This window comes from Sphingobium lactosutens DS20 (assembly GCF_000445105.1).
Taxonomy (GTDB): domain Bacteria; phylum Pseudomonadota; class Alphaproteobacteria; order Sphingomonadales; family Sphingomonadaceae; genus Sphingobium; species Sphingobium lactosutens.
This window is the reverse complement of sequence record NZ_ATDP01000106.1, coordinates 1-56,314: the sequence shown is the minus strand read 5'-3', so window position 1 is coordinate 56,314 and position 56,314 is coordinate 1. Positions and strand designations below refer to the sequence as shown.

Below are 56,314 nucleotides of genomic sequence, written 5' to 3'. Positions count from 1 at the left end.
TTGACGGGCTGGTTATGGGAACGCGCTGCGGTAGCATCGATCCCGGCATCCTCATATACCTCATGCAACAAGGCATGAGCCTCGGGGCCGTCGAGCACATGCTCTATTCGGAATCGGGGCTGCTCGGTCTATCTGGCGTGTCGAGCGACATGCGAACGCTGCTGGCCAGCCATGATCTTGCTGCGGCTGAGGCCGTCGAACTCTTCGTCTATCGCATCGTGACGCAGGCGGGCGCGCTGGCCGCCTCGCTCGCCGGCCTTGATGCGTTCGTGTTCACCGGCGGTATCGGCGAAAACGCGGCGCAGATTAGGGAGCAGGTGGCAACAGGGCTGCATTGGCTGGGTGCGGGGCTCGATCCATCCGCAAACGAGCGAGGCGACTTCCTCATTAGTACCCCGGAAAGCCGGATTAAGCTGATGGTGCTGCCCACCGACGAGGAACGGATGATCGCCATCGATACTCAGGCCATCCTCAGAGCAAAGCGATCATGAAGGCGCTCGTCGATCTTTCCGGCAAACGCGGGCTGGTGGTCGGCATCGCCAATGGACACAGCATTGCCGCCGGCTGTGCGCAGACATTTCGCGATTGCGGCGCGAGGATCGGCGCGACCTACCTCAACGAGAAGGCCCGCCCCTTTGTGGAGCCGGTCGCCGACGCCCTGGGCGCGGAATGGCTGGTGCCCTGCGACGTGCGCGAACCCGGCCAGACCGAAGCGCTGTTCGAGCGGGTGGAGCGCGAATGGGGGAGCCTCGATTTCCTGCTCCACTCGATCGCTTTCGCGCCCAAGGAAGATCTGCAAGGTCGGGTCGTGGACAGCTCGGCGGAGGGATTTGCCACAGCGATGGACGTGTCCTGCCATTCCTTCCTGGAGATGGCGCGCCGCGCGGAACCGCTCATGCACGGGGGCGGCTGCTTGCTGACCGTCACATTCTACGGCTCCGAGCGCGTGGTTGAGCACTACAATCTGATGGGCCCCGTCAAGGCGGCGCTGGAGAGCGCCACCCGCTACGTCGCGGCCGAACTTGGGCCGAAAGGTATCCGCGCGCATGCGATCTCGCCAGGCCCCATCGCGACACGCGCCGCAAGCGGCATCGACCGGTTCGACGAGATGCTCGATCGCGCAGCCGCCGCCGTTCCGGAACGGCAGCTCGTTACCGTCGCCGATGTCGGCGCCCTCGCTGCGTTCCTGGTCAGCGATGCGGCATGCCGGATTACCGGCACCGTTATTCCTGTTGATAGCGGGCAGCATCTGCTCGCCTGATCGACTTCAACGTTGGAACGCTGAAACCCACCCCTATGGGGCATCCCACTGTAAGCTTCGGCACCCGATTACGTCTTTAGGTGCAGCAAACGAAGTCGGAACCAACGAATGCCTCGCACAAATACCCCGAGACTGCCTCTGATTTCAGGCCTGGTGCACAAGCTTGTGCAGGACGGTCGCCTCACCATCATCGACCGCGCGGGTCATTGTCATCATTTCGGGAGCGAGGATTGCGATGACCATGTGACGGTGCGCCTGCACGACAAGTCCCTCCCGCTGAAATTGGCTTTGTCACCTACACTCGCCTTGGGCGAGGCCTATATGGATGGCCGTATCACGATCGAATCGGGCTCGATCCGAGACCTGCTGAGGATCGCCACCTCCAATCTGCAAGCGCTCGACGAGCATCCCATGCAAGTGATCCGCTCCAAGATCGCGACATTCGCGCCCCTCCGCGGGAGACGTAATCATAAGGCCCAGTCGCGCCGCAATGTCGCGCATCATTACGATCTCTCAGGTACACTTTACGATCTCTTCCTTGATTCCGACCGCCAGTATTCCTGCGGCTATTTCCCACAGGGAACCGAGAGTCTCGACGAGGGACAAGCCGCAAAGAAACGCCATCTGGCCGCAAAACTTCTCCTCTCGCCCGACCAGCGACTGCTTGATATCGGGTGCGGCTGGGGTGGTCTCGCGCTCGAACTCGCACGGACCCATGGCGTGTCGGTACGCGGCATCACCCTGTCTCGAGAACAGCTCCAGGTGGCCCGCTCGCGAGCCGAACAAGAAGATTTCGCTGATCAGGTCCGGTTTGACATGCTGGACTATCGCGACATCGACGAACGGTTCGACCGTATTGTTTCGGTCGGCATGTTCGAACATGTCGGCCCAAGCCACTATGACATGTTCTTTTCGACGATCGCTCGTTCTCTAGCGCCTGACGGCATAGGCGTCATTCACTCGATCGGACGCAGGTCCCCGCCAGGAAGCGATGACCCCTGGATCTCAAAGTACATTTTCCCCGGCGGATATGTTCCGGCCCTCTCGGAAGTTCTGGGCGCAGCCGAGCGAAGCGGGCTCTGGGTGACCGACGTCGAGATTCTAAGGCTGCATTATGCAGACACGCTACTCCATTGGTATGATCGCTTTCAGCAAAACCGTGCCCGAGCGTGCGCGCTTTATGACGAGCGTTTCTGCCGCATGTGGGAGTTCTATCTCGCCGCCTGTGAAATGGCCTTCCGCCAAGGAGACCTCATGGTTTTTCAGCTCCAGGTCACCCGTCGACGCGACGCTGTGCCGCGTACGCGGGATTATATGTTCGCGGCGGAAACGGGCCGCTGACGTGACCTGCCGACTCGAGTTGCTCCGGCCTGACAAGCGGAGGGCGCCGATTTTTGGACGAGAGCAGCGGTGCTTCGCACCGCTAGTCTAAGCGAGCGGATCGGCCAGCCATCCTTTGGCCGCGGCGTTCACTTCCTGCATGTAGTCGACGAATGCGCGTACGACGGGATCATCTTGGGCCGACTGGGAATCAGCAGATGGACCGGAAGCGGCGGCACGGACCCGTCGGGCAGGACGCGCTCCAACTTTCCTTCAAATGACATGACAGATGCCCACGGGGAATGGCCCCGGGTTTGATTTTGAACAAGACTTTGATCACCGCTCGGCATATAAGATGCCGGATATGTCGCGGCTGATCGCCTGTCTGATTGCGCTAAGCGCGGTGCTCGGCCTTTTGGGTCAGGGCACCGCGTCTGCACATCGCGCCGAGGGGATCATGACAACGCCGGGCTGCAGCCACATGGCAGACATGAAGCAAACTGCGATGCATCATGCGATGACGGATGGCTGTCCGATGGAGGATTGTGACGATTGCCCGGAGACCGGGCATCGTGGCAAGCCCTGCAATGACGCGAGCCATTGCGTGACCATTGCGCCAGGTTCGGCGCTTCTTCTCCCGGATCTCGCTTCGCTTGGAAAGGTGCCCTTCATAGGCGCGCAGCAGCATCTCGCATCACGCGCGACCGAACTGAGCGGGCTTGCCGCTCCCCCCGTTATCGAACCGCCCATCCTGTCAGCCTGAACGATACGCCGGACGTGATTCGGCGGCCGGGACGACTATGCCGATGCCAAATCGGCGGAGTCGCACCATCTGCCGCGTCATGTCCCATAAGGTGCCCGCGCGAGCCCTAACCGGGCGGTGCGCGAGGGGACACAGGAATTCTCATGCGATTACTCATGGCCCTGCCGCTCCTGGCAGGATCGGCGTGTCCCGCCGTGGCGGGACCGCTGACCTTTCAACAAGCGCTCGAAAGAGCGGGAACCAATGCCCCGATTATCGACGCCAGAAAGGCGGAGGTGTCGGCAAGCGAGGCAAGCGCCATCGCCGCCGGGCAGTTGCCCGATCCGCGCCTGTCGCTCGGTCTCGACAATCTCCCGGTGTCGGGGCCGCCTGCGTTCACGCTCGACGGTTCGATGATGACCGCGCAGCGCGTGGGCTTGCAGCAGGATATCCCCAATCTCGCCAAGCGCCATGCCGAGCAGGCAGGTGCGGATGCCGCAACCGGCCTTGCACGCGCCCGATCCGCCGTCACCCACCTCGACGTGAGGGTTGCCGCAGCGACTGCATGGATCGATCTCGCCTATGCCGACAGGCGGCTGGCGGCGATCGACGCGGTGCTGGGACGGCTCGGGCGACTGGTGCCTGCGGCACGGGCTGGGGTCGCCTCGGGTTCCGCCCGGCCAGCGCAGAGCCTGCGCATCCGTCAGGCGATTGCCACGCTGGAGGACCGGCGCAGCACGATCCTCGCCGAACACGCACAGGCACGAGCGACGCTGGAGCGCTGGACCGGGGAGGCGGAGCCCGAAGCGGTCGGAATGATACCCGATTTCGCGTTGGATCCCGCCGAATTGCGTCTGGCGATAGCGGGCAACCCGCGCCTTCGCGCCGCCGAAGCGGACGTCGCTTCGGCCCGGGCCGACACCGACCTCGCCCGGGCGGGCAAGCGGCCCGACTGGGGCGTGAGCCTTTCCTTCGGTCGCCGTGACCCCGGCTACGGCAATGTCGTTTCGGTCGGGGCCAGCATGACCCTGCCCATTTTCCCGGGCAAGCGGCAAAATCCGCGGATTGCCGCCGCCGAAGCCGATCTCTCCGCCGCCCGTGCGCAGCATGAGGATGTCCGGCGCGCGTTGACCGCCGAACTGGAGCGCGGACTTGCGACCCATGCCATGCAGGTCTCGCAATGGCATCGCGCACAAGAGACGTTGCTGCCGCTCGCCCGGCAGGAAGCAGATCTCGAGACTGCGAGCTACGGTGCCGGGCGCGCCGGTCTGCTGGATGTGATCTCGGCCGAAACGGCGCTGGCCGAGACCGAACTCGACGTCCTTGACCGCGAATCGCAGGTCACACGCCAGGCGGCGTTTCTTCTTCTGACATTCGGGGGTGATGCACGATGACCCGACTTTCCTTCCTTGCCGCGCCGCGCGCACGCCTATGGGCGGCTGGTGCCGCCCTCGCGCTCGTGGCGGGTGCCGCCGGCTTCGGTCTTGCCGGGCTGACCGGTTCCTCGGTCGACAAGCCGGCCGCAGCCGACGACGGACGCGAAGTGCTCTACTGGTACGATCCGATGATGCCCGGTCAGCATTTCGACAAGCCGGGCAAATCGCCGTTCATGGACATGCAACTCGTCCCCAAATATGCCGACGAGGCCGCGGGCGAGGCGGGCATGCGGATCGATCCCGGGCTGACCCAGAGCCTCGGCATGCGCACGGCGACCGCGCAGAGGGGAACGCTGAGCAGCGCGATCAGCGCGACCGGCGTCATCGCGTTCAACGAACGCGACATCGCCATCGTCCAGCCGCGCGCCGGCGGCTTCGTGCAGCGCGCCTACGCCCGCGCACCCGACGACCTGATCCGGGCCGGGGCGCCAATCGTCGATCTGCTCGTGCCCGACTGGGGCGGCGCGCAGCAGGAATATCTGGCGGCGCTCGGCACCGGCGACGCTGCGCTGGCGCAGGCCGCGCGGCAGCGGCTGCTGTTGCTCGGCATGCCCGCGTCGACCGTGGCCGCCGTCGAGAGAGGGCGGCGGACCAGCACCATCTATACCGTGACGGCGCCGATCGGCGGCACCATCACCGCGCTCGACGTGCGTCCGGGGATGACGGTGTCGCCCGGACAAAATCTGGCTCAGATCAACGGTCTGTCCAGCGTCTGGCTCGACGCCGCGGTTCCGGAAGCCGTGGCGGGCTCGGTTTCTCCCGGTCAGCCGGTGACCGTAACCCATGCCGCCTTTCCCGGAGAGACGCGGCACGGGCGGATCAGGACTATCCTGCCCAGGGCGGCGGACGAAAGCCGCACGCTGACCGTGCGTATCGAACTTCCCAATCCCGGTCTCGAGCTCCGGCCCGGCATGTTCGCGCAGGTGAACTTCGCCGGCGGAGGAAGGCAGGCCCTGCTCGTGCCGTCCGAAGCCGTGATCGAAACCGGAAAGCGCAGCATCGTCATGCTTGCGCTCGACAAGGGGCGCTACCGCCCTGCCGAGGTCCGGACCGGGCGGACGGAGGGCGGTCGCACCGAAATCCTCGCAGGCCTTGCCGAGGGAGAGACGGTGGTCACCTCGGGCCAGTTCCTGATCGATTCCGAAGCCAGCCTTGCGGGCATGGATGTGCGGCCGATCGGCGGGGAAGCCGCTCCGGCCCCCACGGAGCCGTCAGCGGAAACGAAAACCTACGAGACGCGCGGCGTCATCCGCAAGATCACCGCAGCCGGGATCACGCTGGAGCATGAGCCGGTTCCGGCGCTCGAATGGCCGGGCATGACCATGATGTTTCGTCTCGAACGGCCTTCGCTCGCGAGAGGCTTCAAGACAGGCGACCGCGTGCGCTTCACCTTCAGCCAGGAGCAGGCGGGGCCGACGATCCGGACGCTGCGCCGGGAGACCGCGCAATGATCGAACGGCTGCTCGACTGGTCGATCGCAAACCGGCTGTTCGTCGTGCTCGCCGCCGTCGCGCTGTCGGCGGCGGGGCTGTGGGCGGTGCGCACCACGCCGATCGACGCCTTGCCTGATCTGTCCGACGTCCAGGTGGTGATCCGCACCGGCTATGCCGGGCAGGCGCCTCGCATTGTCGAGGATCAGGTCACTTATCCACTCGCTACCACCATGCTCTCGGTGCCGGGCGCGAAGACGGTGCGCGGCTATTCTTTCTTCGGCGACAGCTATGTCTATGTGATCTTCGAGGACGGGACCGACCTCTACTGGGCGCGCTCGCGGGTGCTCGAATATCTCAACCAGGTGCAGGGGCGGTTGCCCGAGGGCGTGACCAGCGCGATCGGGCCGGATGCCACGGGGGTCGGCTGGATCTACGAATATGCGCTGATCGATCGCAGCGGCCGGCACGACCTCAGCCAATTGCGCGGGATTCAGGACTGGTTCCTGCGCTACGAACTCAAAACAGTGCCGGGCATCTCGGAGGTCGCCAGCATCGGCGGCATGGTGAAGCAATATCAGGTCGTGCTCGATCCGGTGAAGCTCGCCGGATACGGCGTGACCTTCCAGCAGGCGGTCGCGGCGATCCGCAACGCCAATCAGGAAGTCGGGGGCTCGGTGCTCGAAATGGGCGAGGCCGAATATATGGTCCGCGCCTCGGGCTATCTGACGTCGCTCGACGATTTTCGCGCCATACCGCTCAAGACTGCGGCGGGGGGCGTGCCGGTGACGCTTGGGGAGGTCGCGACCGTCCGGCTCGGTCCGGAAATGCGGCGCGGCCTGGCCGACCTCAACGGCGAAGGCGAAGTGGCCGGCGGCGTCATCATCCTGCGCCAGGGCGCCGATGCGCGCAGCGCGATCGCGGCGGTGAAGGACCGGCTGGCGACGCTGCGCAAGAGCCTGCCGCCGGGCGTCGAGATCGTTCCGGTCTACGATCGCTCGCAGCTCATCGACGCCTCGGTCGAGAACCTCACCCACAAGCTGATCGAGGAATTCATCGTCGTCGCCGCGGTGTGCGCGCTGTTCCTCTGGCATGTCCGCTCGGCGTTCGTCGCGATCGTGACATTGCCGCTCGGCGTGCTCGCTGCCTTCCTCATCATGCGGATTCAGGGGGTGAGCGCCAACATCATGTCGCTGGGCGGCATCGCCATCGCGGTCGGCGCGATGGTCGATGCCGCCGTGGTGATGATCGAGAACGCTCACAAGCATATCGAGCACTGGACGCATGCGCATCCCGACGAACCACTCGAAGGCGCGCAGCGCTGGCGCGTCATCGCCGATGCCGCGCGCGAGGTGGGGCCGGCGCTGTTCTTCAGCCTGCTCATCATCACGCTGTCGTTCGTGCCTGTCTTCACCCTGCAGGCGCAGGAGGGGCGGCTTTTCTCGCCGCTCGCCTTCACCAAGACCTATTCGATGGCGGCCGCAGCGATCCTGTCGATAACGCTGGTCCCGATCCTGATGGGCTGGCTCATTCGCGGGCGCATTCCCTCCGAACAGGACAATCCCATCAACCGCGGACTGACCCGCGCCTATCGCCCCGCCCTCGATTGGGTGATGCGGCGGCCCAAAGCGATTCTCGTCATGGCGGTGCTCGTGTTTCTCACCACGGCATGGCCGGTGGCGAAGCTGGGGGGCGAATTCCTGCCGCCGCTCAACGAGGGCGACCTGCTCTACATGCCGTCCGCGCTGCCGGGCATATCGGCGGCGCAGGCGGGCCAGCTCCTCCAGCGCACCGACCGCCTCATCAAGAGCGTGCCCGAAGTGGAGAGCGTGTTCGGCAAGGCCGGCCGCGCCGATACCGCGACCGATCCCGCCCCGCTCACCATGTTCGAGACGACCATCCGCTTCAAGCCGCGCGACCAGTGGCGGCCGGGCATGACACCCGACAAGCTGGTCGACGAACTTGATCGCGTGGTGAAGGTGCCGGGCCTCTCCAACATCTGGGTGCCGCCGATCCGCAACCGCATCGACATGCTGGCGACCGGGATCAAGAGCCCGATCGGGATCAAGGTTTCGGGCGCCGACCTGGGGGCGATCGACCGGGTCGCGCACCGGATCGAAGCGGTGGCGAAGGCCGTACCGGGCGTGAGTTCCGCTCTCGCCGAGCGGCTCGAGGGTGGACGCTATGTCGATGTCGACATCGACCGCAGGACAGCCGGTCGCTACGGGCTCAACATCGCCGACGTGCAGCAGATCGTCGCGGGCGCGGTGGGCGGCGCCAATGTCGGACGCACGGTCGAGGGGCTGGCGCGCTATCCGATCAACGTGCGCTATCCGCGCGAGGTGCGCGGCAATGTCGACGCCTTGCGCGCGCTGCCGATCCTGACGCCTTCAGGGCAGCAGATCACGCTCGGCACAGTCGCTTCGCTGCGCGTCACCGACGGGCCGCCGATGCTCAAGAGCGAGAACGGGCGGCCGACCAGCTATGTCTATATCGACGTGCGCGGGCGCGATCTCGCCTCGGTCGTGCATGACCTTCAGGAAGCGGTCGCGGCCGGGGTCGACCTGCCGCCGGGCATCAGCATCGCCTATGCCGGACAGTTCGAATATCTCAGCCGCGCGATGGAGCGGCTCAAGATCGTCGTCCCCGCCACGCTCGCGATCATCTTCCTGCTGCTTTACATGATCTTCCGTCGCTGGGACGAGGCGGCGCTCATCATGGGCACGCTGCCTTTCGCGCTCACCGGCGGGTTCTGGCTGCTGTACCTGCTCGGCTACAGCCAGTCGGTCGCGACCGGCGTCGGCTTCATCGCGCTCGCAGGCGTCTCGGCGGAGTTCGGCGTGGTGATGCTGCTCTACCTCAAGCATGCGCTCGACGCGCGGGGAGCCGATCCCGCCCGCGCCGATGTCGAGGCGGCGGTGCGCGAAGGCGCATTGCTCCGGGTGCGGCCCAAGGCGATGACGGTCGCGGTGATCCTCGCCGGCCTGTTCCCGATCCTGATCGGCACCGGCGCTGGCTCGGAGATCATGAGCCGCATCGCCGCGCCGATGATCGGCGGCATGGTCACCGCGCCGCTGCTGTCGATGTTCGTCATTCCGGCCGGCTATCTGCTGCTGCGGTCGCCGCGAAAGACCCGATCCCCCGCTTCCCCCTCTAAAGGAGATGACCGATGAAACCTATGATGATCCTTTTTCCGGCATTGCTGCTCGCCGCCTGCGGGCAACAGACGCCGGAAACCTCCAAAAGCCCCTCCGACGCGTCTCAGACGATGGGCGCGATGCATGATGCCATGGGCGGTAACGGCAGCGCCATGCCGATGGACGGAGAGCACATGGCGGGCATGGCGAGCGGCACGGGCGTGATCACCGCCGTCGATCCCAAGGACGGCACCGTCACGATCAATCACGGGCCAATTCCGGCGGCGAACTGGCCGGCCATGACGATGATGTTCGATGCCGATCCGAGGATGCTCGAAGGCATGATGCCCGGCGACAAGGTCTCCTTCGATCTCAAGCTCGAGGACGGCGGCGGCGAGGTCACGGCGATCACCAAGCAATGATGTTCGCACTACGGGTGTAGCCGCGCGGGAAGCCGCCGTCAGGCAGCCTCGACCACATGTGCCTCAATCGCAACGCCAAGGCGCTTGCGCACTGCTCCGAAAATGGCCGCGAGATTGTCCATGCTCGGATTGCCCTTCTCCGAGAGCATCCGGTGCAGGCTCTTGCTGGGTCGGTTGGTCTCGGCGGCCAAAGCCTCAAAACCGACCGATGCGTTCACCAGGTCGCGCAGGATCAGTCGCGCGACATGCGGCTCGCCGTTGAGGAAGGCCGTCGCAGCTTCGTCGAGCATGGCCTTGGCGAAAGCGGGATCGCGCGCTGCGCGCTCCTTTACCGTTTCCTTGAAATCCCGTGTCAGCACCATGTCGCTATTTCCTGGTCTTCTTCGCAGTGGCCTTGCGGCCCTTATATTCGGTCAACAGAGCGGCAGCCTCGTTGACATCGGCCTGCTGTCGCTTCTTCGTTCCGCCGACGAACAGGATGATCAGCTCATTCCCGTCCTGCGCCAGATAGAGCCGATAGCCCGGTCCCCAATTGATCCGATATTCTCCGAGCCCGCCGCCAATCCGACAGATTGCCCAGTTCCAGCCGGACAATCGCCGTCGCAACCTTGGCCCCGGCCTGCGAATCAAGATCATCGAACCAGGATCGGAACGGGCAGGAGCCGTCCTCGCGGATATACTCCTGTATGATCAACTCACGGCCTTTCAAGTAACGTATATGTTACCATTTGTCCAGCTCCCATTGTCGCTCAGGCCACAAGGCGAAGGCGGTCGAGCTTGGCGGCGCCTTGGGCAAGCAGCTTGGCGATTTCGTCGGACGTGCGTCGCACGGCCAGTTTCAGCGCTTCATCGACGTGGATGTAATCTTGCGTCACGTTCTGCGAGGCGTGCCCCAGCATCGCGCGGATCGTCAGTTCCGAGAAACCGAGTTCGGCGGCAATGCTGGCAAAGGTGTGCCGCAGCACGTGGGGCGTGACACCCGTGATTCCGGCAAAACCACAAACGCGCTGCAGGCAGGCGCTTACAGCCGTGAAGGGGCCATCGCCCGTCGTTGCCGCGAACACATAGGGATTGCCGGCGATCTGGGGCTGGGCCACGATCACCTTGATCGCTTCCGGCCCGATCGCCCGGACCTGCTCGCCGGTCTTGGTGTCGGGGAAGGCGACGAAGCCGCCCATCGGATTGACCCATTCGCGCTGCATGGCTTGGCCTTCTTCGCGGCGATAGCCGGTTAGAAGCAGCAGGCGGATCACGGCGATCCCGGTCGGACTGACGCCCTGTTGTTCTGCATAGACCATCGCCTTGCCCAGCGTCTCGATCTCAGCGACGCTGAGGCGCCGTGTTCGCTTGTTTCCGGCGAGTTTCTTGGCGCCCTTGGTTGGATGCTCGGCGAGCAGGCCTTTATGCTTTGCATGTCCCAGGATCGCCTGGATCGTGGTCAGGCAGCGCGCCGCGACACCGCGGCCACCGGTCGCCTTGCCGCCGCGGCCCCCGCTGCGAGGCTTTCCGGTCTTCCCCTTCGCCACATCGTCCTGCATCGCTTCGACATCGGCAATCGTCAGATGGCGGGCGATGCGCTTGCCGATCAGCGGGTTGATATGGGTCCGAATCCGGCTCTCATCCATCGCAAGCGACGACTCCTTGATCGGCCGGTTTCGGCGACCGAGGATTCTGCCTGCGCGCGCTTCGGTCAGATACCATTCGCACAGTTCAGAGACATTCATCTCGTTGCGCGCGCGACGCGCTTCTTCAGCCGGGTCTTCCCCGGATGCCACCGCACCGAGCTTGATTTTCGCCAGATCGCGAGCCTGGTCCACCGTCAGCACGCCAAAGCGGCCCAGCTTGACGCGGCGGATTCGGCCCTCCGCGTTCATATACTGGATGACGAAGGTCTTGGTGCCAGCAGCGCCTATCCGGACCCCGAAGCCCTTGATCTCGGTATCCCATACGAATGTCTGACCCGTCTCGGGTGCGGTGAGGGCATCGAGCATGCGCTTCGTCAGCTTTGCCTGCGCCATGGAACCTCCTCCAATTTATTACGCGTGCTCCGCGAGACCGAAAAGTAATAACAACGTAATAAAAATCGGTCGTTTCGCGGCGAATTGGAGGTTATGCCGTCGTAGCGAGATTGGCAATATCTATTTGAAATATCGTACTAAATCGTATATTAGCGCATTCTGTCGTAACCGCTCAAATCGAATTGCCAAGGTTGGGGTCGAGGGTTCGAATCCCTTCGCCCGCTCCAGTTTTCAAGGGGTTAGCAGCACCCCTGTTCCCCAAACCAGCGAAATCGACCATATACGGATCGCATACGGATACCGGATATGAGGGACGGATTTTGGGAAAATCTCAGATCAGTGAACCGATGGATTCCCCTAGCGATTCTCCGGAAGGTGAATCGATGACCGGCAAGAATGTGCTGGTGTCCAAGAGTTTCCGCGATGGAGGTATCTACCTCTTCCTGCGCGGGGATTATAAGAAACCCATCTGGATGTGTCGGATCAAGGCACCGGGTCAGACGGGTTTCATCTACCGTTCCACCCGCACCACCGACGAACATCAGGCATATCGATTTGCCGATGATCTTTATCATCAACAGCTGGTCAAAGCCTATTCCGGTGAGACGGAGAAGGGAACAAAGGTTGCGGTTGGTATCAATGCCTATATCGACCGGTTCGAGCCGGAGATCGGGCAACTGTCGATCCGCTATCGTATCCTCCTGCTAAAACGGGTCCTGCCTCATGTCGGCAAGCTGACGTTCGAAGGATTGACCACGGCATCCATCTCCAAGCTGACGGACGATCTGCGCAAGGGGACGAAGAAGGGAATCATGTCTCCCAATACGACCAAGCGGGTCCATAATGATTTGCGGCATTTCTTCCGATGGTGTGTCGAAGAGGGGTATCTCAAGGACCTCCCCAAATTCCCCCGAATCAACGGGGAGAAATCCCGTCGTCCGCATTTCAATGAGACAGAATGGAGGAAGATCACCCGGCAATTGCGGGAGTTCGTCAAGGTCACCAATGGCAAAACCCTGCGGGAACGGACCATGCTGGTCAATTACGTCCTCATCCTTGCCAACACCGGAATCAGGGTCGGTGAAGCAAGGACGTTGAAATGGAGAGATGTCCGGGAAGTTGCTGGACCCAATGACAACAGGGACATCATCCTGACCGTCAACGGCAAGACCGGCATTAGGGAAGTGGTTGCCCGTACAGCAGACGTCAAAATCTACTTCCGTCGTATCCTCGAACTGCGGAGCGAGGAACAGGGGGGGAAAGCACCCGATCCCGACAGTCTGGTCTTCTGCCACAAGGATGGTTCGGCAATTGGATCGTTCAAAAAGTCGTTCCAGACCCTGCTGGAAAAATGCGGGGTGCAGAAAGACAGTTTTGGCCGGTCACGGACGATCTATTCCCTCCGTCATACCTATGCGACTTTCCGGCTGCATGAAGGGGTCAATCATTTTGCCCTGGCACGCAATATGGGAACGTCCGTCCAGATGCTGGAGGAATATTATGGACACACCTCCAACATCACCATGTCACAGGAACTGACCAAAGGTCGGGGCAAGGCATCGGACAAAACCGACAAACCCACGAAGACCAAATCCCCTCCTGACAATGGCTTGGGATGGTTGCGGACGGATCATCGGTCTGCGGACCGGAAAACCGTTCTCACACAGGCTCCGACCGATATAGCCGGTCAGGAACCGTCATATCTCGACCTGTTATGACAAGCATGCTGGACGAGGTGATCCACCCCATGCTGTAGTGGGTTGATCAGATAGTGGACGGGGACCGGATAGAAGCATGTCGAAATGGAAGAAGAAGTCTCCCGACCCCATCATTGCACCAATTTCTACCGAACTGCTCCTGAGGACCGGAAAGAGAATTTTCAGTAAAAGTCGTATATGGGTGGAGAGAGAAAACTTTTACGGAGAAAAACATTCTCGCGACGACGATCGTTACCTCATCATCGGCTTCGACACGGAATATAAAACCCCTGACGGAGAACTGACACCACAGGATATTAAAGACGGATCGGGAAAATACAAGGTCATTTCCTATCAGTTCCATTGCAGCATTTATGACCCCGGCCAGCCTGACGCTGTGGAATGGAGTGGCATCTGCTATCCCGAAGGGAACGATCGGCTCTCGCTTGCTGATCTGCTGACCTTTGCGTTTCATCAGGGGATCGCGACCGGGGCGGTCAGCAAACTGCCTAACAAGGTCTATCTGGCAGGGCATTTCACCCGTGCAGATTTTCCGGCCTTCAAGGATTTTCAGACCATCTCGAAGCTGATCGGCAGCGTCCGCGCCACGTTTCTATCGATCGATAATCACATACTCCTACAATATTGGTTTCCCGATGACGGGCCGGTCAAGATCGAAGTCGTACTGCGCGATACGATGCTCCTGACGCCTGCGACATCCAAGAGCCTGCGTGCCCTTGGCGATCTTGTTGGAGTGCCCAAGGTGGTGCTCGACGACGATCCGGTGCTGGAGAAACATTATAAGGAGAATATGGATCAGTTGCTGGCTGACAGGCCGGAACTGTTCGAAGACTATGCCATCACTGACGCTATCATCTGCGTTCGCTATCTCGATCAACTGATCCGCCAGTGCGACGATATTCTTGGACGGCGCAAGGTGCCCGCGACCCTTACCGGCATCGGTGTCGATCTCCTGATGCAAACATGGAAAGCCGCCGATCTCGATCCGCTGGAAATGATCGGCAAGGAAGAGGTTGTCGTCAGCTATTTCAACAAGCGGCTAGGCCGGCATGAGAAGAGGCCTGTAGACGTCAACATCCGGGAAGTGGACTGGCACATACCGCTGGCAACCGAATGCTATCATGGCGGTCGCAATGAGCAATTTTGGTTCGGCCCTGCTTTCGAGGATAATTGGACCGATTTTGACCTGACGGGTGCTTATCCCACTGCCATGGCCCTCATCGGCATGGCGGACTGGCGTTCTGCCTATGTCAGCCTCGATCTCGATCAATTTACACATCGAACGCTTGGCATCGCCAATGTCGAGTTCGAATTTCCCGAGCATGTCAAATATCCGACCATGCCCGTGCGCACCAACAACGGCTTGGTCTTCCCGCGCACCGGTATCAGCGACTGCGCAGCTCCGGAAATCGCTCTTGCCCGATCGTTAGGCGCAACGCTCAAAATCCGGCATGGCGTCATCATTCCCACTAATCTGGAAAAGCCGGTCTTTGCCGACTTCATCAGCCAGTGCATCATGAAGCGGAAGAGCTTTGCCAAGGGATCGTTGCAGAATCTGTTTTGGAAGGAACTGAGCAACAGCAGCTATGGCAAGACGGCGCAGGGACTCCATCAAAAGCGTGTGTACGATCTGCGCGACAGGGAGATGAAACCTCTCCCGCCCAGTAAAATCACAAACCCGTTTTTCGCTGCCTACATCACCTCGTTCGTCCGTTCGGCCCTTGGCGAAGTCATGAATGCCCTGCCATCAGAAGTATGTGTGTTCAGCTGCACCACCGACGGTTTCCTCACCAACGCGACGCAGGCGCAGATTGACGCAGCCAGCACCGGGCCGATCGCGGGCCTGTATCGCCAAAGCCGGCAGATGCTCACCGGCGAGCCGGATATGCTGGAAATCAAGCATGTCGTACGCAAACCGCTTGGCTGGCGAACGCGGGGACAGGCCACGTTGATCGAGGGCCGTGACGACCAGGGACCGCATGAGAAAATCGTCCTTGCCAAGGGTGGCATCTACACCCCGGAATATCTGGAGGATCAGCGAGAACTGAACGCAAAAATCCTGGGCATGTTTTTGGATCGCAAGCCCGATGATGTCATTCCGCTGAAGATCAAGACCGGCATTCGAGACATTATCGAATGGGATGCCGACCTTGTCGACAAGCATGTGTCGAAACGCCTCAACATGGAATTCGACTGGAAGCGCATGCCGCAAGCAGTCTGGCAGGACGACACAATCGATCATGTCGCTTTCAGCACCCGCCCATGGGAAAGCATCGATCAGTTTTTCAAAGTGCGCGAAATCTGGGATAGCTTTGCGGTCGCTACGCCCCGATGCATCAAGACGGTGGACGATTATCGTGCCCTTGCCACCTACATCTTTGCGCAATCGGCATTGTCGGCCGGAGGGGGGCAATATCTCAAAAAGGATAGTCCCGACATCAAACGCTTGCGGCAAATGCTGTGTATCGCCTGGCGCAAATCCGCTGCCGGCATCACCCGCAAATTTGACGGGCATACATCACAATCCTTCGCTGACCTGCTGACATCGATAGGCATTCCCTGCAAACGGTCGGATGTTGAGAATGCACGCAAGCCCTTCGTCCCGCATATATGTCCCGCCACGCCTGCCGTCATGGCCGCGCTGGACCTTCTAAAAATCCATGTCCCCTCGCTTGAGGTAGACCTGTTTCTCTCGGCAAACACAGCGATCGACATTCTTGCCGCGACGCAGGAGAACAATCCCTATCGATCCATTGAGGGTACGGAGAAAATATTGGAGGTGGCTGCCTGACGGGTCGCGGCGTGGAGGATGATAAATAAATCATCTTCAACTTTTCTTAGCCGTGCCCCATGCCCTCTACCGCCTTCCAACTCCGTGACGCATTCCGCGATTTTGTCGATCTCTCGACCTGGCAGGCACCCTATGCCGTCACCTTGACCCTCCGTCAGAAGCGCATGGTGGAAGATGGACAGGGACGATCGTTCGAAGTTCGCCTTACAGCGGATCGGGCCAGCCAGAATTTTCGCCATTTCATGAAACTGCTCAACGCCGCAGTCCATGGCAAGGCAGCCAGTCGCTTCGGGCGTTCGGTCAATGTCGTTCCAATCCTTGAAGGCGGAAACGGCAAGCGCCTTCATTATCATGCTGCCATCGACTGCCCGCGTGACGATCTACGCCGCGACTTCCATCACTTGATATTCTCCTGCTGGGCAAAGACCGACTGGGGGTATTGGGAGCATGATGTCCAGCCCCATGCCGATGCTGGCTGGATCGACTATATCAGCAAGACCCGTGACAAGCCCGTGTTCGCCGATGCGATCGACTGGTCCAACTGTCACCTGCCCATCGACTGCCGGGTATAAACCCCTCTCGATCCCTTGCCTTCGCTGACAACGCCCAGGGTCCAAACATGCATCGGACCTTGATTAACTTACTATATCTAAAAGACTTTATAACAAATTCTGCAAACAACGATCTGACAGATTCTGCACACAGCAATCCAGCAAAATACCTATCACATATATTTTCAAATCAGCGCGAAGCGCCACCCGAAGGGTGCCGTGCCAGCGACCATTTTCAGGAGGAATTTTTATGACTGTTTCAAAGACGCTTATCAATTTTCATGTGCCAAGTGATTTGCTGGCGACGTTTGATCGCCTATGCCGTTTGAACGGCAAGCCCCGATCGCAGATTTTGAATGACCTGTTGAGGTCCTGGGTTTTGGAAACGGGTAGGCAGATGCTGACCCGGATCGACGAAGTCCGGAAGATCGATCAGCATTTGAAATCAGCCTGTGAGAAGGGTTTTGACGGTCGTTTGCCTGATATGCTGCCGCAGGCAGGAAACGCCGTTCAGACACCGGCTAGGCGGAGATTTTCCGACTTTTGAAAATGCATTCATTGATATGTTTTTTGCCGGATCAGTCGACGTGAGATTTTGACGCTTTTCCGGGAATTTTGTGGGATCGGTTCGGACGGTCTGCAGGGATTAGCGGCTTTGAACGTCGTCGCGGTGTTGTAATCTGTGTCCGTGTCTGCTGGTGGGACTTTCCGGAATGTCGGCTTCGGAGCGACCTACTGGAGTAAGCCGCCGTTCCCGGCTGCGGTTTGTGAGCATTCCTCGCACGCAAGCACTGGGACACCGCGTAATTGGTGTAGCCACCCTTCTGGATGGTATGAAGTCAGACGATCGCTTCAATGCAGGAGGGTGCCCTTGAGCGGTTCTTGCAGCAACACTTGCAATGAACCGTGGGACTGGCGGCCGGCCGCCTAGGGATCCTTCGTCGCCCTGGCGGCGTACAACGAAGCCGGTGCGGGCGACATGAGACGGCGTGGCAGCAAAGAAAAAGGGCCGGCGCGCATGGCCGGCCCAAAAATTGATGCGTGGGGGATTATGGGGCGTCACAGGGACAGTGCGTCAATGCCAACCGTGTGGAAAAGCACCGTGATCGGTGCTGCTTTCGCGAGTTCGCGGATCATCGATTTGCCCATATCTACCACCTCGTTCTTCTTGTCGTTTCCTTGGTTCGTATCGTTTACGTTATCATGCTTTCGCGTTCCGGCCTTGTTACCCGGCGCCAGAAACCGGCATGCTGCAAGGATCGCCAGAGCGGTCCAGGTGAGAGCGGGACAAAGCCCGCCCAGGTTCATCACGGCGGCGAGGACGTATCCACCCACGGTCCCTCTGACGCCCCACCACTGGTCTCGCACAAGCGTGTCCCGTGGGGCTTTGGCAAAGTGGGCAGCCCTCCTGACGTTTGCAAGGAATGCCCCATAGGCTCGGTCGGAAGGATAGGCATGGAAGGGATCGTGCTCGCAACCAGGCCGCACCCCTTTCACATCGCATGTCTTTCGCAACGCAGGCTTTCATGCAAGAGCTCGGCCTCATAGGCTGCGATCAGGGAACGAAACTTCGCGCTGCTTGAGGACTGCATGGCCACGCAAAAACGCAATCCGACTGAAATCTGGGCTGATGATCTCTTCTCGCGCCGGGAGGAAGCCGAGCAGCTTATCGCCTACATGGAAAGTGTTGCCGCGCGCCCCGTCATGCGAGAGGACAAGCGTGCCTACACGATCGCGGTCGATGCGCGATATGGCGAGGGGAAGAGTTTTTTCCTGCAACGGCTGGCCGAGCAGCTGGGCCTCAATCACCCGGTGGCCTTCGTCGATGCCTGGGCGGACGACCTCACCGACGAGCCGCTTACCGCGCTCGCCGCGACCCTGAAGGCGGCGCTCGACCCGTTTGTCACCAATCCGCAGATCAGCCGGCGGGTTCAGGATTTCATGGTGACCTCTGGCCGTGTCGCCAAGATTATGGGTTGGGGACTGTTGCGGCGCGGCGCCGGTCTTCTCATCACGGGAAAGGCGGTCGATGCGGCCGAGGAACTGCTGACAGGCGTCAGCGAGGACGTCAGGGATGCCGTGAATGACGGTCTTGGCGACGTCGGCAAGGGAACGATCGAGGATGCGGCTGCAGCGCTGGAGGGCGTGGGCAGCCATGCGCTGATGGCGCAGCGCATAGCTGCATTCGAAGAGGGCAAGGCCGCTGTCCAGCAGATGAAGGAGAGCCTTGCGGCGATTGTCGCATCCTTGGACGGTACAGCGCAGCATGCGCCGATAGTCATCGTCATCGATGAGCTGGACCGCTGCCGAACCACTTATGCCATACGGTTGCTCGAAGAAATCAAGCATCTTTTCGACGTGCCCGGGTTGATCTTCATCTTTGCCATTCATTCCGAGCAGCTCGCGCGCTCGGTGAGCGGCGCCTATGGCTCAACGTTCGATGGGCGCGCCTATCTGCGCCGCTTCATCGACAGGCAGTACAACCTCGCGCAGCCCGGTCTCACGCCCCTAGTGGCAAAGCTCTTCGATGAGGCGGGTCTTCGACGCGAGGCCTTTACATTGCCGGGACTGGTGCTGTCGCAGACCAAGGATCTGGACCCTTCGGTGCCGGAGCTCATTGCCGAGTATATGCGGGTCTACGGGCTGGGTGCTCGCGATGCCTTCGCCCTGATCGACGTCCTACAGACCTCGGCGGTGCTTGCCCAGAGCTCGCTCATCGAATTGCACTTCCTGCTGCCCCTCGCAATCGCGGTCGTGCAGGGGCACCCTCCCGGCACAGTCCCGCAGGCTGTCGTGACGAGCAAATGGGTCTTTGTCCCATACTGGACCCCTCAATCTTCGGATGTGACCGAAGTGACGCTTCATGAAATGACCATGCAGTTGCACGAGGCGGCGCAGCTGACGGATCGGGACCTTGAGGAGCGCCGGGCCGAGGGCCACAGTTATGCCGCGAGATTCATCTCGAGATCGCGCGCCAACGCCGACGGCTCGTACCCGATTGCCGCCCCAAGGGGCTATCCCAGACTACTGGCGGCAGTAGCGCGCTTCACGAACCCCCAGCTGGAACCTCGTGGATAAACCGGCCTGCGAAGGAGCCCGCTTTAGTGATCGTCACCGCATGGCGGAGACGACAGGCTTCGGGCGCGGCACGCGGCCAGAGCACGGGCCGAACGCAACACGACAACATGCCTGCCCTTTCTACGAGTAGAGGAAGTGGCTCTGATCTCTTTCTGCCAACCGCAATGGCTTCACCATTGCCTTGTTCACAACCTGAAGGCCGACATAGATCGAGATATTGTCGAAGATGATGAAGGTCATCGGCTGTTTGGATTGGCGCGCGAGCAAGCGCCAACTTTCAAGATCGGTGAAAGATGGTCGTGCAATTCCACCCGGATGAGTGTGCCATTCGCCCAGCCAATCAACAGTTTGGCCGGAGCGGACCCACTCTCTCAGGGCTGAGATGCGGTGACCGCGCTGCGACCGCTTGAATAGTGTTGGCGTGGCGTGATCCCACCGCGAGGGGAACGTTGCGCGTGTCAATTCCAACGCACCGCATTTTCTGTGGCCGAGGAGCAGGCCGCCTTGCTCGTTATGACCGCCTGAGGTTGGAGCTTTGGAGCGAATGTGGGCGAGGAGTTCGTTGGGTATCAGAACAGATGTCACGCTGCGCTCCGTCGGGGACCGCAGGCCGGACATTGCGGCACGGGCTTAGGGCTGACGGGCTTGTGGTAGCGTCCACGCTCGGGATCGACTTGAACCGTCCGCAAGCGCTGCCCTGCTTTTCCTCCGGCCAAATCGAGCGCCGCTCGATTGGCAAGGCTCGCCGCCATACAGGAAGCGTCAACAGAGAAGGGAATGAACGCTCCATCGCCGCAGCTAGCGGGCTGGAGATTGAGTTCGTCCTTTTCGTCTCCGGCGGGATAGCGCCAGGGGCCATCGAACTGCGGCTTTAGACAGCGGAAGCACGCCAGGTCATCACGGACGTTAAGAAAGCTCTGCGCCCCGGCCCCGTTCATGAAGACCCATGTGTGGAGCAAAGCACTCACGTTGGCATCCACGTTCTCGAGGAACTGTTCATTCAGCACGCTCTGAACATTCCAATCGCCGGTGGCATCAATTATGAGATCGTGGGTGGCCAGCAATTCCCACATCGCCGTCGCGTCCTCGACATATGCGTTGACCTGCACCTGAGGATGAAAACGTTCTAACTCGGCCTTCAAGGCGAACGCCTTGCGCTTGCCGATGTCAGCAAATCCCAGCAAGTGCCGGCCGATATTGCCCTCGCTAAGATATTGATTGTCGAAGATGCTTAGATGCGCGCCGATACCGGCTCCGCTTTGAACCAGCATTCGCGCCAGATGACTGCCAATGGTTCCGCATCCCACCAGCGCGATGGATTTCCCCTTTAACGTATTTTGCTCCACGCTGTTTCTCGCGGTGATGTCTTCGATACTGCACCATGCCCCCGAGAAACGTTCAAGCTTAATGGCAGCAGATCGCGCTGCCAGCAGTTTGGGGACAGCCTGCTTGCGGATCGACCCGCGCTTTATTCCAGCTTCGAGGTCTTTGGGCCGTTCCAACCGAAGGCCGACAAAGGCATTCGGTGCAGCGACGAACAAATTTTGGCCCTCTGACAGAGCACTGAACGCAGCGTTCCACCGACTTTTCCCCAATCCGGCCTGCCCAGCAAACCACCGCTGCAATTCTGCAAGTGTGTTGGGCGCTCGGATGCCAGCGGCAGGGCCAATTGGAGCATCAACAGACCATATTTGCGCTAATCCTAAGGCGAGTGAATTATACCCCCGTAGATCGGCCTTATCGGCAAGGCACATGAACTGCGGTTTATCGCCAAGCTTGGCGATAAACAGGGAAGCCTTCTTGACGGCAGCGGATGGCGTTTTTGGCACGAGGCAACGAACGCCAAGTTCAGAATACCAGTACTGCTGGAATTCATCGATGATCTCGCGCACTGCACGCCCTTTGAAAGACAGTTCCAGAGTGCGCTTCGCTTCCTCTAGGACGCGCAGGATTGCAGGGCCTGGCTCGTAGAGATCGACCGGCAAACCGGCACCGGAGGCATAGCAGATGCCGTTGCCAGTCTCGATATGCGCGAGCGTATCGAGAGGAATCTGGCTTCGGTCCTTCAAGGTAAGCACGGGTTTCGCGGCAAACCTGACATCCGGAATCGATAAGGTTATGTCTACCGGCGTCCCGTGAACGGGAATGGACCCTTCGTAATCGGCAAAGCCAGGACCGGTCTCCTTGAAGCCCCTGGCCTTCAGGGTAGCATCGATCCTTCGAAGCGCCTCATGACGGTCCATCAGCCGGAAGTTGAAGGGATGACAATGGGCGCAGCTACTTTCGCCGCCGGTGCCTGACGGATCGTCTCGATTTTCGTCGCGATCTTAACCGCATCAGGCCGGTACGGAATGCGCTGCCCAAACTGGTTGCGCAGCCGGGTGATGACGACATCGGCATGCCCGGTGCGTTCCAACGCCGCGACCATTTCATCCCGCAGTGCTTCGGCCTCTTCAATAATGGCAGCTCGCTCATCGTCGCCCCATTCGTTCAGGCAGAGATGCCGAATGACGGGGTTAGCCACTTTGTCGTTGAAAATCGCCGGGAGCAGCTTTGCCACTTCCATCACCAGCTCGTCATCGCGGGAGTCGCCGGGGAAGCCATTCATCCGGCGCAGCGCCTCGTCAACCGCGCACATGATGCAGAGCGAGGAGAGCGACGATTTCTCCCAGGTGTAATCCCGCCAGCCTTTAAAGAAACGGCAGAGGCGGCGATACACCGCGCCATAGCGCTCGCTGCGCCCGTTCACCCAATCGTGGAGTTGCTGGGGATCGGATTGAAGCCAGGTGCCATCCCGCTGGGCGAGCATGATCTGATCCGAAGGAAGGCGCCAACTCTGCGCCATCGCATCCCGTGCCATCAGCGCGGTGGTTTCGGCGTTTTGCAGAGCCTCCACCATCGTCTCGAATCGGTCCTGCGGAATGGAGTAAATTGGGATATCGATATGCGCGCCGCGCCACAATTTGACCCGCACGCAGTTTTTCTTGGAGCTATCGAGCTGCCACCCCTTGCGCGAACAAAGCGGTGCCAATGCCGCCTCGGCAAAGGCAAACAACCCCTTAGCCGCCAAGGCCGGTTGGCCGTTCTGAAGAAACTGTACCGGAACGTACATGCCGTCGTCGAGATCGATTTCCTGCGCAGGAATTTGCGCGGGAGCGTTCAGCGTGCCGTAGGCATAGCTCCCTTGCGTCATGAACTTGACATGGATGACGGGGCGCATCCGCGCTGTGATGCGGGCAAAGTCTTCCTGCCAGTACTCGTCATGCACGGGGATCGATGAGGCTGCTTGCTTCAAGGTCGCGCGAATAAGGTTGCGCGCATCCATAAGAGCCCTGCGGTCGTCCTCGGGGATCGTCAGATTCGCCAAGTAGCTGGGTTCAGATTTGAGCCCGCAGAATAAGGCATGCGCATTGGCCAATGTCATGTTGTCGTCCCGCAACGAATCCCGGTTTGTTCCACATTGGAGTGGGAAGCTCAGCTTTCAAGTGCTATGGTTAAGCTATGTACAGGATTTTATCGAAGAAGGCGGTCGTCGCCGCCATCGTATGGCTGGCATTGGGCTTGGTCATGCTCGGACAGAGCCTAGGTAACCTGCTGAAATTCGATTTCAAATTCAGCTCTATCCCGCTCCTGGTCTGGCTGCTCCTGAATGCGGCACTCTGGAATCCGGTCTGGCGCTGGTTCTGGAAGAAAGTTCCAAAACTGAACGAGTGGGTGTTCCCGGACTTGAATGGGGTCTGGGATGTGGAGCTATGCTCGAACTGGCCAAGGCAAGCGCAGATGCTGGACGCCGCCGCATCGACGGAACACGCGATTGACATGCGACGGTGCGCCGAAGCCGATCTCGCTGCGCTGACGCCGATTAAGCTGGAAGCAGAAATCCATCAATCATGGTTCGGCTTCGATATGCTGCTTTACAACCCACGCGGCGACACCCCGATTGACCGTTCCGATACGGTCAGCGTCGATCCTTTCCCGCGCGTCGGCCTCCGTCGGCCGGGCATATGCTATTTCTACAAACAGGTGAATGCGACCGACAATGTGGCGGATGAAGCGGAGTTCTACGGTGCCGCACGGTTGGAATACGATTTCAGAACAGGCCAGTTGATCGGTCTCGCATGGACGGCTCGGATGTGGCGACAGGCGATGAACACTGCCGGAGCTATCACATTTACGCGCAAGTCTAATCATTTGTCTGGGTAATAGGGCTTTCGGAGTCATCCGCAGCCGCAGTGGCGATACGGCGTAGGAGAGACGCCGAGGCGCATTAACCTATAACCGCTTCAATGGAGCGAGGAGCGCGGCCTGATCGTCGGGTATGTCGGGGTTCCGGGCGGGCGCCCTTACTATACGTTCGCTGTAAATGTTCAGCGCGTTGCCTTCGCCGACACCCACTGGCAGTGAAAGATTATGGCCCATTACAAGTTTTCTGCCGCCGAACGATACGCGGTTTTCACTGTGCATAACGAGAAGTGCTGGCTTTGCGGCGAGCCGATCGGCCTGCTCGAGACCGAGGTTGATCATGTAATTCCAGAGACCTTGATCGGCAGTGCCGCACTTGCGAAGATTTTGAATGAACTGGGCCTACCGGCCGATTTCGACATAAATAGCTTCGCGAATTGGATGCCCGCTCACAGGCGCTGCAACGGCGAAAAAGGTGGCACTGTTTTCCGACCAAGTCCACTTATTCAGCTGAAGCTCCAATCGGCTATAGATCGCGTAGATCGGGCGGAAGCACTGCACGACGAGTACCTTTCGGACCGAAAGATCTCGCGGGCGATCAACATCCTCCTCGCCGCGCAAGAGATCGGCGGTTTTGCAGAACGTCACAAGAGGATGATGGAACGCCTGATCACCACGATAGAGCAGGGACACGAACCGAACCGCGAACAGGAAGAACGCGGCAAGCCACTTTTTCTCGCTCCATGGCTCGAAGTTGTGCACGAGGACGAGCGCTGGATCACGCTACGCGGTCCAAGTGGGCTGGTCGGTATGCGGCCCAAAACTGAGCAACTACATCCAAGCTGGGACTGTCCCCGTTGCGGCTTCACCGGCTGGAATGGTGCCAGGTGCATCTCTTGCGGCATGCTAGACGATGGCGACTGACTGCTTGCTACTGATGGACCGAGATTAGGGCGCGTTGATGATAAGCGAGCTGGGGCGGGTGAATGGCAGGTTTCGACAGGGGCGGGAGGCCTTGCTCCGATCGCTAAAGGTCATCAGTTGGTCGCAAGTTGACGGAACCGGACCGTCTGCACCTAGGGATCCGATTCCGACGATTGAACGGCAACAATGGGTCGGACTATCAAAAGCCCAAATCGCGATACCCGCTTTCTTTGCGCATGCAATCGGGCCATGTGGAGCTATGCGAAAAACAGCAATCTCCCTCGCTATCACCCTGAGCCTCGGGGCCGTCACCTCACCGGCGCAGGCATGGGGGCCGATAGGCCATCGGGTTACTGGTGCCATTGCCGATGAAAATCTGAGCGGCGTTGCCCGCGCGAACGTGAAAATCTTGCTGGGGACAGAAGATCTCGCCGAAGCCGCAACCTGGCCGGATGACATGAAATCCGATCCGGCCGATTTCTGGCAAAAGACGGCGAGCGCCTGGCATTATGTGACCGTGAGGCAAGGGGATGACTACAAGGGCTCCGATGCGCCCGCAGAAGGCGATGCCATGACAGCCCTCACGCGGTTTACGGCCACTCTGCGTGATCCCAAGGCGTCGCCCGATGACAGACGTCTTGCCCTTCGCTTCATCGTCCACATCATTGGCGATCTGCACCAGCCACTCCACGCAGGCGGAGGCAATGACCGCGGTGGCAATGATGTGAAAGTGAACTGGTCCGGCCGGTCGACCAATCTTCATTCGGTATGGGACTCTGCCATGATCGAACAGCGATCCCTGTCCTATTCCGAGCTGGCAGGCTGGCTCTTGCGTTCGATCACCCCTGCGCAGATAATCGAATGGAATGACCGGGATCCTCTAGTCTGGGTCCACGAAAGCATCGCTTTGCGCAAGACGATCTACCCGACCGATCCCAATCTCTCCTGGGACTATGCCTATCAGCATCGTGCTGAGGTCGATGACAGGCTCAAACATGCCGGCGTTCGTATCGCCGCCTATCTCAACTGGGTGTTCGAACCTGCCAACGCCGAAGTTGCAAAGGCGAAGTGAGGTGCCCAGGGGCTCACAGCATGAATTGACCGGTATTCTGCTCAAGAACGGGCCCTACCCAGTCCTGCGTGTGGATGATGGAGGGGAATGGCGTCTCGATATCAGCGGCCGCCATCATCATTTGCTGGGGCGACGGGTTCGGGTATCCGGCATCAGATCGGAATTCGACATGCTGGACGTCAAACATATTGAGCCTGTTTAGGACAGGCGCTTATCCTGCGTGGGCGACTCATTCCAGAGCCGTCTCAAGGGATGAAACCGATGAAGAACCTGTTGTCGTTTCTGGCTGCCGCCTCGATCGCTGCCGTACCCGTCGTCGCCAGCGCAGCACCCTGTAAGGACGCCAAGGGCAAATTTACCAAATGCCCGGAGAAGAAAGCCGCTCCCAAGCGGTGTAAGGATGCCAAAGGCAAGTTCGCCAAGTGCGGCTCGCCTGGTGCAAAGCCTGCCTGACGATACTCCCTCATTGTCGGCACGGACTATTGTCTTGCTCCGTGCCGAACAGCCTTCCACCCTGCATCAAGGGTTCGCCTGTAAAGCAAACGGGACGTCGATTGCGTAAAAGATGACAGCAATCGACATATTTTCATCCTCTTCCGCAGCTTGTCAGAAGTTGTTGGCAATATTAGCACTATCCTTCTGCTAAGGGGAATCGGCAGGGGGGAATTATGAATCTTTTAAGTCGCGCAGTTGCGGCTTCGCTGTTTGCAGCGTGTATCGTTGTGCCTGCATCAGCTCAGGAACGTACCGCGACCAAAGGCGGTTTCAGTCTCGCGCCACAAAGCGGCAAGACCATCCTGGTGTTTCGTCCAACGGTGCGCGTGGGCGCCCAATCCACAGGCGGCATGTTCGAGCCGAACGCTGACTGGACCGACCAGGCCCGTAAAAATATCGATGACGCTTTGGCGAAACGTCAGCAGACCTTGGGCAACAAGGTGATTGTTGCACCGGTTTCCTATGGTGAGGATGCCCAACTGGTCGAGGAATATTCGGCCTTGTTTGCGGCGGTTTCACAGTCGGTGATCCAGTATCAGTTTTTCGTGGGCAATCGCCTTCCAACGAAAAAGCGCGACAATAAGGCTGATATATTCGAATGGTCGCTTGGCAGTGGCGTGGGCGCGCTGCCCGGCGCCAAGGACGCCGACTATGCCTTGTTCATCTATAACAAGGATGCCTATGGCTCTACCGGCCGGAAGATGTTGCAATTTGCAGCAGCGCTGGGTGGTGTAGGCGTTAAATCGGGCGAACATGCCGGCTATGCAGGCCTTGTAGATCTCAAAACCGGCAACCTTTTGTGGCTGAATGCCGACGGCGCGATGGGCGGGGACGTACGGGAATTAGACGGCGCCGACAAGCGGGTTGGTCAGTTGCTCGAGGAGTTTCCAGGAAGCGTGCAGCCCAAGCTGGCGACTGCGCAGCAATGATGCAACGAGCGGCCGGGTTGGTTGCGATGGCTGCAGCGCTCATGGCGTCTGCGGCGATCGGGCAGAGCAAGATTGCGCCACCTCCTCCCCCTTATGCTGGCGCCTATCAGCCGCAGGGTGTGGATGAGATAGGGCTCTGGCGCGAAGGCGATGAGGAGGAACGCATCCTTGCCAATTCTCCGATCCTGCTTCGGGACGAAGCGCTCAACGCCTATGTCAAAGGCGTCCTGTGCGCGACTGTTGGGGACGATCGATGCCGATCCGTCCGTCTCTATATATTGCGCGTTCCGCTGTTCAACGCGTCGATGACGCCCAATGGCACGATGCGGGTGTATAGCGGCCTGCTGCTTCGCGTCCGCAACGAGGCCGAGCTCGCCACGGTGTTAGGTCATGAGTTTGGTCACTTCGAACAACGGCACACATTGGCCGATTGGAAAGCACGAAGATCCAGCAGTGATCTGCTGAGCTGGGCGGCCGTCCTGGCGCTGCTGGGCAACACATATCAGTCATATTCCAATTTCGATAGTTTGCAGCTGTCGGTTTATGGCCGCCTTTCTCATTTTAACCGCGATCAGGAGCGTGAGGCCGATACGCTCGGGCTGGGATATCTCAATCACAGCGCGTTGCGCCCTCAGTCTGCATCTGCGGTCTGGCAAAATCTGATGGCAGAGCAGGAAGCCTCGGCGCTGGTAAAGGGCGTCAGGAAGCCTGACTTCAATAAAGTTGCCTTCTTTGCATCCCATCCTCCTAGTGGCGAACGCGCCGCTACCCTCGCGGCGTTCGCCGATCCGGCGGGCGCTGAACGGGACGATGGCGTTGCACGCTACGCAGCAGCTTTGGCGTCCTGGCTACCCATCTTTCTGGACGATCAGATCAAGCTGAATGATTTTGGCGCCAGCGACTTCATTATATCGTCGCTGGCACAGAATGGCTGGACCGCACAGCTCCTGGTGGCGCGCGGCGATCTTTACCGCGCGCGTGGCAACCCGCGCGATCTGGCGCAGGCTGCGGTATTTTACGGCAAAGCAGCCGAGATGGATGCGGCATTTCCCGAAGCGCAGCGCGGACTAGGCTTATCCCTTGTCAAGACTGGCCGTCGCACGGAAGGGCAGGCCGCCTTGCGCCGCTATCTCGAACTCAAACCAAATGCATCGGATGCCGCCATGATCAACATGCTGGCACCCGCCGCGGGGGGGCAATGATGAAAAAAACGATGTGCACACGCGCGGCTATTGTTGGTGTCGCCGCCATGCTGTCAGTGTCTGTGGCCTGCGCCAACGGCTATCGTGAGAAAAATATTCAGGTCGATGTTGCGAAATCGGCCATGAAGGTCACGCCTGTTCGTGACTGGAACAGTCTATCGATCCGCCCCGGCAAAAAAGCTGAAACCTGGACGCTGGACGGAGAACAGCTCAATGATGTCACCTTTTACGGTGGTATAGCGCCGGGCGAACCGTTGATCCGCGAAACGAGCAAGAAGCATAAGCCCTTGCCCAAATTCACCAGCGAGACATTGCTGGTTGAGATACCCGAGCTGCTGGAAGGCACTTACCGGACGGAAAAGGGGATCGGGTCGTTTTCCGTTACAAACTCGAAGCCGGATCGGTTTTTGGGGCAGGATGGTATTCGCTTTACATATGAATATGTCGATGCAGACAATCTTCCAAGGAAGGGAGAAGCACGGGCTGCCTTAATCAAGGGGCAACTTTACATGGCAACCTTCGATGCTCCTCGGCTGCATTATTTCGAAGCAACGCTGGATGATTTCCATGCCCTCACAGACAGCGCAGCGTTGTGATCGAAGCTTTGGGACCTGATGCGGCTGGGAGGACTGAAGAGCGATCACGAGCCACCGCTGGCAATGGAATCCCGAGCGACAATAGGGCACAATGCGATCAAGTGACGAGCGTCGAAGCGTTCGATACTCTCCGGGCCTCCGTCGCCGCCTATAACGGCGTCGAGCATGCAAGAATGGCGGCTCACCGGCAGGCGATATGGGATCTCCTGCTCCAATGATCCGCTTCCCACTCCGCGCTCGCGCACGGTCGTCACAATGTCTGACGTTCGTCGGAGACGGGGGACATTTCTTTTCGGCTCCACCGGCATTTCTTGGCCGCTTGCAGAGCGACGCGCTCACCGACACTGACATGCGGTTCTTAGCGCTGGAGGGCCATGCTACCTCAGATCGGGGCGATCTGGGGTGGATGACACACGCCTATGGGGTAGCGCAGCGTTTGGCCAAAATTGGCCCGCTGGATTATCTCATCCTCGTTCCGACCCTGCGTTGCAACCTAGATTGCAGCTATTGCCAGGTGTCTCGCGCACCTAAGCATGCAGCCTGTTTTGATTGGTCTCAAGATACGCTGGAAGCCGTTCTCGCGATGATCGATGAGCTCGACACGCATAGCATCAAAATTGAGTTTCAGGGCGGAGAGCCTTTGCTCCGACCCGATCTCATCCATGCCGTCATCGAGCGATGCGCGCGCTTCACCGAAGCCAGCTTTGTCATCTGCACGAATTTGACGACCCTCGATGCGACCTCCCAGGCACTGATTGACCGGCCTGACGTGCAGATCAGCACGTCCCTGGACGGCCCGTCAGACCTGCATCGAAAGAACCGCACCAGGAGTGCGGAGGCTACCCACCGCTTCCATGTCAATCTGAAGGAAATCACGGATCGTTATGGTCCCGGTAAAGTCTCGGCGCTGCCAACGCTGGACCCGAATGATCTGCCCGATCCCGCCGATCTGATACAGGCATATACCGATTTTGGGTTGACCAGCATCTTCCTGCGCCCGGTCAATTTCCAAGGTTTTGCGCGCAAGCGTCATCCAGGCTCGCGCAGTTTCGAAGAGCAATGGCGCAGATTCTATGAGGCATTTGTCAGCGAACTTATTCGACGCAACTGGTCTGATCGAAGCCAAGTCGTGGAGGAGAGCTATCTGAGCCTGTGCTTGAGGCGCATCTTTAGGCCTGGACTCGATCGCCATGTCGACCTTCGCAACCCCAATCCAGCTGGCCATGACTATGTCGTCGTGGATTATGACGGCCGCCTCTACCCGACAGATGAGGCACGCATGCTCACCCGGTCGAGGGTAATCGATCTGGGCATTGGTCATGTCTCAACCGGGATTGATCTTGGAGCGCGCGATGCGCTGAACGCTCATGCGACCAATAGCTTTGATCCGGCCTGTCAGCGTTGCGCCTATCAGCCTTTTTGCGGTCGAGATCTCATTGATGATCTCTCACGTTATGGTCGGATCGATATGCCGCGACATGAGACCGCCTTTTGTCAGCGCCACCTGCACATATTCGATCTGGCGTTCGAGCTGATCTTCTCGGAAGAGGAAGCCACCAATTATTCCGTTCGCCGCTGGCTCGACTTACCCGGTCAGCTCGGACCGATTGGCACGCACTTGCAATGATCCCCCTTATTCTCCCTTCAACATCGGACGCTGTCTCGCCATTCGTCACGCGTCTCGGCGCCGTAACGTGGGACGATAGCCGGGACGCAAGGCTGATGAGCGATGCAGGTGGCACCGCGCTTTACAGCGGTGATTTTGGTCTTTTCACCATCGAGCGCCCGCAAGCTATGAGTCTTGAAGGCGACATAGTCCTCGTCGATCCACGCGCTGGTAGGGCCGAACGCCTGATACGTGCAGGATCCGGCCATAATACGCTGCTGGTGACCGAGCGTTGCGATCAGCTCTGCGTCATGTGTTCACAGCCACCCAAGAAGACTCATGAAGATCGCTTCGCCGCATTTACAGACGCTTGCTTACTCGCTCCAGACTCGTCGGTCATAGGTATATCGGGCGGGGAGCCAACTTTGTTCAAGGCTGACCTTCTCGAGTTGCTGGAAACAGTTCTTGGCCAGCGGCCGGATCTGGCTTTTCATATCCTCTCCAATGGACAGCATTTCGAACAAGGCGATGTCGAGCGATTACGACAGCCCTGCTACCAACGGGTGCAATGGGGAATTCCGGTTTATTCTGCCGATCATGCTTCCCACGACCAGATTGTGGCAAAAGAAGGGGCATTGGCTCGTCTCGAAAAGAGCTTCTGCCATTTGCTGGCAGCGGGCGCCCGCATCGAACTGCGGACCGTACTGCTATCCGACAATTATAATGATCTGCCTCGGTTGGCGCGGTATGTGGTAACGCGCCTGCCGTTCATCGAGCACTGGTCGATAATGCAGCTCGAGAACGCCGGTTTCGCCAAGAACCGCTGGGATGCTCTTTACGTCGATCATCAGCAGGATTTCGCGCCCCTGGGTCAGGCTCTTGACCATGCGATACTATCCGGCCTCGACGTGCGCCTTTTCAATGTTCCACGATGCAGTGTGCCACAGGAATATCGGCCGTATGCAATGGCCTCGATCTCGGATTGGAAACGACGATATGCGCCAACATGTGCCCCATGCCATGAACGTGATCAGTGCGGTGGATTTTTCGAATGGCATCCCAGGGATGCCGATCTCAAGGTGGTTCCTCTATGAAGAAATCGCGATTTCTTATCTCGGGTCTAAGTTTTGCGGGACTGGGCGCGGCAGAAGCAGCACAGGCGCAGTTCATGCAGGCGGTTCTCAAGGTCGACGAGCCCGGTAAGCAGCCCCTGATCCAGCAATTTCGCCAGGATCATAAATTCACCCTGGCCAGCCACAGATCGCATAGCAGTCACCGCAGCCATTCGTCTCACAGCAGCCATCGATCTGGCTCAGGCGGCAGCATCTATCGCGCGCCTGTATATACGCCAAGCTATCCCGCCTCGACGCCCACTCCTACTCCCGCGCCATCGCGCTCTCGATCCACGACAAATGGGGCGTCGTCGCTTTTCAATCCACCTGCCACTCCGCCAGCTCAGGCTCCCATTCCGCTAAGCGGCCGCACGGAACTCTTCACTACGATCACGAAGAGGGTGCAACTTGGGCTCCAGTCCTATGGCTACTACCAGGGTGTGATCGATGGAGTGGTCGGCAAGGAAACCCGAACCGCATTGGAAAAATTCCAGGGCGATTTTAATCTGAAGGTGACCGGAACAATCACACCAGAAGTGTTGGATGCGCTGAAGATCGTTGCGCAGTAACTTTATGACGCCGCTGCCGATCGCCTATCTGATTGCCGCTGTTGAACGTTCCAAACAGCTCCAACTCGTGCCGTTTATTCTCTGAGAGGATATCAAAGCGGACCGGCTGCACTTGGGCACCAGAATTTGTCGGCTGAGCGTCTTGGATGGGTCGTTCCGAGCCCCGTTGCCAACCTCATCCTTTTGCCGGATTCCGTCTCCAACAAACCAACGTTTGTCGTAGATGGATTTCATTTTATGACCCGATTTGTAGCGTATTTACGCGTATCTACTGCGCGACAAGGGCGTTCCGGCTTGGGGCTGGCTGCCCAGCGATCGAAGATAGAATCGTTCCTGCGCGAGGGTGACGAGGTCATAGCTGAGTTTGTTGAGGTCCAGTCCGGCAAGGCCGATGATCGCGAACAGCTTTGGAAGGCGATTGCTCATGCTAAAAAGCATGACGCGAAAATTCTGATCGCAAAGCTAGACCGGTTTTCGCGGAAAGTCAGCTTCATTGCCGGGATCATGGAACAGGGCATTGGGCTTGCCGTTGCGGAGATGCCCCACGCCACGGATTTCCAGCTGCACATTTTTGCGGCCCTCGCTCAGGAGGAACGGAGACTGATTTCTGAGCGGACCCGGAGCGCTCTGGCCGAAGCCAGGAAGAGAGGCGTTGCTCTTGGTAAAAACGCGGCTGCATTGAAGGAACGGCATTGCAAGCAGGCGATGGCCTATGCCCGGTCGATCGAACCCATTTTGATGCCGATGGTGAATGCAGGCTGGTCATTCAATGCGATGGCAAATCAGCTGAACATGGCTGGTATCAGCACGGCCAAGGACGGGCGGTTCACAGCGCAGACCGTCAAAAATATCGTCGGTCGCCTTCGCAACATCGACACAGACCATGTGGGCCAAAGCTCCCTGGGCAACGCCTGAAGACTGCCCAGCCGCGAGTGCACCATCGCCCGATGCAGCACCTGTAGCCATTCCCGCTTTGCAGGAGGAAGTGCCTCCCAACGCTCAAGGAGGCTGTCGATGGTCAAATATGAACTTTCCCCGCTCAATCTGGTGCAGGAGCTCTTCGTGTTTATGACGGCACTGTGCGAAGGTGCGACCGAAATCGGAATGCAGGGCCAGGCGGAGGATGATGCCGGGCAAATTCACGCGCTTGCCAACAGCCTGCGAGAAACCGGCCTTCGCCTCATCCTGATAAGCGAGGCAATCACCATGATTACCCCGCGTGACGAATCCTGACATTCGACAGGATTTGGCTCTCGAAGGTTAAAGCCGTTTGAATTTCACCTTTTTAGATCCGGAAATGAGGAACGACTCAAACCCGGACGCCGCTATCGCTTTCCGTTGAGGCTGAGTGAGATCGCTTGTGTTGGCCCAAAATTGCGGGGTGTAGGCCGATTTCGGCAGAGGTCCACCGATGATCATCTCGATTTTTGCGAAAGTCAGTTCAAATTCGGCAAATTTGCAGTTTTTCAGGTGCTCCCTAAGGGCTTCGTATTTCCCTGCCATTATCTTCTCAGTCCCCCGCATTTTCCGCTAGCAAAGCGGCTGGTTCAACGCCCAATGCCTCAGCAAGCCTACCTAAGGCTCGGACGCTAGGATTGCGCTTTCCGCGTTCAAGGTCGCTGACATAGCTGCGCTTCATATCGATCGAAAGGCCAACTTCCTCCTGCGTCATCCCTCGCAGTTGCCGGTAATGACGCACATTCTGGCCAAGGATTTCGACAACATCCATCCCCCCGACATGGCGGCGAGATAGGTAGAATGTCTGTCCACCAGTCGTGTCATTTTAGTTGCCCGACAAGAAGATGTCAGCGATTAGATATGACACGATAAAGTGACATTGGTGGGGCGAATGGTTGAAATATTGGACGAATGTCGTGCTTGTAAGGTTTTTTATCCCGGCGAGGAATTTGGCCCTGCCACCTCCGGGCTGTGCCAAGATTGCCGTCGACGCCGAAAATGGAAATATGTTGGTTGGACTTGCCTATTGTGTGCCGCCACATCTGGCCTAGCACTTTATATAGCCAACCTTCCACCGCGTTTCGAATTCGCGACGGACCGAGGTGAATCCGGTTCTAACGATGCTAACGCTGACATGGCGGCCTCATCCGAGACGGACGGAGGCAGTGCTGATCTGATCCCCGACCCGGATGACAATGTCCTCGCGTCCATTGCCTATGACATGACCGATCAAAACCTGATTGCTGCATTCAAAGCAGCGACGGGTCATAGCACGATGTTCAGACAGGATGGTGACAATGGCAGGGCCTATGTCACCCCGTTCAAGATTCTCAATCTGGAATCCGGGGTATTTCTGATCGTGAAAGTCACCAGCGTGACGCCAAGTCATGCAAATTATGGGGCTTTTCGCGTCTATCGGATGGATGGCGATCAGCAGAAGTTTTCCTTCTTTGGCGATCCGGTAGAATTTAACTCAGGCCAATTCGGCATTCCCTCGTCGGATATTACACTGATCGACACCATGACCGACTACCCGGCACTCTATCAGGAAGACTGCTATGGGCAGTCTGGATACATGTCCTGCTGGGTAAACCTCGTGGAGCTACGCCCGGACGGCCCCGTCCAGTCCGACAACATTCCAACATACTACTCTAATACCGACGCCATGCTGCCGGACGGCGAAAAGCCGATTGAGGTTAAGGGGAAGATTGTCAACATCAGGCGGGGCGAAGGCTTTGATGTGGTCGATGCCAATGCGGGTATCAGCGATCACTATATTCGATCGAATACCAAATTCGTTAGGGTGGGCAGAGGACCGTCAAAATTCGATCCTGAAGACCTAGGCTAATAACTGCAAGGAGGTCTAGCGGCCTGTGCGGAACGGCTGCTCGGACGCGGTAAATGAAGTCAGGCGATCTCGCGGTTGCTGCCACTTTGCGGGTCCGCTTGCCCACGCGTAATGGAGATGAGACGATCGTAATCGATCAGCACGATCCGAACTTGGCATCCGTCATTCACGCCTGCCCCGTTGGTCAGGGTGCTTCCAGCGGATCGCCAGAAGTAGAGCCGCTCAATTCCACCGCCCCTCAGCCTGTTTGCAGGATCAACCTATAGTGGCGCGTGCTGGCCCAACGGGTAATGCGATTGACGGTCCTACAGTCGCCAACGTCACGTCATGAAGGCATCGAGCGTTGGCCCAGGATCGGGCAATGTTATGACCGTCACCTCCGTGACGGTGCGCTGAACGGCAAGCTGGGCCTCCGATTTCCAGCCGACGTACCGACGGCAGAAACCGCATTCGACGCGATAGTCATGCTGGTTGTCGGTTTCCCGCCAGATTTGCGCCCAATGGCCACATCGCGAACAGGCGACCGGCTGATGGTCAGCCATTTCGCACCAGGCGCCAGATCATACCGTCACGGCTTATCTTCCCCTCATTTTTAAGGGTGGTCAGTTGCGGGCTTAAACTCGTCCGGGCCACATCATCGCGGCCATAAACTGTCGCGAAGCAGTTCAACAGGTCATGGACTTCGCCGCCATCGGGTAGATGCTGGTCCAGCGATTCCAGCACCATCGCTTTCACACTCATTTTCCGACCAATATGTCGCACCTTAGTAGGCGCTGATTTCTGCTCGATTGTAGGCGCGGGCGCTTGTGGTAGCGACCCGATCGCGGATTCGACATTCGCGATTTCCATCTCGATGCTTTCAACCTTGGCTTTGGCCAATGCCAGTTCCGCCACCAGCCTTTGCTTGTGCGCGAGGAGTATGTCTGCGGTGCTTTCCATAAGCGGCAGCTACCATGCAACGAGCTTCGGTTCAATTAAATCTAAATTTAATTATCGCCGCTTACATTTTCCCTATTGCGTTATATAATTCCTGTGTTAATCCACCTCTGCGCTTAAAGCGCAACGCCAACCAACCCAATGCAATTTAATCCATTGAGCAACATAGGAAACTAATATGACTGCAACTAACTCCAACATCTACCCGTATCACATCTGCATCGTAGGACAGGGCGGTATGCCAAAGGTCGATCCCACCTGGACGGCCGAGTCAGAAGTGACCTTTGATCCGGCCTCTTCCGTTCCGTTGCCATTCATCATGGGTGTCGATGTGGCCATGGAGCATGAGGGCGCTATTTTCGACCGTAATGGCGACTGCGTGCAGGTCTTCAATGTCAACCCGATTGCCCCGCAAGGGGGCTGGCATGATCCTCATGGCGTGAAACCGATCAACCAGCGGGAAGAGGTGATGCTCGATTTCTTTGTCGAGTTTGATCGTCCGCTCGACTTCGGCGGCATCCGTATCGCTCCCGTTGTTTATGTCCGCCACGGCGGGTGCTTCCTCGATGGTCTCGAAATTAACGGCGTCCTCTGCAAGCCGATGCCGTTCGCGAACTAATCTCCCCTAAAATTAAATAGGATTAAATTTATTATGATTAAGAATCTCGTTTCTCCTTTCGAATTTTCTTTGACCCCGCGTATTCACCGGACCCGCATTGAGATTTCCGGCTTTGGCGGTCAGGTCAAACTGGGGCGTATTGATGCCGATGTCGCGGCCTATTGGATTGACAAAAATCCGGAGCAGCTTGGCCACCATATCTACGTCAAGCACCTCAACGTGCAGCAGAAACTGGACGGCTCGCTCATTAATCCCCGCCGTTCGCGTAAAGATTGGGGCTGCATCTGCAACATCGCCTTGGACGAGGGAATTGAAATGTCTGCTCCTGTCGAGATTAAGGCGTTTGCACAAAATGGCAGTCAGCTACTGAACCATGTCCAACTGCCGGATCAGAATAGTTGGCCCATAAATCAGGTCGATCAGAGCACTTTCTACCAGTTCGATAGTCGCTTTAGCCATGCCACCGGCCGAACCTTTGATATGGTTTGCAGCACATTTATCGTGGAGAGTAGGGAGCCGTTCGATGCCGACTTGCTGGACCTGAATCTCTTGCAGACCGGTTGGGGCACTTTCATCACCTCAATTTCCTATGGCGGGCTGGTCGTTGATGTTGACGATTATGTCTGGGTTGAGGTGCAGGCGCCACAGGCCATCGTTCTCAAGAAGGAGGGCAAGTAAGCATGATACAGCATGATTATGCCATGGCCGAGCTTCTGGCTCGCGTCGAATCCGCGGAACGCTCTATTCGTGCACTCGAATCCAGTGTTTCCTATCTCTGGGCGCGAGGTGATGAAACTATGCGGTTGATTGATACCGTTGCCGACAATCTTGTCGAAACGATCAACGAGGTGGATGACAAATATGCCGCTGAAAGCTGCGTCACCCGCACGACGCTCGGATTGCTGCTGGCCGAGGTCAGCAGACCTCCAGAGCAACCCGATGTTGAAACCCTGTGTAATGTCTTCCAAGGGGTGGTTGAAGGGGAGGCGTCGACGCTGGACGCCGATCAGATCGACATTTTCCGTGTCGTATCGAGTATGGCGGATGATATCGTGAACGAGGCCAGAGACTGGCAAGCCAATGGTCTCAGGCGCGCGGCGTAGCTGATCCGTGTTTGCAGAGAAAATGCCCCTTGCATTGGCGAGGGGCATTTCTCCTTGGCCTCACTTGCCAAAGCGCGCTTTGAACGTCCCCACAGCGTTCGTGATATGTGTGTCGAATTCTCCGGCGCGGACGGCCTCGCGCACCGTTTCAAAGGTTTTGGTCAATTCCTGCATGGTCTTGACCCGGATCGCCGTCTTGCCCTTGGCCAGTTCGAGTGTCTGATTGCCATATTTGATCCACACGAGGATGGTCCCATCCTTATCCTGCAACCACCATGGCCGGACCCGCGTGCGGACTGGCGTTTCCGTCACCTCGTCGCTCGCCTCATCGCGGACGCGGCGAAACTTGACGCGCTGGAATGCCTGGCCCGATGCCATCGCCTCAACCAAGGCGATCTGATCGCTGATCCGGTCGATCAGCTTCTGGCGCATCGTGCTGATGCCACGGGTGCGCATATCGGCGGCATTGGACTGGACGAGATTTAGCGAAGACAGCAGCGACATGGATAACCTCCTATTGTTGGTTTCCATGCCGTCCTTTGGATTATGCGAAGGGACAACGGGAAAGGTCCTGTGGAGGTCTGCGACTGCAGCGTTCGCGCACGAAGGCCAGCAAAGCGGCTAGGCCGTCGCGCTGCCTGAATGAAGAAGCCTGTTTGCTGACGCAAATTTTGGTGCTTGGTCGCGGCGAGCGACGCCTCCTGCGCCTCCAGCCCCGCAACCTGTTCAACCGTCGACGTTCGCGCATAGCCGATCAGCATCTGATATCTCTCGCGTTTTACCACAAGGAGGATGCCAGCAGCCCACACCCAAGTCACGCCGTAAGCGCACCTGTTGACAAAAAAATCTCGACTCCGCTGGATCTCACATGACCCCAGAACCTGCGAGGCACTGTCTCACTCACCGCAACGGCACTTCAATGACACACGCCTGCCTAGCAAAGGCCGGAGCAGGCGCAGGATCAGATGGCCAAGACCATGTGAGCAGGCAGCGTCAGCGCGCTTCTACGCTTCCAACATTTTAAGAACGCCCGCAGTTTGATGAAGAGCGAACGCCTCGCTCTTCCTTCGGGCATCCACATCTTCGAGAAAGTGATAGATGAGATTGTCGATCACAACATTGTTCTCATTGATGTATTTGATAGCGGAAAATGCGTCTGCCTCTATTCGGCTCCAGTCCGCAGAAGACCTATCCTGTTCCTGCAATACGATAGAAAGAACTGTGTCCCTAACCCTCTTGTCGATCATAGCCATTACCACTTCGGAAGGTGGAAGTTGAAGGTAACACCAAACATCCTGCCTTCGACATTCAAGTGGGTTATAGGCTTATTCACATCGAGCCTTAGTATCAGGCGGTTCTCAAAGAACCTGATCTGACCCGCGCGTCCCACTCCATACTTAGCGAACCCTTTCGACGCCCCTTCTATCGCTGTGTTCGCGGCGACACCGCCTCCCAGCAATGCGCCAGCGACCGTGACGTAATCCATCGTCGAACAACTGCTGCTACTGATGAACGCGCAGTCGTAGTTGATTGCCCAATCGCTGATGAAGTTCTGAACTGGCTGCGGCACTTTCCTGGCCATCACGATGATGTCAGCACCGATGTCATGGTTCAGAACATCGCTGACAACATTTTGCGGCGTTCCACCGTAGTAACCACCTTGTTCGATGGACACCCCTGGCAAATTTTCAAACGATATTCCACCCCCGCTGATGCCAGCGGTTACAATAAGTGTATCACCCGAAAGCGCTGTTGATCCCTTGCTGCCAGGACCTGAATCACCGGTGTTAACAACACCGTCGGCAAGTTTCGCCCCAGTGTCGTATCCCGCCAAGCTACCTGTATTTTTACCGCACAGCGAGGGGTTCTTGACACAAACCGAGTCAGAGGCCTGCATGCCCCATGGGTCGATGCCATTCACTGGATCGGCCCCGGCGTAGTTATACCAGTTCATACCGTCCGCGTAACCGATGGGGTCTGTTTGCATAAAGCGCCCCAAGCGCGGATCATACATGCGAGCCTTGTAATAATATATGCTTAGCTCTGGCAGCCATATTTGGCCCGTATACTGGAATATTCCCACGTTTTCGCTCTGAGAATTTCCCCATTCATCATAGCGGTTGGTGGCGATGCTGGCACCGCTGCCGTTGGTGATCGCTATTATGCTGCCACGCTCATCAGCATGATACCAGCGGCGATCGGCGGTGCCATTGCCCTCATACCAGACGATAGGCTCATCGACACCAGGCCCTTGAACATAACGGCGTGCAACGGTGCCTGAGGGATTGGCCAACTCTGCTGTAATGTGTCCGCCGTCATATAAGAAGCGCTTTGACACGCTTGTGTCATATTCATGGAGACGACCAATCGGATCGTAATGAAGCGTTACCCCGCCGCTAGCAGTCATCATCAGATTTTCGGAGCTGTAGCTGAATGTGCGCGGTCCGATAGAAATTAGGTTTCCGCGACCATCATAATCAGGCGCTGATGTACCTGCTAGCGTGTACTGGTTTAGTTTGTTGGAAGCATAGGCGCGCGCGGAATTATATTGTTCACCAAAGACATAACCGTCATTTGACATCGTGCGGGTGACGACCTGATCGGCCGCGTTATATCCAAAGCCCAGCGTTTGATCCTGTGCTGTCCCAGAGAGGTTCTGTTCCAATGATGTAAGGCGCGACCCGGTGTCCAATTGATAATTCGTGACTGTACCGTTGCCACGCTGCAGCTTTGTCCGTCTGCCCAGATCATCGTAAGTGAAAGTGGCGAGAAGACCCACGCCCGATGTCAGATCCTTCTCCTTGATCGCCGTCATCTGATTTGCGAGATTCCAATCATAACGGACAAAGAAACCATCGTTCCAGGTCGCCTTCGTTCTGCGCCCGGCAAGATCATATTCATAGGTCATCCCGCCAAATGCCTGACCGTCGGTTAGAAGGCGACCCAGCGCATCATAGCTAAAGGTAAGGGTCGTTCCCCCTGACGCGCTGAGAAGACGCCCGAGAAGGTCGTAGCCATAGCTAACATCCGGTTCAGCACCAGGCAGATTCTTTACAATCAGACGATTGAGGTTGTCATATGTAAATCCGATATTTTGCCCATCGCGAAGCCGGAGTTTGATGACATTGCCATTCGCGTCATAGGTCGATTGCTCATAATCAGCCGCTGCGGTGCAGCCTGTGATGCCGGTCGCGGGATAACATGTCTTGGACAAGCGATCCTGCCCATCATATTGATATGTGGTTTTGTTTCCCTTGGCGTCAGCGATTGAGGTAAGTTTCCCATTGGGTGAGTAGCTATTGGTCACCTCATTGCGTTGCAATGTCACAGGAAAACCGTTAGCCGGTGTCACCCCGTAGGCCGACTGCACAACTGTGACTTCGCCAACAACATTGTATACATTGCGGGTGATCCGATCGGGCGCGTAACTTCCCGGAGACGGCTGCGTGCAAGCGGAAGCGGGAAGAGAATTCCAGGCCGAACTGTTCATTCGCAGCGCTGCGCACTCGGGCCGCCCAGCAGCGTCATAGCTAAATTGCTTCACGTTATAAGTCGTGCCGCCGCCGGCAAAGACCTGTTTCACCACCCGCCTGCTTGCGTCATATGTCAAAACGGCAGTCTGAAGTACGCTCATGGCTGCCCATGCAGCATCGGACTGGCTGTTGACCGTACCGATATCGATACCCGTCAATTTATCCTGCGCGTCAAACGTATAGCGGACTGCTCTGTGTTTTAGCGGACCGCTACCGTCGGGATCGGGACCTATAACGCCAGTCACCCGACGCCGCGCATCATAGCGCGTTCGGGTCGTATCGTTCACTCCAGTCAGTGGGCCATCAACCGTCAAACGGTTGCCTATGATATCATAGGCCATGGCAACTGTTGCAGTCAGCGATCCATTCCCTGACCCTGATGAGGAACTGACCGGCAGAAGATTATTTGCCGTGCCGGCGACTTGAGGACCATAGTTAACGGTCGTGCGCACCTCGTTTTGACTGCCCACGCAACTGGCCATTGTTTGACAAGCCGACGTGCCTGTAAGTTTAAAAGCCGTGAAGCCCGACGCGGAGATGGCGTTGGCGCTCTGCTTGAAATAAGCCTGCCTTGGCGTGTATGTATATGTAGTTACAGAGTTATTCGCCGATGCAGTTGCCTTCGGCAGTTTTACAGTGAGAATACCGCCGTGAGTGTCGTCGTAGGTATATTCGGTGACATTGCCGTTAGCATCGGTTGTGCTCAAAGGTTTATTGCATTTGACGATGTTATCGCAGACGGACGGGAAAGCGGCATAGGTGATTATGGTAGCAGTACCCGATGAAGGCTTCGGCACCTGCCGGGTTTCTGTCACGTTGCCACGGCTGTCATAGAAATATTTGGTGTAGTTCTCTTCGGGGTAGGTGATCGTATCAACCCGCCCAAAGCTATCATAGGTGTAGGTGATCGCCCTTCCGGGAGCATAGGTGTCGGAGTCTATTAATTTAGTTGTGAGGTCAGAAACCACTGTCCGCTGTATCGAGGATGGGCCGGTCATCGTCATGGTTCGCTTGCCGTTGGCATCGGCGAAAGTGTAATTCCACGTCACTCCGCCTTTCTTGACGCTAGAGACGAGACTGGTCGTCGCGTCGCGAACCACCGTGATGTCATTTGCCGCCGACGTACCTACCCGAATATAGGTCTTGATAGTGCTAGAGGTTGCATCAACGGTAACAGTCCGAACAGTCCCCATTTGGTCTGAGACAGTTCCACCTGAATAAGCAGCATAGGGCCAGCTTGCCGTGAAAGTGCAGCTATCTGCGGAGGGATCGCAGTAGTCGACCGCATTGTTTACGCCTCGTACATTGGAGAGAGTGTTCCATGCGTCGAGGTCGTCACTCCAATTGAGCGTATTGGATTGATAGCTAAATTTTAGCTGGTAACCCGCTGACGTCTGGACCGATTGCAGGCGAACGCTCCGTGCTTCCGCTACAGGACATGTCGGAAACTCTGGGTTTTTCTCGATAGGACAGTAGTTTTGTCCCTTGTATATGTAGGTTCGTCGCGTTCCATCAGGATATTGGATATAAGAAACCCATCCTGTGTTGGCGACAAACCGATCATATTGCCCATTTGCGGGAAAAAAACGAACTAGCGTGCCATCCGATGTTCGATAGTCGTAATGATAGCCATCGTCGCGGGACAATGTTGATCCATTGCGCTCGACGTTTGTGAAACCTGTAGCATTCAGGGTAAAATGGTCTGAAAATCCACCTACACTGACATAGAAATTATAGCCGTCAGAGTTGATGGTAGCAGCAATTGTATCACGATAACCCGTGCTTCCATAAACCAGTCCGGAATTGTCCGACGGCCCGATAGATACGTCTACTCGAGGCATGACAAAAATGCCGTTCACCATATCCACACCGTTAGCGTCGACACTTTGTCGGACCGGTGGAACTGCTTCCGGGGTTACAGCATTGGCCAAATGAGGGAAGGCAAATAGGAGGATTGCCAAGGATATAATATGGTCGGTGAGGTCCTCAAAAGGCCGAGTGGAAAGACGCATTTGATACCCTCGATGAAATGAAGAAATTTCTCACGGCTTTTCAATTGGTGATGGGGATGACCGTCAGCCCATTGATCGGTACGACGACAACCTTGCTTCTAGATCCCGTGACCTGATAGGTCTGGCGATTGTCGGCCGCGTCGTAGGTCGTGCTCATTTGCACGCCATTATTGACCGTGCCGGTTGTGCTGGCCTGCACCAGTCGACCGAGAGCGTCGTAGGTGTATGTCGTTGTGCTGGACGCAAAGGCGTGTTCAGGAAAACACGCCATCGACATGCAGGCACAGATTGGCAAAATCTTCATACGTCCCTCCGAACTCCTAAGGTCTACTCCTGCCACACATAGGAGATCGTGCATCCGCCAGTGCCCTCATTGATCCGGATGCGCGCGAGTTTGCCGCCTAGCGCCGTAAACGATGTCAGCATGGCGGAATAGACCCACGCCGAACTGGAATCGCTCTGAAGCAGTGTGAGATATTCAGAATTCAGTGGAGAACAGTTCAGCGGCGAAATGTCATCGGATATTTTCACATAGGCCTTACCGTCCGCAGCGGTCCAAAGCCGAGTGATAGTGACATTGCTGCAAGCGTTGGTTCCGCACACTGCCAAAGCCGGGGAGGAAAGACCTGCAAGAAAAATGCAACCTAGTCGAAACATCCTCATAATCACCCCCGTTCGTAGGCACACGTCATGAAGGCCAAGCACAAGCGCGCATGACGATTAACGTTGCCTGCCCAATGGCAAGCACTATCGAATGTGCGTTACACCCCTAGTTGTCCGGACGATGTGTCTAAATTTCCTACATTGCAAGCGTTTAATTCACACCGAAATGGCGAATCCATTGCTTATCATCCTATCCGCGAACAGTGATTGCCTTTATGATTCTTCCGATTAAGACAGGCGATGACTACACTTTGCATGGGGGATAGACGGATGAAAAAATATGCTGTCGCGGCTTTGGCTGGTTTTCTGATGTCGTCACCTGCGCTTGCTGTAATCGATAGCAATCGCACGATATCGAGAGTCGGTGTGCAGGGTTCGAACAGCACGGCCTATGTTCAGTTCACCGTGGCTCCGAGTGCCGGCTGTAACTACGACACATTGTATATATCGCTGACGACGGATGCCGGACGGGCAATTTATTCCCTGCTGTTGACAGCGGACGCTAGCGGAAACATCATCAATCGCGTCGATTATCTGATATCGAATGGAACTTGCACAATCAACCTGATCGAGATTTGATAGCATTTTCTGTAAAAGTTTTCTCTCTCCACCCATATACGACTTTTACTGAAATAGAACGTCGAACACACGAGCAAATGCTCTCAGATATTTTCCGGATATCTTAACGTTCCCTCTTCTGTATTCGGATCGTATACGGATTTTCAACGCCGGTAATTTCTGAGCATTTCTCAAGCATTTATTGCTGGCATGAATATTGCCAAGGTTGGGGTCGAGGGTTCGAATCCCTTCGCCCGCTCCAGATTTCTTCAATGAAAACAGTAGATTAGCGGCCTTCTGGCCGCTTTTTTGTTGGAGACAACACCCTCGGCAAAGCCCGTTGTCTCCGTATTGTCTCCAGAAAATCGCCAAGAATGGGCCGCCCCTGGCGTTGGCTGGCGAAGGTTGCCCACGCTCGCTTGTGTCGCCGCGCGGCCTTTTTGCCCCTCCCGGCGATCTCCGTGGCCGGAGACAAGGGCGCCGCCGGCTGGAGACAATCGGGTGGAACTTGGAGACAACGCGCTCAATCGCGGTGTCATGTCCGTTGCCGCCGTCGCTTTGCGCGCACCTCGGACCCTGCCGCTTGACGCCCCCATTCGGCCTCCCCGGCGAGGTGTTTCGGACGCCTGACCGGCGCCGCGTCGGGGTCAAGCCCGGCCCGCACCAGACCGAGTAGGGCCTGACCCCGACGCTCGCTTGCGCCGGTCGAACGCCTCCACGCCCTCGATCGGAGGGCTTCCCGAATGGAGGCAGTCATGCAGCTCATCACCGACACCATCCGCGCGCAGCTTATCGCCAACGGCCGCTTGAGCATCGAGCATCCCGAGTTCGATCCCAAGCCCGTCGTCAAGCTGTTCACGCCAGACGCCGGCGCCACCTGGCTCATCAGCGAGTGCGATCCCCAGGAGCCCGACATTCTCTACGGCCTCTGCGATCCCGGCCTCGGCGAGCCCGAGCTGGGCACGGTCAGCCTTGCTGAGATCGAGGCGATGCGCGGCCCGCTGGGGCTCCCGATCGAACGCGACCTCCATTTCGAGGCGGCGTATCCGCTGAGCCGCTACGCCCGCCTCGCCAGTGGGGCCGGCCGGATCGTAACCTGACCGTTCGAGCGTCCCGTCATCCGGGCGGGGCGCTCGTTGCGGCGGGCAATGTCGGAGCGCGACGCTCCGGCTCAGGCACCCCAAGCCTCGATAACTTGCGAAAGTGGGAAGGGATTCTGTTCCTTCCGCCATTCATGATAGGGCGCGGCCGTCTGGCTATAGGGACCAGGCTCCGGCCGGTCGAACTGGACGCGCGTCGGAATGTGGAAGGCGCTACCAAACACGATCGCTTCTCCTGACGATAGAATCGTCACTTGATCGAGAAGCCGTCGCGCCTGCATTGGAATGATGCGCCGGAAATGGTCGATGTCGTCAGGGTTTTGTAGGCGATGGCTGATGAAGTTGGCGCACTGACTGATGATAGTCTGGCTGATCTCGCTCGGCCGCTGGCTGGCAATGATGAGCGAAAGGCCGAATTTGCGGCCCTCCTTGGCGATCCGCTCGTAGGTCAACCGGGCGAGGCGATGTCCGCGATCCTCATCTGAGCGGGCCGGGCGCGCATAATTGTGCGCCTCTTCGAGAACGAGCACCCAAGGATGCTTGTAGCGCGAGGCTGCGGGCAGGCGTTCACGCGCCTCCAGCAGCACCCGCCCGATCACCGTGCACGCATAAGGGAGAACCTCGTTGCTCAACATGGACAAGTCGAGCACCGAGACTTTCGGCCCTGTGGCAGCGCCAAGTCCGAAGCGCGCGAACCATGAGGACAGCTTCTCGATCTTCGTATCGGCTTCCTCATAGTTGAGGAAGGAACGCCACCGCTTATCGTCGAGGCGAGTCTTCAGCCGCAGCTTCAACGTCGTCAGATGGGCATCCACGCGGAACGTATCCTCCTTGGACACGGCGCGATTGATGAGCGACGGATCAGTGAGGGTTGCGCGGGCGATCGGTAGGGGAGAGTCAGCGGTGCGTGCGCCTGCTTCCGTTGTTTCGCTCCCGCTGACAATCAGCGCACGGATGGCATCTTTGAGTTTGTTCCCCTCCGTCGAAATAGTGGCCTGATTAGCCATCACATCCTGATTATACTGATCGACAGTGCGATGAGTGGCAAAGAGCGCTTCAAACGCGGCAGTGTCGATATCCGTATCCGCGAGGTGTCCTACAATGGCATCACAATAAGAACCGGCAAACTTTCGCTTCAATTTTGTAAGTTCGCTTAGCAACTGGTCGAGCGCGCTCATCGCATTTTGAAGCGCGCTCATGCTCGCAGCAGCCATCTCATCGCCGCCTTTGGCGATTGCCCACCAATCCTTGAGCACCGGCTCCTGCGTCTGCTCCGACGCGCTCAGCCAAGCACAGATTTCCTCAGCGTTCAGAAACCAGAGCGGAAGGCCGAATTCCTTGCCATTGAGGTAGATGCGATCGGGCAAGCGCTGTGCCGCTTCGGCCGCCGGAAAGGCTTTGGCATATTCGCCATTGATGTCGAGGATGAAGACGTGTGGCTCCTCGGCAGCGCCATCAAGCGCCGCCATCGCCTTCTGGATCAGGCTCGATACGGAATATGATTTGCCCGAACCAGTATTTCCGACGATCGCCAAGGGCCTGGAGAAGAGGTCGTTATAGGAGGCGCGGACGACATTGCGATCCTGGCCGGTCGGGAATCCGATCTTCAGGTCGCAGTCGAAATCCTTCTCGTCATAGCCTTCGGGCTTGTTGCGCCGAGGCGGAATCTCGAACACCGCGCGCAGGATGTCCGGCGACCCGATTTCCGCCGGTGTGTCGAGCGTCGGCAGCACGGAAATGCTCGGACTGAAGGCAGGCTCGTCATCGGTATGTTCGATCGTCCCCAGCAATTGCACGCTGGCGACGCGGCGCGGCTTCATCAGTTCAAGGCTCAGGTCATCGCCGCTGCCGGGATCGAACGTCTCGCGCGCTTCGAGATCGGTGATGATGCCGATCACCGTTTCGCCGGCTCCAAGCGAAAATGTGAGGTAGGCGTTGATGGCAATTGCCGCCTGGACTCCATCCGGCGTCGCGCGCAACGCCGAGCGGGTCTCGGGCAGCAGTTCCACCTTCACGCGAAAGCCCTGGACCGAGACGATGTGGCCGACGAGCCGGGGGTTATCCATCCGTCGTCTCGGTGTCCGGTTCAGCCGACGTCGCGGATGACGCAATCTGCTTCTCGAAGCGCCGCAAGCGCAGGAAATCGTCGAGCCACTGCACGTCCGGCATCACCGTTCGCGCGAAATCGTCGAAGGTCGCGTGCTTGAACGGCGCTGCGGTAAAGGCATCCGTCGTCGGACACAGGACGAAGGCGCGCTTGCCGAGATCCTTGTATCGACGGATGCGCTCGATCACGGCACTGTTCGGATTGGGTTCGACCACCAGCATCACCAGCGACGGATTCATCAGCGCGTTCTCGATGATCCGGCTGACATGATCGTCGCCAAAGCCATATCCGAGCACGAGAAGGAAGGTCTGGGGGATGCCGAGCCGCACCTGAAAAGACCGGAACAGATGCGCGTAGGGCATCGTCAGCGTCTGCGCGAACTTATTGGCGGTCGGCAGGATTCCGACCGAGGGTGTGCCCCCGGCCAAAGACACGAGCGACCCCGCCTTATCCTGCGGGGTCAGGGCGGCATATGACCGAAACGGAGCAAGGTCGGGGTGACGCGCGCGCATTTCATTGCCGTGCTCGAACCAGTGGATCGAGCCGTGCAGCTTGTAGAAATGCAGGAACTTGTCGAAGCGTCGGACACGCCCCTCGGCCACCTCGCCGGGATAGTAGATGTCCAACCCATAGACGGAAGGATCGAACCGCGCCGACGCGCGCCCAGTGAACCCGTCGAAATACTGCACGCCGAGCAATTCCAGCGCCTGCTCGAACAGTGTGTCATAGTTGAGCGTGAAAAGATGAGTGCGCCCGAGATTGCTATCCCGCGCCACGAGCTTGGACAGGAACGCGAGATGCGGCGCGATCTTGTCGGCGGACGCGGCCGGCCCGATGTCCGGCAGAGAAAGCGCGCATTCGGCGAAGATCGCCATGCGAAGCCGGTCGACGAACCAGCGCAGGTCGGCGACGCTGGGCGCGGGCGTGCTGGGCCAGGTCACGGCGGAAAATGGCCCACCCGCTGATTCCACAACGACCAGGGCATTGGCGACGAACGAGAGCCATGCCTCGAAACCGATTGGCTCATCGTCGTCGAAGGCGGCAAGAAGGACAGCGTTTTTACGGGCTTCGATAATGGGAGTGATCGAGGCCGGAATGTCGGGCAGCGCCTCTATCGCGGCGAATACAGCCGTTTCGAGATTGGCCATCGTCTTGCCGCCCGCGGAAACCGACGTGCCCGATCCCGTCAGAACGACGAGATTCTCCATCCGAAGCCATTCGGAAATGAGCGCCTGAAGGCGGACGCGCCCCTGCTTCTGATCGAGGCCCGCCAGCAAATCTCCGACGCCGCCGTCTTCGGCGAGGCCGATGAGCTGATATTCGATAGGCGCTGGCGGCACAGCCGTCATAATTCTCCCCCTTACATGCCACCACGCTTACACGCTGATGATCTGAAACCCTTTCCGTGCCGCCAATATCGTCAGCCTGCGCGAGCGGCCGTCTTCGGCTTCGCCCGGCGTTTGGTGGTGATCTTGCCGGACCCGGCTGTGGCCCCGAGAGCAACATCGCCCAAACGCTCGATCCGCAACGGCGCCCGTGATGGCAGCCGCACGATCAGATCGAGTTGCCCACCAACCGCCTCGACATAGCTCCTGAGCGTCGAGAGATACATATCGGCCTGCTTCTCGATCTTGGATACCGAGGGCTGCTTGACGTTGAGCGCCGAAGCGATCTCGACCTGAGCCTTGCCCGCCACGCGGCGCAATTCGCCCAGGCTCTCCACTTGCTCCTTCAGCTCCTGCGCGCGCGCCTCGACACGGGCGCGGCGCGCTTCGGGGAGCGCGGCAACGACATCATTTAGATTCCGGCCCATCACTTCTTTCCCTTCTTCGCGGCCGCCAGCCGATCGAGGTGCGCTTGGTAGCGTTTGTCCGCCTTGGTGATGAGCGTCTTGTAGAAACGCTTTTCACTGCCGCCGGACTTGTCACCAGCTACCAAGAGGATCGCCTTGCGCTCGGGGTCGAACGCGAAGGCCACCCGCCACACACCGTTATCGGCATCGAACCGCAATTCCTTCATGTTCGCGAACGACGAGTCGTTCAGCGTGTCCGCGTGCGGCCGGCTCAGTTGCGGACCGAACGCGGCGAGGAGCTTGGCCGAAGCGAGCAGTTCGTCCTGCACCGCTTCCGGCAATTCCTCGAACTCCGCATCAAACTCGTCGCCGAACGCGACTTTCCATTCCATATATAGCCTCCAAGCTATATCGTCAAGATTGGCCTGTTGGGCGCTGGCCCATTCACCGGCGGCGTGGCAACCCTTCGGTGAGAAGATGAGCATCGACGGGCCGGCGATGGTTTCGCCCTTGATCTTTTTGCCCCGATAAGTCCTATAGAGTGAGTATCCCCCGGTGGTCCCTGCTCTGCATACCGCCGGGGCACTTTATTTCTAGCCACAGCCGATAGTCTTCGCAACGCGCTTCCAGCGTGCGGATCATGCTGTTGCTGTCCTCATCCTATACGGTTTTGAGGGGGAAAGCCTTCCCCTGCTGTCGAGCCCCATGCCGGTCTCGCCAGACCCCTTCGAGCGGGGACACCCCGCAACGCTCCGATATAGAGCGCGGGGATTTAAGGAGCGCACTCTGGCGGCTGACGCCGCGCAGGGGTCGCGCGTCATTTTCCCCAGCGCAGCACTCTCGCTCTGGCCGGAGGGCACGGCGACGGCTGGGCCCCAGGTCCGCGCGCACGCCGCCGCGCCGGCCGTCCGCCGCAAGGGTGCGTCTCTTGGTGGCGCCGCAAGCGGCGCGGTGCTTGGGGCTCCGCCCCCGGCGCACTTCGGAACGTCTTCCGCCCAGCTTCCTCCCCCCGGCTCAAGGCCGGGGTCCGTGCAGCCGGTTCCCCGCGAAGCCGCCCCTCCGTTTGCACCCCCGGTCTCGCCGACGGGCAGGGTTTCAGCGCGGCGCTTCCCGCTGCGCGGAAACCCAAGGAGTAGGAAGATGACCAAGACTGTTCAAATCGAAACGACCGCTGCCGAGCCTGTGTCGGGCATCGAGATTTTCGTGCCCCTCAACAAGCTCAAGAAGTCCCCCAAGAATGCCCGCAAGGTGCCGCATGGCGAAGCCGCCATCGAGGCGCTGGCCGCTTCCATCGCGCATAAGGGCCTGATCCAGAACCTTGTGATCGAGCCGGAAATGAAGGGCGACAAGCCGACCGGCGCCTATTTCGTTACCGCTGGCGAAGGCCGCAGGCTGGCCTATCTGCTGCGCGCCAAGCGCAAGCAGATCAGGAGGAACCACCCGGTTCGCTGCCGTCTCGACACCGAGAACGACCCGTCCGAGATCAGTCTGGACGAGAACGTGACCCGGACCCCGATGCACCCCGCCGATCAGTTCGAGCGGTTCCGCGAGCTTGCGGACGGCAAGGGATGGGGCGCGGAGGAAATCGGCGCGCGGTTCGGCGTGTCGGGCAGTGTGGTGAAGCAGCGGCTTCGCCTTGGCGCTGTCAGTCCGAAACTGTTGCAGGTCTATCGCGAGGACGGGCTGACCTTGGATCAGCTTATGGCCTTCGCCATCACCGAGGACCACGCCCGGCAGGAGCAGGTATTCGAGAACCTGCATCACAACCGGGAGCCGTGGATCATTCGGCGCGACATGACCGCAAACAACGTGCCTGCCGATGATCGTCGTGCGGTGTTCGTCGGAGCCGTCGCCTATATCGAGGCGGGCGGCAACATCATCCGCGACCTGTTCAGCGAGGATCGAGGCGGTTTCTTCGAGGATGTGGGCTTGCTCGACATGCTTGCCGTCGAAAAGCTGCGCGAGATAGCGGACGGGGTGCAGACCGAGGGGTGGAAGTGGGTTGAGGCCCATATCGACTATCCCCATGCCCACGGTATGCGGCGCTTCTATCCGCAGGCCGTGGACCTGTCCGACGAGGACGAGGCCCGGCTTGATGCCCTGTCCACCGAGCATGACGAGCTCGCCGAAGGCTATTCGTCCTATGACGAAATGCCCGAGGACGTGGCGAAGAAGCTGGAAGCGGTGTCCGATGAGATCGACGCCATTTCGGCCAAGCGTTACGCCTACGATGCCAACTTGATCGCGCATGGCGGGGTGTTCGTCGTGCTTCACCATGACGGCACGGTCAGGATCGAACGGGGTTTCGTCCGTCCCGAGGACGAGGCGTTGGCCGATCCGCAGCCCGAGGACGAGGCCGAAGCCATCGGCCCGGAGGCCGTGGAGGACGAGCAGGCCGAGGACGGCGACGAGGACGTTCAGGATTTCGAGGACGAGGACGAGGAACCGGGCAAGCCCATTTCCGACAGCCTCATTCGCGACCTGTCCGCTCACCGGACGCTTGCCCTTCGCGTGGCGCTTGGCGAGCAGCCCAGCGTTGCGTTGATCGCCCTGACCCACACGCTTACGGCGCAACTGTTCTACAGCTACGCCGAGGCCGGTTGCCTTGAAATCCGTCCGACTGTGACCCCGCTTGGAGGTCATGCGGCGGGGATCGAGGATACGCCGCTGGCGGCGCGGGCGAGCGAGGCGCATGAGGCATGGGCCGAGCGGATGCCACATGACGTGGCCGACCTGTGGGGCTTCATCGTCGCACTGGACGACGCGCAGCGGGTGGCGTTGCTGGCGCATTGCGCGGCCCGCACCGTCAACGCCCTGCGCCTGCCGTGGGATCGCAAGCCCCGGACGCTGCAAACGGCGGACAGGCTGGCGACCGCGCTGGCGCTCGACATGGCGAAGGACTGGACGCCCACCGTGGACAGCTACCTTGGCCGTGTCACCAAGGCGCATATCCTTGAGGCCGTGGCCGAAGGCGTGTCGGAGGATGCGGCCCGCCGGATCGCGGACAAGACCAAGCAGGAGATGGCGGAAGCCGCCGAGCAGCGTCTTGCCGGGAAGGGCTGGCTTCCCTCCGTGCTGCGGACGCCGGAACCGGAGGCCGAACCCGTCGAGACGGAGGACGCCGAAGGGATCGCGCAGCCGTCCGAAGCGTGTCCGCAGGACACCCCCGATACCGGAGCGCAGGACGGCGAGGCCGTGGAGGTCGAAACGGTGGAACAGCCCGCCGAAGCCGACGCGGACGCCGAAGCCGAGCCGGTGGACGAAGACGCCGCCTACTCGGTTGCCGCCGAATAGCACGGCATCGGGCCGGGGCCGCGTGAGCGGTCCCGGCCTTCCTTTTGTTCCGGTGTCGCGCAGCCCTGTCCCGCACGATGCCTCACCCCCGCAAGGAGGCTCCGTCATGCGCCGCCGTTTCCGTGTCATCGCCCGCCGCAACAACCAGCCCGGAATATTCTGCTGTGTCCGGTGCGGTCAGCCGATCAACGACTTTTCCGAGGATCGCACCATCGTCCACGACTATGTTCTGGACCATTGCGCCGCCTTCATAGCCGAGCATCGCGCCTGTGCGGGCCGTCCCTTGTTCAACGCGGCGGCGGCGCGGCGCTGGCGGGAGGCGCACCGCTGATCGACGTTTGCGGCTTCACTTTCACAGCCTGCGAAAAATCGCGGCCGCGCCCCTCACCGGGCGCGGCCGCTCTGTCATGGGGATGATCGGCGCTCGCCGGGCATGGCCCGGCTCGCGATTCTAGGAATCCTCGCTCAGCAGGCTCTCGAAATCCCGGCCGCCGTAGAAGATCCCGACGATGACGACCGCCGCGTCTTCCACCGCAAAGGCGATGGTGACGCGGCGGCGCCAGGCGATCGTCCGCAGGCCCGGCCGCAGATCGTCGCGCATCGTCCCGCGCCGGGGGAAATCGGTCAGCTTGCCGATATGGCCGATGATGCCATCGGTGAAGCGCTGCGCGATGTCCGGCGACGCGGCGGCGGCGATATGGTCGTAAATGGCATCGAGATGGTCACGCGCTTCCGGCGTGAGGATGATGGAATGAGCCACGTTCAGCCGCGCTTGGCGGCCCGCTTGTGGCGCTCGGCCAGGCCGGCGCGCACGTCGTCGAGCGGAATGCCGCGCGAGGGATCGGCCTTGTAGACGTCATAGGCGGGGACGACCTCGTTGCGCAGCCATTGCTCCACGGCCCGGTCCCGCGCCTGGAGCGCGCGCAGCCCGTCGCGGATCACTTCGCTTTCGCTGGCATATTCGCCCGACGCCACCTTGGCGCGGACCTGCGCCGCCATGTCGTTCGGCAGCGTCACGCTGAACTGTTGAGTCGTCCGCATGGATGGGCTCCTTTACGGATATGATTTAATCCTATCCGCACGATCCTTCAAGGTCGCTCGCCGTAGCTCACGCGACCAGAGGCGGAAGCGCCCCGCCCATGTCGGGCGAGGCGCTGCACCAGCCAGCGCAGCCAGCCCATATTCGCCAATGTCCTGGTCCCGAATCCGGCGCTCGACCGGCATCGCCCAGGCCAGGCCTGAACCTGTCCGAAACGCACGCCGCGCCCCGCCCGCCGATCTTCCGTATGGCAGCGCCGCGCTCCGCTGCATCGGCCGCAATGCCGCGAAAGCCGGGGCCACGTCGCCCTTGCGGCTCGCCCGGTCGAAACCCGCCCGTCACGCCTTGGGCACCGAACCATCGCCGGCGCCGCCACGGCCGGCAGGCGGCAACGCCCCTCCGATCATCTCGTCAGGCCCATGTTTTTGCACGGCACCGCCGCCCACGCGGCCTCTCGAAAGGCTTGTCTGGCCGAAGCCCGCCCGTCTTCCCGCAACGGCGGCGGGCGGTTTTTTTCCGCCGCCGGCCATGCCGGCTTTGCATCGCGAAGCCAAAAAAGCCGCCCGCCGCCGCCAGCCACTTCGTTCCGCCCTTCGGGTGCGGGCCGGTCGTCCCCCGTCCGATCGACAGCCATCGAGGCCGCGACAGGCGCGGTCCCGAAGCAAGAAAGGACTGACGACATGATCCGCGGAACCTTCACCACCACCGATCGCGGCTACACCGGCGAAATCCGCTCCTTCGGCGTGCGCGAGCAGGTCGAGCTGCGCCGGGTCGAGGGCAAGGACAACGACAAGGCCCCCGACTTCCGCATCCATCCGGCCGACGACGATCGGATCGACTACGGCGCCGCCTGGGCGAAGATCAGCAAGGAGAATCGCCCTTACGTCTCGTTCAAGCTGACCCTCCTCGGCGGCACGCCGGTCTATCTCCGGCTGTTCGAGAACGAGACGACCCCCGGCATCTACGAGCTGGTCTCCGACTGACCCGCCGCGCCCCGCCCGACATGGGCGGGGCGCTCCTCTTCCGATCGTCCGAAAGGAGCGCGACGATGCACAGCCATTCCGCCACACCTCCGGTTTTTGTCTTCGGATCGAACCTCGCCGGCCGTCACGGCAAGGGCGCCGCCTTATGGGCGCGGCGGCATTGCGGCGCGATCTACGGTCGCGGCGTCGGACGGCAAGGCAACGCCTACGCCATTCCGACCAAGGACGCACAACTGAGGCCGCTCCATCTCGGCGAGATACGCGGATATGTCGGAGGATTCCTCCAATATGCCCGGCTACATCCCGACTTGTCGTTCGAGCTGACGCCGATCGGCTGCGGCCTGGCCGGATACCGGCCCGACCAGATCGCCCCCATGTTCGCCAATGCGCCCGCGAACGTGCGTTTGCCCGATGTTTTTCGTGCGGTTCTGGGCGCAGGTCTGGATTGAGGCGCGCGAACGGCGGAGGCGCGGCGCAGGCCCAGCGGCCTTGCGGCCGCGCCGGTATCCCGGCGGTCGTTCGTCCAGGCGGGAAGCAGGGGCTCCGCCCCCGCTCCCCAGCAACAACAATCGGCCGGGCCGTGGCTCAGTCGCTGCGCTCCCTGCGCCCGCACCACCCCGGCAGATTCTTGCTGCCCCTCACACCCCCGGCTGCTCGCCGCGAAGGCAGGGTCGATGGCCTGGCCATCGCCCTGCGGACGATTTGCAGAAGGGAAAACAGTCATGTGCAATATCAAGCATGTTGACGGTGGAAGCGCAGAATATTGGCGGGAGCGCCGCGAAGCCTTCGCCCTGATCCGGGAAGCCGAGGAAGCCGGTGAGCGGATGAAGACCGCGCCGCTCTACCTGCATGGCGGCTATGACGAGGACGGCGACGTGATCCCCATCGAGAACATCGAGCCTTTCGACGATTTCGAGGACGCCGTTCAGCGCGTCGAAGCGAACGCGACGGCGGTGAGCATCCTCGTCGCGCAGGAGCGCATGGACATCCACGGCCGGACCTTGTGGTCGGTGGTGGCCGTGCTGGAGAAGCTGGCGGGCCACTTCTACCCGGAGGACAGCCCGCTTTGGGGACCGGATACCGATTGACCCGGAGGGCAGGCGGTCTCGTGCCGCCTGCCACCGCCGCCCGCGTCCGTGTCGCGCGGCGGGCGGGATCTACCCGCCCGCCGCGCTGGC

At 59.2% G+C, this 56,314-nt stretch carries 58 protein-coding genes (1 of these 58 cut by a window edge); 37 read left to right on the top strand and 21 right to left on the bottom strand.

The genetic code is table 11. The features are described from left to right. The 8 genes from RLDS_RS49140 to RLDS_RS49105 form a co-directional block, all read left to right on the top strand. Positions 1–491: the 3' end of an acetate/propionate family kinase gene (locus RLDS_RS49140; protein WP_021227784.1), read on the top strand. 685 nt of this gene lie to the left of the window's left edge; the window shows 491 of its 1,176 coding nt (coding positions 686–1,176); the start codon falls outside the window, past its left edge; its stop codon occupies positions 489–491. Beyond that, positions 488–1,261, top strand: coding sequence for an enoyl-ACP reductase FabI (gene fabI, locus RLDS_RS49135; RefSeq protein WP_021227783.1), 774 nt, complete (start codon positions 488–490; stop codon positions 1,259–1,261). The genes RLDS_RS49140 and fabI overlap by 4 nt, the downstream gene beginning before the upstream one ends. A 153-nt stretch (positions 1,262–1,414) precedes the next feature. Beyond that, the gene (locus RLDS_RS49130) at positions 1,415–2,602 is read left to right on the top strand and encodes an SAM-dependent methyltransferase (RefSeq protein WP_236616910.1); all 1,188 of its coding nucleotides are present in this window, start codon (positions 1,415–1,417) and stop codon (positions 2,600–2,602) included. Between the two features lie 343 nt (positions 2,603–2,945). Next, complete coding sequence (locus RLDS_RS49125) at positions 2,946–3,344, top strand: hypothetical protein (protein ID WP_152528117.1); 399 nt, start codon at positions 2,946–2,948, stop codon at positions 3,342–3,344. Between the two features lie 143 nt (positions 3,345–3,487). Continuing rightward, positions 3,488–4,717 (top strand): TolC family protein, encoded by a 1,230-nt coding sequence (locus tag RLDS_RS49120; RefSeq protein ID WP_031298840.1) that lies wholly within the window; start codon positions 3,488–3,490, stop codon positions 4,715–4,717. After that, complete coding sequence (locus tag RLDS_RS49115) at positions 4,714–6,210, top strand: efflux RND transporter periplasmic adaptor subunit (protein WP_021227778.1); 1,497 nt, start codon at positions 4,714–4,716, stop codon at positions 6,208–6,210. The genes RLDS_RS49120 and RLDS_RS49115 overlap by 4 nt, the downstream gene beginning before the upstream one ends. Next, positions 6,207–9,362 (top strand): efflux RND transporter permease subunit, encoded by a 3,156-nt coding sequence (locus RLDS_RS49110; RefSeq protein ID WP_021227777.1) that lies wholly within the window; start codon positions 6,207–6,209, stop codon positions 9,360–9,362. The genes RLDS_RS49115 and RLDS_RS49110 overlap by 4 nt, the downstream gene beginning before the upstream one ends. Beyond that, the gene (locus tag RLDS_RS49105; protein ID WP_021227776.1) at positions 9,359–9,748 is read left to right on the top strand and encodes a copper-binding protein; all 390 of its coding nucleotides are present in this window, start codon (positions 9,359–9,361) and stop codon (positions 9,746–9,748) included. The genes RLDS_RS49110 and RLDS_RS49105 overlap by 4 nt, the downstream gene beginning before the upstream one ends. 38 nt (positions 9,749–9,786) lie before the next feature. Here RLDS_RS49105 and RLDS_RS49100 read toward each other — a convergent pair whose 3' ends face one another. From RLDS_RS49100 to RLDS_RS49090, 3 genes are all read right to left on the bottom strand, one after another. Continuing rightward, complete coding sequence (locus RLDS_RS49100; RefSeq protein WP_021227775.1) at positions 9,787–10,110, bottom strand: helix-turn-helix domain-containing transcriptional regulator; 324 nt, start codon at positions 10,108–10,110, stop codon at positions 9,787–9,789. A gap of 4 nt (positions 10,111–10,114) precedes the next feature. After that, the gene (locus RLDS_RS49095) at positions 10,115–10,342 is read right to left on the bottom strand and encodes a type II toxin-antitoxin system RelE/ParE family toxin (protein ID WP_236616909.1); all 228 of its coding nucleotides are present in this window, start codon (positions 10,340–10,342) and stop codon (positions 10,115–10,117) included. 155 nt (positions 10,343–10,497) lie between these two features. Continuing rightward, on the bottom strand, positions 10,498–11,766 hold the full coding sequence (locus RLDS_RS49090) for an integrase arm-type DNA-binding domain-containing protein (RefSeq protein WP_021227774.1): 1,269 nt from the start codon (positions 11,764–11,766) through the stop codon (positions 10,498–10,500). 383 nt (positions 11,767–12,149) lie between these two features. Between RLDS_RS49090 and RLDS_RS49085 the strand changes: the two genes are divergently transcribed. The 4 genes from RLDS_RS49085 (at position 12,150) to RLDS_RS49070 (ending at position 17,373) form a co-directional block, all read left to right on the top strand. Beyond that, entirely contained in the window at positions 12,150–13,484 is a 1,335-nt protein-coding gene (locus tag RLDS_RS49085) for a tyrosine-type recombinase/integrase (RefSeq protein ID WP_021227773.1), read from the top strand. Between the two features lie 181 nt (positions 13,485–13,665). Then, complete coding sequence (locus RLDS_RS49080; protein ID WP_021227772.1) at positions 13,666–16,275, top strand: DNA polymerase; 2,610 nt, start codon at positions 13,666–13,668, stop codon at positions 16,273–16,275. A 59-nt stretch (positions 16,276–16,334) separates the two neighbouring features. Further along, the gene (locus RLDS_RS49075) at positions 16,335–16,847 is read left to right on the top strand and encodes a hypothetical protein (protein ID WP_021227771.1); all 513 of its coding nucleotides are present in this window, start codon (positions 16,335–16,337) and stop codon (positions 16,845–16,847) included. Between the two features lie 229 nt (positions 16,848–17,076). After that, entirely contained in the window at positions 17,077–17,373 is a 297-nt protein-coding gene (locus RLDS_RS49070; RefSeq protein ID WP_021227770.1) for a ribbon-helix-helix domain-containing protein, read from the top strand. A gap of 512 nt (positions 17,374–17,885) precedes the next feature. Here the strand turns inward: RLDS_RS49070 and RLDS_RS0128780 are convergent. Next, complete coding sequence (locus tag RLDS_RS0128780) at positions 17,886–18,161, bottom strand: hypothetical protein (protein ID WP_152528115.1); 276 nt, start codon at positions 18,159–18,161, stop codon at positions 17,886–17,888. Positions 18,162–18,416: 255 nt separating this feature from the next. Here RLDS_RS0128780 and RLDS_RS49065 point away from each other — a divergent pair, with 255 nt between their 5' ends. Continuing rightward, complete coding sequence (locus RLDS_RS49065; protein ID WP_021227767.1) at positions 18,417–19,904, top strand: KAP family P-loop NTPase fold protein; 1,488 nt, start codon at positions 18,417–18,419, stop codon at positions 19,902–19,904. 120 nt (positions 19,905–20,024) lie between these two features. Here RLDS_RS49065 and RLDS_RS55515 read toward each other — a convergent pair whose 3' ends face one another. The 3 genes from RLDS_RS55515 to RLDS_RS49055 are packed head-to-tail and all read right to left on the bottom strand — an operon-like array spanning position 20,025 to position 23,328. Further along, positions 20,025–20,489 carry a Mov34/MPN/PAD-1 family protein gene (locus tag RLDS_RS55515; protein ID WP_161626754.1) on the bottom strand — a complete coding sequence of 155 codons (465 nt, stop codon included), beginning with the start codon at positions 20,487–20,489 and terminating at the stop codon, positions 20,025–20,027. After that, positions 20,486–22,147: a ThiF family adenylyltransferase gene (locus tag RLDS_RS49060; RefSeq protein ID WP_021227765.1), complete on the bottom strand. Its 1,662-nt coding sequence runs from the start codon at positions 22,145–22,147 to the stop codon at positions 20,486–20,488. Before RLDS_RS49060 ends, RLDS_RS55515 begins: the two co-directional genes overlap by 4 nt. Then, the gene (locus RLDS_RS49055; protein WP_021227764.1) at positions 22,147–23,328 is read right to left on the bottom strand and encodes a CBASS cGAMP synthase; all 1,182 of its coding nucleotides are present in this window, start codon (positions 23,326–23,328) and stop codon (positions 22,147–22,149) included. Before RLDS_RS49055 ends, RLDS_RS49060 begins: the two co-directional genes overlap by 1 nt. A 77-nt stretch (positions 23,329–23,405) precedes the next feature. On the opposite strand from RLDS_RS49055, the gene RLDS_RS49050 reads away from it, so the two are divergent. The 13 genes from RLDS_RS49050 to RLDS_RS49015 all read left to right on the top strand — a co-directional run bounded on the left by RLDS_RS49050 (position 23,406) and on the right by RLDS_RS49015 (position 33,824). Continuing rightward, on the top strand, positions 23,406–24,107 hold the full coding sequence (locus RLDS_RS49050) for a hypothetical protein (protein ID WP_021227763.1): 702 nt from the start codon (positions 23,406–23,408) through the stop codon (positions 24,105–24,107). 207 nt (positions 24,108–24,314) lie between these two features. Further along, positions 24,315–25,010, top strand: coding sequence for an HNH endonuclease (locus tag RLDS_RS49045; protein ID WP_021227762.1), 696 nt, complete (start codon positions 24,315–24,317; stop codon positions 25,008–25,010). 259 nt (positions 25,011–25,269) lie between these two features. After that, entirely contained in the window at positions 25,270–26,082 is an 813-nt protein-coding gene (locus tag RLDS_RS49040; protein ID WP_021227761.1) for a S1/P1 nuclease, read from the top strand. Beyond that, entirely contained in the window at positions 25,964–26,284 is a 321-nt protein-coding gene (locus RLDS_RS57045) for a DUF5818 domain-containing protein (RefSeq protein ID WP_330217112.1), read from the top strand. The genes RLDS_RS49040 and RLDS_RS57045 overlap by 119 nt, the downstream gene beginning before the upstream one ends. Before the next feature lie 59 nt (positions 26,285–26,343). Next, positions 26,344–26,535, top strand: a complete 192-nt coding sequence (locus RLDS_RS0128775; protein WP_031298836.1) for a hypothetical protein — start codon at positions 26,344–26,346, stop codon at positions 26,533–26,535. Between the two features lie 215 nt (positions 26,536–26,750). Then, positions 26,751–27,506 carry a hypothetical protein gene (locus tag RLDS_RS49035; RefSeq protein ID WP_021227758.1) on the top strand — a complete coding sequence of 252 codons (756 nt, stop codon included), beginning with the start codon at positions 26,751–26,753 and terminating at the stop codon, positions 27,504–27,506. A gap of 119 nt (positions 27,507–27,625) precedes the next feature. Beyond that, a complete protein-coding gene (locus tag RLDS_RS49030) occupies positions 27,626–28,708 on the top strand; it encodes a M48 family metallopeptidase (protein ID WP_052034202.1) in 1,083 nt (360 codons plus the stop codon). Next, the gene (locus tag RLDS_RS49025; RefSeq protein ID WP_021227756.1) at positions 28,705–29,304 is read left to right on the top strand and encodes a hypothetical protein; all 600 of its coding nucleotides are present in this window, start codon (positions 28,705–28,707) and stop codon (positions 29,302–29,304) included. The genes RLDS_RS49030 and RLDS_RS49025 overlap by 4 nt, the downstream gene beginning before the upstream one ends. Positions 29,305–29,500: 196 nt before the next feature. Then, a complete protein-coding gene (gene hxsB / locus RLDS_RS0128770) occupies positions 29,501–30,931 on the top strand; it encodes a His-Xaa-Ser system radical SAM maturase HxsB (protein WP_330217111.1) in 1,431 nt (476 codons plus the stop codon). Between the two features lie 95 nt (positions 30,932–31,026). Next, on the top strand, positions 31,027–32,004 hold the full coding sequence (gene hxsC, locus RLDS_RS0128765; protein WP_236616906.1) for a His-Xaa-Ser system radical SAM maturase HxsC: 978 nt from the start codon (positions 31,027–31,029) through the stop codon (positions 32,002–32,004). After that, entirely contained in the window at positions 32,001–32,591 is a 591-nt protein-coding gene (gene hxsA / locus RLDS_RS55505) for a His-Xaa-Ser repeat protein HxsA (protein WP_031298829.1), read from the top strand. Before hxsC ends, hxsA begins: the two co-directional genes overlap by 4 nt. Before the next feature lie 237 nt (positions 32,592–32,828). Beyond that, the gene (locus RLDS_RS49020; protein ID WP_052034194.1) at positions 32,829–33,506 is read left to right on the top strand and encodes a recombinase family protein; all 678 of its coding nucleotides are present in this window, start codon (positions 32,829–32,831) and stop codon (positions 33,504–33,506) included. Positions 33,507–33,605: 99 nt separating this feature from the next. Then, on the top strand, positions 33,606–33,824 hold the full coding sequence (locus RLDS_RS49015) for a hypothetical protein (protein WP_021227748.1): 219 nt from the start codon (positions 33,606–33,608) through the stop codon (positions 33,822–33,824). A 27-nt stretch (positions 33,825–33,851) separates the two neighbouring features. On the opposite strand, the gene RLDS_RS49010 is transcribed toward RLDS_RS49015, so the two are convergent. Both RLDS_RS49010 and RLDS_RS49005 read right to left on the bottom strand, forming a co-directional pair. After that, positions 33,852–34,094: a DUF7662 domain-containing protein gene (locus RLDS_RS49010; protein ID WP_201767505.1), complete on the bottom strand. Its 243-nt coding sequence runs from the start codon at positions 34,092–34,094 to the stop codon at positions 33,852–33,854. Positions 34,095–34,101: 7 nt separating this feature from the next. Beyond that, on the bottom strand, positions 34,102–34,320 hold the full coding sequence (locus tag RLDS_RS49005; protein WP_021227746.1) for a helix-turn-helix domain-containing protein: 219 nt from the start codon (positions 34,318–34,320) through the stop codon (positions 34,102–34,104). Positions 34,321–34,683: 363 nt separating this feature from the next. Between RLDS_RS49005 and RLDS_RS49000 the strand changes: the two genes are divergently transcribed. Continuing rightward, positions 34,684–35,397, top strand: a complete 714-nt coding sequence (locus RLDS_RS49000; protein ID WP_021227745.1) for a hypothetical protein — start codon at positions 34,684–34,686, stop codon at positions 35,395–35,397. 320 nt (positions 35,398–35,717) lie between these two features. On the opposite strand, the gene RLDS_RS48995 is transcribed toward RLDS_RS49000, so the two are convergent. Together RLDS_RS48995 and RLDS_RS48990 are read right to left on the bottom strand one after the other, a co-directional pair. Then, positions 35,718–35,939: a hypothetical protein gene (locus RLDS_RS48995; RefSeq protein WP_021227744.1), complete on the bottom strand. Its 222-nt coding sequence runs from the start codon at positions 35,937–35,939 to the stop codon at positions 35,718–35,720. After that, positions 35,932–36,336 carry a hypothetical protein gene (locus RLDS_RS48990; protein ID WP_021227743.1) on the bottom strand — a complete coding sequence of 135 codons (405 nt, stop codon included), beginning with the start codon at positions 36,334–36,336 and terminating at the stop codon, positions 35,932–35,934. The genes RLDS_RS48995 and RLDS_RS48990 overlap by 8 nt, the downstream gene beginning before the upstream one ends. A gap of 175 nt (positions 36,337–36,511) precedes the next feature. Here RLDS_RS48990 and RLDS_RS48985 point away from each other — a divergent pair, with 175 nt between their 5' ends. From RLDS_RS48985 to RLDS_RS48975, 3 genes are read left to right on the top strand one after another with little or no spacing between them, the layout of a single operon-like run. Next, positions 36,512–36,952: a hypothetical protein gene (locus RLDS_RS48985; RefSeq protein ID WP_084514933.1), complete on the top strand. Its 441-nt coding sequence runs from the start codon at positions 36,512–36,514 to the stop codon at positions 36,950–36,952. 33 nt (positions 36,953–36,985) lie between these two features. Further along, positions 36,986–37,630, top strand: coding sequence for a hypothetical protein (locus RLDS_RS48980; RefSeq protein WP_021227741.1), 645 nt, complete (start codon positions 36,986–36,988; stop codon positions 37,628–37,630). A gap of 2 nt (positions 37,631–37,632) precedes the next feature. Further along, on the top strand, positions 37,633–38,055 hold the full coding sequence (locus tag RLDS_RS48975) for a hypothetical protein (protein WP_021227740.1): 423 nt from the start codon (positions 37,633–37,635) through the stop codon (positions 38,053–38,055). Positions 38,056–38,115: 60 nt separating this feature from the next. Here the strand turns inward: RLDS_RS48975 and RLDS_RS54735 are convergent, their stop codons facing one another. The 4 genes from RLDS_RS54735 to RLDS_RS56560 form a co-directional block, all read right to left on the bottom strand. After that, positions 38,116–38,559: a DUF6641 family protein gene (locus tag RLDS_RS54735; RefSeq protein WP_021227739.1), complete on the bottom strand. Its 444-nt coding sequence runs from the start codon at positions 38,557–38,559 to the stop codon at positions 38,116–38,118. 500 nt (positions 38,560–39,059) lie between these two features. Continuing rightward, on the bottom strand, positions 39,060–39,308 hold the full coding sequence (locus tag RLDS_RS48970; protein ID WP_031298825.1) for a hypothetical protein: 249 nt from the start codon (positions 39,306–39,308) through the stop codon (positions 39,060–39,062). Continuing rightward, on the bottom strand, positions 39,308–43,600 hold the full coding sequence (locus tag RLDS_RS55500; protein WP_084514931.1) for an RHS repeat domain-containing protein: 4,293 nt from the start codon (positions 43,598–43,600) through the stop codon (positions 39,308–39,310). Before RLDS_RS55500 ends, RLDS_RS48970 begins: the two co-directional genes overlap by 1 nt. Before the next feature lie 40 nt (positions 43,601–43,640). Continuing rightward, positions 43,641–43,904 (bottom strand): RHS repeat protein, encoded by a 264-nt coding sequence (locus tag RLDS_RS56560; protein ID WP_021227736.1) that lies wholly within the window; start codon positions 43,902–43,904, stop codon positions 43,641–43,643. Between the two features lie 629 nt (positions 43,905–44,533). On the opposite strand from RLDS_RS56560, the gene RLDS_RS48960 reads away from it, so the two are divergent. Together RLDS_RS48960 and RLDS_RS48955 are read left to right on the top strand one after the other, a co-directional pair. Then, the gene (locus RLDS_RS48960) at positions 44,534–44,842 is read left to right on the top strand and encodes a hypothetical protein (protein ID WP_021227734.1); all 309 of its coding nucleotides are present in this window, start codon (positions 44,534–44,536) and stop codon (positions 44,840–44,842) included. Positions 44,843–45,576: 734 nt separating this feature from the next. Next, positions 45,577–45,921 (top strand): DUF2958 domain-containing protein, encoded by a 345-nt coding sequence (locus RLDS_RS48955; RefSeq protein ID WP_021227733.1) that lies wholly within the window; start codon positions 45,577–45,579, stop codon positions 45,919–45,921. 71 nt (positions 45,922–45,992) lie between these two features. Here the strand turns inward: RLDS_RS48955 and RLDS_RS48950 are convergent, their stop codons facing one another. The 4 genes from RLDS_RS48950 to RLDS_RS48935 all read right to left on the bottom strand — a co-directional run bounded on the left by RLDS_RS48950 (position 45,993) and on the right by RLDS_RS48935 (position 50,212). Next, the gene (locus RLDS_RS48950) at positions 45,993–47,987 is read right to left on the bottom strand and encodes an ATP-binding protein (protein ID WP_021227732.1); all 1,995 of its coding nucleotides are present in this window, start codon (positions 47,985–47,987) and stop codon (positions 45,993–45,995) included. Continuing rightward, entirely contained in the window at positions 47,980–49,377 is a 1,398-nt protein-coding gene (locus RLDS_RS48945; RefSeq protein ID WP_021227731.1) for an SIR2 family protein, read from the bottom strand. Before RLDS_RS48945 ends, RLDS_RS48950 begins: the two co-directional genes overlap by 8 nt. Positions 49,378–49,448: 71 nt before the next feature. Continuing rightward, the gene (locus RLDS_RS48940) at positions 49,449–49,841 is read right to left on the bottom strand and encodes a helix-turn-helix domain-containing protein (protein WP_021227730.1); all 393 of its coding nucleotides are present in this window, start codon (positions 49,839–49,841) and stop codon (positions 49,449–49,451) included. Further along, entirely contained in the window at positions 49,841–50,212 is a 372-nt protein-coding gene (locus tag RLDS_RS48935; protein WP_021227729.1) for a type II toxin-antitoxin system RelE/ParE family toxin, read from the bottom strand. The genes RLDS_RS48940 and RLDS_RS48935 overlap by 1 nt, the downstream gene beginning before the upstream one ends. A 748-nt stretch (positions 50,213–50,960) precedes the next feature. Here RLDS_RS48935 and RLDS_RS48930 point away from each other — a divergent pair. Further along, the gene (locus RLDS_RS48930) at positions 50,961–53,114 is read left to right on the top strand and encodes a ParB/RepB/Spo0J family partition protein (protein WP_021227728.1); all 2,154 of its coding nucleotides are present in this window, start codon (positions 50,961–50,963) and stop codon (positions 53,112–53,114) included. Positions 53,115–53,220: 106 nt separating this feature from the next. After that, on the top strand, positions 53,221–53,445 hold the full coding sequence (locus RLDS_RS48925) for a hypothetical protein (protein WP_021227727.1): 225 nt from the start codon (positions 53,221–53,223) through the stop codon (positions 53,443–53,445). Between the two features lie 120 nt (positions 53,446–53,565). Here the strand turns inward: RLDS_RS48925 and RLDS_RS48920 are convergent, their stop codons facing one another. Together RLDS_RS48920 and RLDS_RS48915 are read right to left on the bottom strand one after the other, a co-directional pair. Further along, positions 53,566–53,874, bottom strand: a complete 309-nt coding sequence (locus RLDS_RS48920; protein ID WP_021227726.1) for a type II toxin-antitoxin system RelE/ParE family toxin — start codon at positions 53,872–53,874, stop codon at positions 53,566–53,568. Between the two features lie 2 nt (positions 53,875–53,876). Beyond that, the gene (locus RLDS_RS48915; RefSeq protein ID WP_021227725.1) at positions 53,877–54,155 is read right to left on the bottom strand and encodes a type II toxin-antitoxin system ParD family antitoxin; all 279 of its coding nucleotides are present in this window, start codon (positions 54,153–54,155) and stop codon (positions 53,877–53,879) included. Between the two features lie 678 nt (positions 54,156–54,833). On the opposite strand from RLDS_RS48915, the gene RLDS_RS48910 reads away from it, so the two are divergent. The 3 genes from RLDS_RS48910 to RLDS_RS48900 all read left to right on the top strand — a co-directional run bounded on the left by RLDS_RS48910 (position 54,834) and on the right by RLDS_RS48900 (position 56,224). Further along, entirely contained in the window at positions 54,834–55,136 is a 303-nt protein-coding gene (locus RLDS_RS48910; protein WP_009822961.1) for a DUF736 domain-containing protein, read from the top strand. A 65-nt stretch (positions 55,137–55,201) separates the two neighbouring features. Then, a complete protein-coding gene (locus RLDS_RS48905) occupies positions 55,202–55,585 on the top strand; it encodes an A1S_2505 family phage non-structural protein (protein ID WP_021227723.1) in 384 nt (127 codons plus the stop codon). A gap of 273 nt (positions 55,586–55,858) precedes the next feature. Next, entirely contained in the window at positions 55,859–56,224 is a 366-nt protein-coding gene (locus RLDS_RS48900) for a hypothetical protein (RefSeq protein WP_021227722.1), read from the top strand. Positions 56,225–56,314: the final 90 nt, after the last annotated feature.

Bases quoted from the DNA above. Each gene is read 5' to 3' on its own strand.
- fabI (WP_021227783.1), top strand. From the start codon at position 488: ATGAAGGCGCTCGTCGATCTTTCCGGCAAACGCGGGCTGGTGGTCGGC.
- RLDS_RS49125 (WP_152528117.1), top strand. From the start codon at position 2,946: ATGTCGCGGCTGATCGCCTGTCTGATTGCGCTAAGCGCGGTGCTCGGC.
- RLDS_RS49120 (WP_031298840.1), top strand. From the start codon at position 3,488: ATGCGATTACTCATGGCCCTGCCGCTCCTGGCAGGATCGGCGTGTCCC.
- RLDS_RS49115 (WP_021227778.1), top strand. From the start codon at position 4,714: ATGACCCGACTTTCCTTCCTTGCCGCGCCGCGCGCACGCCTATGGGCG.
- RLDS_RS49110 (WP_021227777.1), top strand. From the start codon at position 6,207: ATGATCGAACGGCTGCTCGACTGGTCGATCGCAAACCGGCTGTTCGTC.
- RLDS_RS49105 (WP_021227776.1), top strand. From the start codon at position 9,359: ATGAAACCTATGATGATCCTTTTTCCGGCATTGCTGCTCGCCGCCTGC.
- RLDS_RS49100 (WP_021227775.1), bottom strand. From the start codon at position 10,110: ATGGTGCTGACACGGGATTTCAAGGAAACGGTAAAGGAGCGCGCAGCG.
- RLDS_RS49090 (WP_021227774.1), bottom strand. From the start codon at position 11,766: ATGGCGCAGGCAAAGCTGACGAAGCGCATGCTCGATGCCCTCACCGCA.
- RLDS_RS49085 (WP_021227773.1), top strand. From the start codon at position 12,150: ATGACCGGCAAGAATGTGCTGGTGTCCAAGAGTTTCCGCGATGGAGGT.
- RLDS_RS49075 (WP_021227771.1), top strand. From the start codon at position 16,335: ATGCCCTCTACCGCCTTCCAACTCCGTGACGCATTCCGCGATTTTGTC.
- RLDS_RS49070 (WP_021227770.1), top strand. From the start codon at position 17,077: ATGACTGTTTCAAAGACGCTTATCAATTTTCATGTGCCAAGTGATTTG.
- RLDS_RS49065 (WP_021227767.1), top strand. From the start codon at position 18,417: ATGGCCACGCAAAAACGCAATCCGACTGAAATCTGGGCTGATGATCTC.
- RLDS_RS49060 (WP_021227765.1), bottom strand. From the start codon at position 22,147: ATGGACCGTCATGAGGCGCTTCGAAGGATCGATGCTACCCTGAAGGCC.
- RLDS_RS49055 (WP_021227764.1), bottom strand. From the start codon at position 23,328: ATGACATTGGCCAATGCGCATGCCTTATTCTGCGGGCTCAAATCTGAA.
- RLDS_RS49050 (WP_021227763.1), top strand. From the start codon at position 23,406: ATGTACAGGATTTTATCGAAGAAGGCGGTCGTCGCCGCCATCGTATGG.
- RLDS_RS49045 (WP_021227762.1), top strand. From the start codon at position 24,315: ATGGCCCATTACAAGTTTTCTGCCGCCGAACGATACGCGGTTTTCACT.
- RLDS_RS49040 (WP_021227761.1), top strand. From the start codon at position 25,270: ATGCGAAAAACAGCAATCTCCCTCGCTATCACCCTGAGCCTCGGGGCC.
- RLDS_RS57045 (WP_330217112.1), top strand. From the start codon at position 25,964: ATGCCTATCAGCATCGTGCTGAGGTCGATGACAGGCTCAAACATGCCG.
- RLDS_RS0128775 (WP_031298836.1), top strand. From the start codon at position 26,344: ATGAAGAACCTGTTGTCGTTTCTGGCTGCCGCCTCGATCGCTGCCGTA.
- RLDS_RS49035 (WP_021227758.1), top strand. From the start codon at position 26,751: ATGAATCTTTTAAGTCGCGCAGTTGCGGCTTCGCTGTTTGCAGCGTGT.
- RLDS_RS49025 (WP_021227756.1), top strand. From the start codon at position 28,705: ATGATGAAAAAAACGATGTGCACACGCGCGGCTATTGTTGGTGTCGCC.
- hxsB (WP_330217111.1), top strand. From the start codon at position 29,501: ATGGGATCTCCTGCTCCAATGATCCGCTTCCCACTCCGCGCTCGCGCA.
- hxsC (WP_236616906.1), top strand. From the start codon at position 31,027: ATGAGCGATGCAGGTGGCACCGCGCTTTACAGCGGTGATTTTGGTCTT.
- hxsA (WP_031298829.1), top strand. From the start codon at position 32,001: ATGAAGAAATCGCGATTTCTTATCTCGGGTCTAAGTTTTGCGGGACTG.
- RLDS_RS49020 (WP_052034194.1), top strand. From the start codon at position 32,829: ATGACCCGATTTGTAGCGTATTTACGCGTATCTACTGCGCGACAAGGG.
- RLDS_RS49015 (WP_021227748.1), top strand. From the start codon at position 33,606: ATGGTCAAATATGAACTTTCCCCGCTCAATCTGGTGCAGGAGCTCTTC.
- RLDS_RS49010 (WP_201767505.1), bottom strand. From the start codon at position 34,094: ATGGCAGGGAAATACGAAGCCCTTAGGGAGCACCTGAAAAACTGCAAA.
- RLDS_RS49005 (WP_021227746.1), bottom strand. From the start codon at position 34,320: ATGGATGTTGTCGAAATCCTTGGCCAGAATGTGCGTCATTACCGGCAA.
- RLDS_RS49000 (WP_021227745.1), top strand. From the start codon at position 34,684: ATGGCGGCCTCATCCGAGACGGACGGAGGCAGTGCTGATCTGATCCCC.
- RLDS_RS48995 (WP_021227744.1), bottom strand. From the start codon at position 35,939: ATGGCTGACCATCAGCCGGTCGCCTGTTCGCGATGTGGCCATTGGGCG.
- RLDS_RS48990 (WP_021227743.1), bottom strand. From the start codon at position 36,336: ATGGAAAGCACCGCAGACATACTCCTCGCGCACAAGCAAAGGCTGGTG.
- RLDS_RS48985 (WP_084514933.1), top strand. From the start codon at position 36,512: ATGACTGCAACTAACTCCAACATCTACCCGTATCACATCTGCATCGTA.
- RLDS_RS48980 (WP_021227741.1), top strand. From the start codon at position 36,986: ATGATTAAGAATCTCGTTTCTCCTTTCGAATTTTCTTTGACCCCGCGT.
- RLDS_RS48975 (WP_021227740.1), top strand. From the start codon at position 37,633: ATGATACAGCATGATTATGCCATGGCCGAGCTTCTGGCTCGCGTCGAA.
- RLDS_RS54735 (WP_021227739.1), bottom strand. From the start codon at position 38,559: ATGTCGCTGCTGTCTTCGCTAAATCTCGTCCAGTCCAATGCCGCCGAT.
- RLDS_RS48970 (WP_031298825.1), bottom strand. From the start codon at position 39,308: ATGGCTATGATCGACAAGAGGGTTAGGGACACAGTTCTTTCTATCGTA.
- RLDS_RS55500 (WP_084514931.1), bottom strand. From the start codon at position 43,600: ATGCGTCTTTCCACTCGGCCTTTTGAGGACCTCACCGACCATATTATA.
- RLDS_RS56560 (WP_021227736.1), bottom strand. From the start codon at position 43,904: ATGAAGATTTTGCCAATCTGTGCCTGCATGTCGATGGCGTGTTTTCCT.
- RLDS_RS48960 (WP_021227734.1), top strand. From the start codon at position 44,534: ATGAAAAAATATGCTGTCGCGGCTTTGGCTGGTTTTCTGATGTCGTCA.
- RLDS_RS48955 (WP_021227733.1), top strand. From the start codon at position 45,577: ATGCAGCTCATCACCGACACCATCCGCGCGCAGCTTATCGCCAACGGC.
- RLDS_RS48950 (WP_021227732.1), bottom strand. From the start codon at position 47,987: ATGGATAACCCCCGGCTCGTCGGCCACATCGTCTCGGTCCAGGGCTTT.
- RLDS_RS48945 (WP_021227731.1), bottom strand. From the start codon at position 49,377: ATGACGGCTGTGCCGCCAGCGCCTATCGAATATCAGCTCATCGGCCTC.
- RLDS_RS48940 (WP_021227730.1), bottom strand. From the start codon at position 49,841: ATGGGCCGGAATCTAAATGATGTCGTTGCCGCGCTCCCCGAAGCGCGC.
- RLDS_RS48935 (WP_021227729.1), bottom strand. From the start codon at position 50,212: ATGGAATGGAAAGTCGCGTTCGGCGACGAGTTTGATGCGGAGTTCGAG.
- RLDS_RS48930 (WP_021227728.1), top strand. From the start codon at position 50,961: ATGACCAAGACTGTTCAAATCGAAACGACCGCTGCCGAGCCTGTGTCG.
- RLDS_RS48925 (WP_021227727.1), top strand. From the start codon at position 53,221: ATGCGCCGCCGTTTCCGTGTCATCGCCCGCCGCAACAACCAGCCCGGA.
- RLDS_RS48915 (WP_021227725.1), bottom strand. From the start codon at position 54,155: ATGCGGACGACTCAACAGTTCAGCGTGACGCTGCCGAACGACATGGCG.
- RLDS_RS48910 (WP_009822961.1), top strand. From the start codon at position 54,834: ATGATCCGCGGAACCTTCACCACCACCGATCGCGGCTACACCGGCGAA.
- RLDS_RS48905 (WP_021227723.1), top strand. From the start codon at position 55,202: ATGCACAGCCATTCCGCCACACCTCCGGTTTTTGTCTTCGGATCGAAC.
- RLDS_RS48900 (WP_021227722.1), top strand. From the start codon at position 55,859: ATGTGCAATATCAAGCATGTTGACGGTGGAAGCGCAGAATATTGGCGG.